Origin of the sequence: Streptomyces sp. NPDC127129 (assembly GCF_042671585.1) — a bacterium.
Taxonomy (GTDB): domain Bacteria; phylum Actinomycetota; class Actinomycetes; order Streptomycetales; family Streptomycetaceae; genus Streptomyces.
Genome location: NZ_JBHXTV010000003.1, coordinates 392,400 through 448,340 on the forward strand (window position 1 = coordinate 392,400; position 55,941 = coordinate 448,340).

Annotated in this window: 52 protein-coding genes and 1 riboswitch (2 of these 53 running past the window's edge); of the genes, 19 read left to right on the forward strand and 33 right to left on the reverse strand. The window is 71.5% G+C overall.

What is annotated here, in order from left to right; genetic code table 11:
• Together ACFVGW_RS07925 and ACFVGW_RS07930 are read left to right on the forward strand one after the other, a co-directional pair.
• Positions 1-568, forward strand: the 3' portion of a protein-coding gene (locus tag ACFVGW_RS07925; protein ID WP_383221396.1) for an alpha/beta hydrolase. The gene continues 215 nt to the left of window position 1, outside the view; 568 of the gene's 783 nt are visible here — the last part of the coding sequence; its start codon lies beyond the left edge, outside the window; its stop codon occupies positions 566-568.
• Positions 561-1,268, forward strand: coding sequence for a hypothetical protein (locus ACFVGW_RS07930; protein WP_385851239.1), 708 nt, complete (start codon positions 561-563; stop codon positions 1,266-1,268). The genes ACFVGW_RS07925 and ACFVGW_RS07930 overlap by 8 nt, the downstream gene beginning before the upstream one ends.
• A 91-nt stretch (positions 1,269-1,359) precedes the next feature.
• Here the strand turns inward: ACFVGW_RS07930 and ACFVGW_RS07935 are convergent, their stop codons facing one another.
• The 6 genes from ACFVGW_RS07935 to ACFVGW_RS07960 form a co-directional block, all read right to left on the reverse strand.
• Positions 1,360-2,103: an endonuclease/exonuclease/phosphatase family protein gene (locus tag ACFVGW_RS07935; RefSeq protein WP_385851240.1), complete on the reverse strand. Its 744-nt coding sequence runs from the start codon at positions 2,101-2,103 to the stop codon at positions 1,360-1,362.
• A 73-nt stretch (positions 2,104-2,176) separates the two neighbouring features.
• Positions 2,177-3,118, reverse strand: coding sequence for an ROK family glucokinase (locus tag ACFVGW_RS07940; protein ID WP_352191845.1), 942 nt, complete (start codon positions 3,116-3,118; stop codon positions 2,177-2,179).
• A 66-nt stretch (positions 3,119-3,184) separates the two neighbouring features.
• Positions 3,185-3,628 (reverse strand): DUF5304 domain-containing protein, encoded by a 444-nt coding sequence (locus ACFVGW_RS07945; RefSeq protein ID WP_383221401.1) that lies wholly within the window; start codon positions 3,626-3,628, stop codon positions 3,185-3,187.
• 56 nt (positions 3,629-3,684) lie between these two features.
• Positions 3,685-4,800 carry an ArsA family ATPase gene (locus ACFVGW_RS07950; RefSeq protein ID WP_385851241.1) on the reverse strand — a complete coding sequence of 372 codons (1,116 nt, stop codon included), beginning with the start codon at positions 4,798-4,800 and terminating at the stop codon, positions 3,685-3,687.
• 157 nt (positions 4,801-4,957) lie between these two features.
• Positions 4,958-5,401 (reverse strand): SRPBCC family protein, encoded by a 444-nt coding sequence (locus ACFVGW_RS07955; RefSeq protein WP_383221404.1) that lies wholly within the window; start codon positions 5,399-5,401, stop codon positions 4,958-4,960.
• A 90-nt stretch (positions 5,402-5,491) separates the two neighbouring features.
• Complete coding sequence (locus ACFVGW_RS07960) at positions 5,492-6,259, reverse strand: metallophosphoesterase (RefSeq protein ID WP_385851242.1); 768 nt, start codon at positions 6,257-6,259, stop codon at positions 5,492-5,494.
• A gap of 257 nt (positions 6,260-6,516) precedes the next feature.
• Here ACFVGW_RS07960 and ACFVGW_RS07965 point away from each other — a divergent pair, with 257 nt between their 5' ends.
• The gene (locus ACFVGW_RS07965) at positions 6,517-8,313 is read left to right on the forward strand and encodes an AMP-dependent synthetase/ligase (protein ID WP_385851243.1); all 1,797 of its coding nucleotides are present in this window, start codon (positions 6,517-6,519) and stop codon (positions 8,311-8,313) included.
• A gap of 234 nt (positions 8,314-8,547) precedes the next feature.
• Here ACFVGW_RS07965 and ACFVGW_RS07970 read toward each other — a convergent pair whose 3' ends face one another.
• Positions 8,548-9,690, reverse strand: coding sequence for a glycosyltransferase family 4 protein (locus tag ACFVGW_RS07970; protein WP_383229182.1), 1,143 nt, complete (start codon positions 9,688-9,690; stop codon positions 8,548-8,550).
• A gap of 96 nt (positions 9,691-9,786) precedes the next feature.
• Here ACFVGW_RS07970 and ACFVGW_RS07975 point away from each other — a divergent pair, with 96 nt between their 5' ends.
• Positions 9,787-11,058: a glycosyltransferase 87 family protein gene (locus ACFVGW_RS07975; RefSeq protein WP_385851244.1), complete on the forward strand. Its 1,272-nt coding sequence runs from the start codon at positions 9,787-9,789 to the stop codon at positions 11,056-11,058.
• Here the strand turns inward: ACFVGW_RS07975 and ACFVGW_RS07980 are convergent.
• Positions 11,010-12,341, reverse strand: coding sequence for an MATE family efflux transporter (locus tag ACFVGW_RS07980; RefSeq protein WP_385851245.1), 1,332 nt, complete (start codon positions 12,339-12,341; stop codon positions 11,010-11,012). The genes ACFVGW_RS07975 and ACFVGW_RS07980 overlap by 49 nt on opposite strands.
• A gap of 94 nt (positions 12,342-12,435) precedes the next feature.
• Between ACFVGW_RS07980 and ACFVGW_RS07985 the strand changes: the two genes are divergently transcribed.
• Complete coding sequence (locus tag ACFVGW_RS07985) at positions 12,436-12,966, forward strand: PadR family transcriptional regulator (protein ID WP_385851246.1); 531 nt, start codon at positions 12,436-12,438, stop codon at positions 12,964-12,966.
• Between the two features lie 21 nt (positions 12,967-12,987).
• Here ACFVGW_RS07985 and ACFVGW_RS07990 read toward each other — a convergent pair whose 3' ends face one another.
• The 5 genes from ACFVGW_RS07990 to ACFVGW_RS08010 form a co-directional block, all read right to left on the reverse strand.
• Positions 12,988-14,202: a hypothetical protein gene (locus ACFVGW_RS07990; protein WP_385851247.1), complete on the reverse strand. Its 1,215-nt coding sequence runs from the start codon at positions 14,200-14,202 to the stop codon at positions 12,988-12,990.
• A 40-nt stretch (positions 14,203-14,242) separates the two neighbouring features.
• Entirely contained in the window at positions 14,243-15,262 is a 1,020-nt protein-coding gene (locus tag ACFVGW_RS07995; RefSeq protein ID WP_385851248.1) for an NlpC/P60 family protein, read from the reverse strand.
• Positions 15,263-15,456: 194 nt separating this feature from the next.
• Positions 15,457-16,485 (reverse strand): NlpC/P60 family protein, encoded by a 1,029-nt coding sequence (locus ACFVGW_RS08000; protein WP_385851249.1) that lies wholly within the window; start codon positions 16,483-16,485, stop codon positions 15,457-15,459.
• A 256-nt stretch (positions 16,486-16,741) separates the two neighbouring features.
• Entirely contained in the window at positions 16,742-18,106 is a 1,365-nt protein-coding gene (locus ACFVGW_RS08005) for an NYN domain-containing protein (protein ID WP_385851250.1), read from the reverse strand.
• A gap of 35 nt (positions 18,107-18,141) precedes the next feature.
• Positions 18,142-18,384, reverse strand: a complete 243-nt coding sequence (locus tag ACFVGW_RS08010; RefSeq protein WP_260228851.1) for a hypothetical protein — start codon at positions 18,382-18,384, stop codon at positions 18,142-18,144.
• A 156-nt stretch (positions 18,385-18,540) separates the two neighbouring features.
• Here ACFVGW_RS08010 and ACFVGW_RS08015 point away from each other — a divergent pair, with 156 nt between their 5' ends.
• Together ACFVGW_RS08015 and ACFVGW_RS08020 are read left to right on the forward strand one after the other, a co-directional pair.
• On the forward strand, positions 18,541-19,290 hold the full coding sequence (locus tag ACFVGW_RS08015; protein WP_383293282.1) for a rhomboid family intramembrane serine protease: 750 nt from the start codon (positions 18,541-18,543) through the stop codon (positions 19,288-19,290).
• On the forward strand, positions 19,287-19,568 hold the full coding sequence (locus ACFVGW_RS08020; RefSeq protein ID WP_017238849.1) for an Lrp/AsnC family transcriptional regulator: 282 nt from the start codon (positions 19,287-19,289) through the stop codon (positions 19,566-19,568). Before ACFVGW_RS08015 ends, ACFVGW_RS08020 begins: the two co-directional genes overlap by 4 nt.
• 47 nt (positions 19,569-19,615) lie before the next feature.
• Here the strand turns inward: ACFVGW_RS08020 and ACFVGW_RS08025 are convergent, their stop codons facing one another.
• The 6 genes from ACFVGW_RS08025 to ACFVGW_RS08050 all read right to left on the reverse strand — a co-directional run bounded on the left by ACFVGW_RS08025 (position 19,616) and on the right by ACFVGW_RS08050 (position 26,786).
• Positions 19,616-21,040: an aminotransferase class V-fold PLP-dependent enzyme gene (locus tag ACFVGW_RS08025; protein WP_385851251.1), complete on the reverse strand. Its 1,425-nt coding sequence runs from the start codon at positions 21,038-21,040 to the stop codon at positions 19,616-19,618.
• 190 nt (positions 21,041-21,230) lie between these two features.
• Positions 21,231-21,347: riboswitch (SAM riboswitch) on the reverse strand.
• A 77-nt stretch (positions 21,348-21,424) separates the two neighbouring features.
• Complete coding sequence (gene trpD, locus ACFVGW_RS08030) at positions 21,425-22,489, reverse strand: anthranilate phosphoribosyltransferase (protein ID WP_385851252.1); 1,065 nt, start codon at positions 22,487-22,489, stop codon at positions 21,425-21,427.
• A gap of 128 nt (positions 22,490-22,617) precedes the next feature.
• The gene (locus tag ACFVGW_RS08035; RefSeq protein WP_385851253.1) at positions 22,618-24,243 is read right to left on the reverse strand and encodes a cytochrome bc complex cytochrome b subunit; all 1,626 of its coding nucleotides are present in this window, start codon (positions 24,241-24,243) and stop codon (positions 22,618-22,620) included.
• Positions 24,240-25,292, reverse strand: coding sequence for a Rieske 2Fe-2S domain-containing protein (locus ACFVGW_RS08040; RefSeq protein WP_383229193.1), 1,053 nt, complete (start codon positions 25,290-25,292; stop codon positions 24,240-24,242). The genes ACFVGW_RS08035 and ACFVGW_RS08040 overlap by 4 nt, the downstream gene beginning before the upstream one ends.
• Positions 25,289-26,098, reverse strand: coding sequence for a c-type cytochrome (locus tag ACFVGW_RS08045; RefSeq protein ID WP_385851254.1), 810 nt, complete (start codon positions 26,096-26,098; stop codon positions 25,289-25,291). Before ACFVGW_RS08045 ends, ACFVGW_RS08040 begins: the two co-directional genes overlap by 4 nt.
• 67 nt (positions 26,099-26,165) lie before the next feature.
• Entirely contained in the window at positions 26,166-26,786 is a 621-nt protein-coding gene (locus ACFVGW_RS08050; RefSeq protein ID WP_385851255.1) for a heme-copper oxidase subunit III, read from the reverse strand.
• A gap of 177 nt (positions 26,787-26,963) precedes the next feature.
• Here ACFVGW_RS08050 and ACFVGW_RS08055 point away from each other — a divergent pair, with 177 nt between their 5' ends.
• Positions 26,964-27,365 carry a hypothetical protein gene (locus tag ACFVGW_RS08055; RefSeq protein ID WP_352189323.1) on the forward strand — a complete coding sequence of 134 codons (402 nt, stop codon included), beginning with the start codon at positions 26,964-26,966 and terminating at the stop codon, positions 27,363-27,365.
• A 41-nt stretch (positions 27,366-27,406) separates the two neighbouring features.
• Here ACFVGW_RS08055 and ACFVGW_RS08060 read toward each other — a convergent pair whose 3' ends face one another.
• The 4 genes from ACFVGW_RS08060 to coxB all read right to left on the reverse strand — a co-directional run bounded on the left by ACFVGW_RS08060 (position 27,407) and on the right by coxB (position 31,873).
• Positions 27,407-28,660: an Ig-like domain-containing protein gene (locus tag ACFVGW_RS08060; protein ID WP_385851256.1), complete on the reverse strand. Its 1,254-nt coding sequence runs from the start codon at positions 28,658-28,660 to the stop codon at positions 27,407-27,409.
• 119 nt (positions 28,661-28,779) lie between these two features.
• Positions 28,780-29,178, reverse strand: a complete 399-nt coding sequence (locus ACFVGW_RS08065) for a cytochrome c oxidase subunit 4 (RefSeq protein WP_385851257.1) — start codon at positions 29,176-29,178, stop codon at positions 28,780-28,782.
• Positions 29,175-30,911 carry a cytochrome c oxidase subunit I gene (ctaD, locus tag ACFVGW_RS08070; protein WP_385851258.1) on the reverse strand — a complete coding sequence of 579 codons (1,737 nt, stop codon included), beginning with the start codon at positions 30,909-30,911 and terminating at the stop codon, positions 29,175-29,177. Before ctaD ends, ACFVGW_RS08065 begins: the two co-directional genes overlap by 4 nt.
• Positions 30,908-31,873 (reverse strand): cytochrome c oxidase subunit II, encoded by a 966-nt coding sequence (gene coxB / locus ACFVGW_RS08075; protein WP_352189327.1) that lies wholly within the window; start codon positions 31,871-31,873, stop codon positions 30,908-30,910. The genes ctaD and coxB overlap by 4 nt, the downstream gene beginning before the upstream one ends.
• Before the next feature lie 284 nt (positions 31,874-32,157).
• On the opposite strand from coxB, the gene ACFVGW_RS08080 reads away from it, so the two are divergent.
• On the forward strand, positions 32,158-33,540 hold the full coding sequence (locus ACFVGW_RS08080) for a cysteine desulfurase/sulfurtransferase TusA family protein (RefSeq protein WP_385851259.1): 1,383 nt from the start codon (positions 32,158-32,160) through the stop codon (positions 33,538-33,540).
• A gap of 31 nt (positions 33,541-33,571) precedes the next feature.
• On the opposite strand, the gene ACFVGW_RS08085 is transcribed toward ACFVGW_RS08080, so the two are convergent.
• Positions 33,572-34,546: a carbohydrate kinase family protein gene (locus ACFVGW_RS08085; protein ID WP_352189329.1), complete on the reverse strand. Its 975-nt coding sequence runs from the start codon at positions 34,544-34,546 to the stop codon at positions 33,572-33,574.
• Positions 34,547-34,678: 132 nt separating this feature from the next.
• Here ACFVGW_RS08085 and ACFVGW_RS08090 point away from each other — a divergent pair, with 132 nt between their 5' ends.
• Entirely contained in the window at positions 34,679-34,885 is a 207-nt protein-coding gene (locus tag ACFVGW_RS08090) for a hypothetical protein (RefSeq protein ID WP_383229199.1), read from the forward strand.
• A gap of 101 nt (positions 34,886-34,986) precedes the next feature.
• Positions 34,987-36,462 (forward strand): hypothetical protein, encoded by a 1,476-nt coding sequence (locus ACFVGW_RS08095; RefSeq protein ID WP_385851260.1) that lies wholly within the window; start codon positions 34,987-34,989, stop codon positions 36,460-36,462.
• An 81-nt stretch (positions 36,463-36,543) separates the two neighbouring features.
• On the opposite strand, the gene ACFVGW_RS08100 is transcribed toward ACFVGW_RS08095, so the two are convergent.
• Positions 36,544-36,900: an iron-sulfur cluster assembly accessory protein gene (locus ACFVGW_RS08100; RefSeq protein WP_018848827.1), complete on the reverse strand. Its 357-nt coding sequence runs from the start codon at positions 36,898-36,900 to the stop codon at positions 36,544-36,546.
• Between the two features lie 262 nt (positions 36,901-37,162).
• Here ACFVGW_RS08100 and nadA point away from each other — a divergent pair, with 262 nt between their 5' ends.
• Complete coding sequence (nadA, locus tag ACFVGW_RS08105) at positions 37,163-38,344, forward strand: quinolinate synthase NadA (protein ID WP_385851261.1); 1,182 nt, start codon at positions 37,163-37,165, stop codon at positions 38,342-38,344.
• Between the two features lie 66 nt (positions 38,345-38,410).
• Here the strand turns inward: nadA and ACFVGW_RS08110 are convergent, their stop codons facing one another.
• The 5 genes from ACFVGW_RS08110 to ACFVGW_RS08130 all read right to left on the reverse strand — a co-directional run bounded on the left by ACFVGW_RS08110 (position 38,411) and on the right by ACFVGW_RS08130 (position 44,884).
• A complete protein-coding gene (locus tag ACFVGW_RS08110) occupies positions 38,411-41,569 on the reverse strand; it encodes an efflux RND transporter permease subunit (protein WP_385851262.1) in 3,159 nt (1,052 codons plus the stop codon).
• A 149-nt stretch (positions 41,570-41,718) separates the two neighbouring features.
• The gene (locus ACFVGW_RS08115) at positions 41,719-42,411 is read right to left on the reverse strand and encodes a response regulator transcription factor (RefSeq protein ID WP_352189334.1); all 693 of its coding nucleotides are present in this window, start codon (positions 42,409-42,411) and stop codon (positions 41,719-41,721) included.
• Positions 42,408-43,637: a sensor histidine kinase gene (locus tag ACFVGW_RS08120; RefSeq protein WP_385851263.1), complete on the reverse strand. Its 1,230-nt coding sequence runs from the start codon at positions 43,635-43,637 to the stop codon at positions 42,408-42,410. Before ACFVGW_RS08120 ends, ACFVGW_RS08115 begins: the two co-directional genes overlap by 4 nt.
• Positions 43,638-43,723: 86 nt before the next feature.
• Positions 43,724-44,002 carry a hypothetical protein gene (locus ACFVGW_RS08125; RefSeq protein WP_352189336.1) on the reverse strand — a complete coding sequence of 93 codons (279 nt, stop codon included), beginning with the start codon at positions 44,000-44,002 and terminating at the stop codon, positions 43,724-43,726.
• 84 nt (positions 44,003-44,086) lie between these two features.
• Entirely contained in the window at positions 44,087-44,884 is a 798-nt protein-coding gene (locus tag ACFVGW_RS08130) for a PspA/IM30 family protein (RefSeq protein ID WP_383174477.1), read from the reverse strand.
• Between the two features lie 269 nt (positions 44,885-45,153).
• On the opposite strand from ACFVGW_RS08130, the gene ACFVGW_RS08135 reads away from it, so the two are divergent.
• Complete coding sequence (locus ACFVGW_RS08135) at positions 45,154-45,750, forward strand: DUF3043 domain-containing protein (RefSeq protein WP_383229204.1); 597 nt, start codon at positions 45,154-45,156, stop codon at positions 45,748-45,750.
• 92 nt (positions 45,751-45,842) lie between these two features.
• Positions 45,843-46,577 (forward strand): class I SAM-dependent methyltransferase, encoded by a 735-nt coding sequence (locus tag ACFVGW_RS08140; protein ID WP_385851317.1) that lies wholly within the window; start codon positions 45,843-45,845, stop codon positions 46,575-46,577.
• 186 nt (positions 46,578-46,763) lie between these two features.
• Here the strand turns inward: ACFVGW_RS08140 and ACFVGW_RS08145 are convergent, their stop codons facing one another.
• Positions 46,764-46,973 carry a hypothetical protein gene (locus tag ACFVGW_RS08145; RefSeq protein WP_352189339.1) on the reverse strand — a complete coding sequence of 70 codons (210 nt, stop codon included), beginning with the start codon at positions 46,971-46,973 and terminating at the stop codon, positions 46,764-46,766.
• A 91-nt stretch (positions 46,974-47,064) separates the two neighbouring features.
• Here ACFVGW_RS08145 and ACFVGW_RS08150 point away from each other — a divergent pair, with 91 nt between their 5' ends.
• From ACFVGW_RS08150 to ACFVGW_RS08165, 4 genes are all read left to right on the forward strand, one after another.
• Entirely contained in the window at positions 47,065-48,270 is a 1,206-nt protein-coding gene (locus tag ACFVGW_RS08150; protein WP_385851264.1) for a bifunctional adenosylcobinamide kinase/adenosylcobinamide-phosphate guanylyltransferase, read from the forward strand.
• A gap of 47 nt (positions 48,271-48,317) precedes the next feature.
• Complete coding sequence (gene cobT, locus ACFVGW_RS08155; protein ID WP_385851265.1) at positions 48,318-49,403, forward strand: nicotinate-nucleotide--dimethylbenzimidazole phosphoribosyltransferase; 1,086 nt, start codon at positions 48,318-48,320, stop codon at positions 49,401-49,403.
• 120 nt (positions 49,404-49,523) lie between these two features.
• Positions 49,524-51,287, forward strand: a complete 1,764-nt coding sequence (locus tag ACFVGW_RS08160; RefSeq protein WP_385851266.1) for a phosphatidylglycerol lysyltransferase domain-containing protein — start codon at positions 49,524-49,526, stop codon at positions 51,285-51,287.
• Positions 51,284-52,006, forward strand: coding sequence for a hypothetical protein (locus ACFVGW_RS08165; protein ID WP_385851267.1), 723 nt, complete (start codon positions 51,284-51,286; stop codon positions 52,004-52,006). The genes ACFVGW_RS08160 and ACFVGW_RS08165 overlap by 4 nt, the downstream gene beginning before the upstream one ends.
• Here ACFVGW_RS08165 and ACFVGW_RS08170 read toward each other — a convergent pair.
• Positions 51,934-52,713, reverse strand: a complete 780-nt coding sequence (locus ACFVGW_RS08170; RefSeq protein ID WP_385851268.1) for a hypothetical protein — start codon at positions 52,711-52,713, stop codon at positions 51,934-51,936. The genes ACFVGW_RS08165 and ACFVGW_RS08170 overlap by 73 nt on opposite strands.
• Before the next feature lie 76 nt (positions 52,714-52,789).
• Between ACFVGW_RS08170 and cobS the strand changes: the two genes are divergently transcribed.
• A complete protein-coding gene (gene cobS, locus ACFVGW_RS08175) occupies positions 52,790-53,572 on the forward strand; it encodes an adenosylcobinamide-GDP ribazoletransferase (protein ID WP_383229211.1) in 783 nt (260 codons plus the stop codon).
• 25 nt (positions 53,573-53,597) lie between these two features.
• On the opposite strand, the gene ACFVGW_RS08180 is transcribed toward cobS, so the two are convergent.
• A protein-coding gene (locus tag ACFVGW_RS08180; RefSeq protein WP_385851269.1) for a tetratricopeptide repeat protein crosses the window boundary here: on the reverse strand, positions 53,598-55,941 show its 3' portion. The gene runs 1,832 nt beyond the window's last position; only the last 2,344 of its 4,176 coding nucleotides appear in the window; its start codon lies off the right edge, out of view — the gene reads right to left on this strand; its stop codon occupies positions 53,598-53,600.

Consider the following 55,941-nt stretch of genomic DNA (forward strand, 5'->3'; position numbering starts at 1 on the left):
GGTCGACCGGGAGCTGCGCGAGCTGGTCGACCGGTGCGAGCAGGTCTTCGTCTTCGGCCTCTCCATGGGCGGGGCGCTGGCGCTGCGCCTCGCGGTCAAGCACGGGGACGCGGTGCGGGGCGTGGTCCTGGTGAACCCGGGCAACAAGGTCCACGGTGTCGCGGCGCACGCGCTGCCGGTCGTCCGCCACTTCGTCCGCTCGACGAACGGCATCGCGAGCGACATCGCCAAGGAGGGCGTGACGGAGCTCGGCTACGACCGGGTGCCGCTGCACGCGGCGCACTCGCTGCGCCGGTTCTTCCAGACGGTGGACGCGGAGCTTCCCCAGGTCACGCAGCCGGTGGTGATCCTGCACAGCCCGCAGGACCATGTGGTGCCGCCCGCCGACACGGCGCGGATCCTGAGCCGGATCTCCTCGACGGACGTGACGGAGATCCTGCTGGAACAGAGCTACCACGTGGCGACGTTGGACCATGACGCGGAGCGGATTTTCGAGGAGAGCCTGGCCTTCGTGGGCCGGCTCGCTCCGGACGTGGTCGGCGAGAAGGGGAGCACGAGCGGTGGCTGAGCAGCAGGACGGGGAGCGCGGCGACCCGCAGCCCATCGACGAGGAGGCGGCCTGGGCCGCGATCGTCGCGGGGTACGGCGAGGAGCCGGCCGACCCTCCGGGGGCGAGGCCGTTCCGGTCGGTGGAGGATCTGGCGCTCCCGGAGCCGGTGGACGGCCAGGACGACGGCGACGCGGACGGCGCGGCGGACACCGACGAGGCCGAGAACGAGGACGAGAACGAGGACGAGAACGAGGACGAAGAAGAGGACGACGAGCACGGGGACGGGGACCGGGACCGCGAAGGTCCCGCCCGGCCCGCACTCGGCAGCTCGGTCGTCTTCGCGCCCGGGGTCGGTGTGGGTCTGACCGGCGGCGGCCCCCGGGACTACGAGCTCGCGGACCCGGACGCCGAGGCTGCGGCCGAGGGTGGCGGGAAGGCGGCGAAGAAGGGCGACGACGACGGCGAGGGCCACTTCGTCCCGCCGGAGCCGCCGCCGCTGCCGGAGGCGGACGCGACGACGAAGTTCGCGTGGCTGGGCGTCGTCGGCGGCCCGGTCCTCATGCTCCTCGCCGTGCTGCTCCGGTGGGACATGACGTGGTGGCTGACCACGGTGTGCGTGGGCGGCTTCCTGGGCGGCTTCGCGACGCTGGTCGCCCGGATGCGGCACGACGACGAGGACGACGACTTCGACGACCCGGGCCGCGGCGCGGTCGTGTGACGGCGCGCACCCCCGCGTACGGCCCCCGCCTCGGTCCGGCGGGGGCCGTCGCATTGCCGGGCCCGTTCCGCGGATCCCCGCCCGGCAGGGGTCAGGAGGCCGGGATCCGTACGGCGGCCAGGACCGGCAGGTGGTCCGTGGCCGCCCGGAGGTCCGCCGGGTCGATGTCCTGCGGTACGCCACAGCCCAGGAACTCCACCCCCGGCGTGGCCAGGATCGCGTCGATGCGCTGATGTGGGTCGTCGGGCGTCGACGTGTACTCGCCGCCCCAGGGGCTGACCGCCCAGCCGTCCTGCAGCTCCTTGGCAAGCCGGGTGAAACTCGGTCCGCCGGGGCGCTCGTTGAGGTCTCCGGCCGCGATCGTGTGCGGGGCACCCATGGCGGCCACCCGGTCCAGGAGCATCCCGGCCTGGGCGTACCGTTCCTCGCTCCGCAGGCTCAGATGACAGCTGATCAGGCCGACCCGGGCGCCCGCGAACCGTACGACGGCGGTGGCGAAGCCGCGCCGGTGCAGGCCGGGGGTGAGCGGCAGCAGCACGTCCTCCGTGCGCTCCACGGTCGCCCGCAGCGAGGACATCAACAGCGGCCCGGCGGCCGTCGCGCCACCGCTGAGCAGGACGAGTTCGCTCTTCGCGGCGAGCCGGGCGGCGTGCTTGCGCCAGCGGAAGAACCGCGGTGCCTCCTGGACGAAGACGAGGTCGGGCGCGCAGGCCCGGATGACCCGGGCGAGGGCGTCCTCGTCGTCCCGCATCGAGCGAATGTTGTAGCAGAGGACCCGGAGGACGGCCGAACCGTCCGCCTCGGTACGGGAGTTGGGCAACGGGGTGATCGCCATGCCCAGCAACATACGACACCCGCCCGCCGGTCCCCAGAGGACGCGGCGGGCGGGTGTCGGGTGTACTGGAAAGCTAGCCCTGGCGGGCCAGGTCGGCCGCGCCGACCAGGCCGGCCTTGCCGCCGAGCTGGGCGGCGAGGACCTGGGCGTGCGGGCGCCACTGGCCGCCGATCAGCCAGCGCCGGAAGGACTTCCGGATCGGCTCGAGGACCAGCTCGCCCTCGTCGGAGACACCGCCGCCGACGATGAAGGCGGACGGGTCGAAGAGCGAGGCGAGGTCGGCGAGGCCGGCGCCGGCCCAGCGGGCCAGCTCGCGGAAGGAGTCCACGGCCACCGGGTCGCCCGCGCGGGCCGCCTGGCTGATGTGCTTGCCCTCGATGCCCCCGACGGTGCCGTCGCCGAGGCCGAGGAGGACCTGGGCGCGCTCGGGGGTGGCGTTGGCGCGCTGCTTGGCGTACCGGACGAGCGCGCGCCCGGAGGCGTACTGCTCCCAGCAGCCCTGGCTGCCGCAGCCGCAGAGCAGGCCGTCCGGGACGACCCGGATGTGGCCGAACTCCGCCGCCACGCCGAAGCGTCCGCGGCGCAGCTTGTTGCCGATGATGATGCCGCCGCCGAGGCCGGTGCCCAGCGTGATGCAGATGACGTCCTCGTGGCCCTTGCCCGCGCCGAACTTGTACTCGCCCCAGGCCGCCGCGTTCGCGTCGTTCTCGACGACGACCGGCAGACCGACCCGCTGCTCGACCTTGTCCTTCAGCGGCTCGTGCCGCCAGTCGATGTTCGGCGCGAAGAGGACGGTGGCGCGCTTGTCGTCGACGTAGCCCGCGGCACCGATGCCCACAGCCTCGATCTCGTGGCCCTTGCCGGCCTCGGAGACAGCGGCGCAGATCGCGTCGACGATGCCCTCGGGGGTCGGCGGGGTGGGCACCTTGTGCGTGTCGAGGATGTTGCCCTCCTCGTCGACCACGCCGGCCGCGATCTTCGTGCCGCCGATGTCGACGCCGATGGTGAGTCCCATGTGTCCCTCAGTTTTCGGTCGAGCCCCGCTAAGGCCAACCGTACCCGAGGGGGCCGACCGTCCTGATCAGTCCAGGTCGATGTGCTGCCCGGTTCCGGGCCCCTCGTCGTCCCTCTTCGCGTCCTCGGGCCGCTCGGCCGGGGCCTGTCTGCGCGGGTCGCCCGGCTCGTCGCGCGTCCAGCGCGTCTCGTGGTTCTCGACCGCCGAGCGGTACGCGGCGAGCAGCTCGTTGCCTGCCGCGGCGAGGTGGTCGAAGACCTGCGGGTTGCGCTCGATGATCGGCTCGACGGCGGCCTTCGCCTGGTTGACGAACTGCTGCACCGTGCCCTGGGCGGCCATGCCCGTCAGCGGTCCGCGCAGCGTGGAGACCTTCTCGGCGACGGCGTCGAAGAGCTTGCGGAACTCCTCGGCGGCCGAGCCGGGCTCCTGGCCTGCCGCGGCGCGGCGGCGGGCCTTCTCGGCCTCCAGGTCCTCGGCGCACGCCTTGGCCCAGGCATCCGAATCGCTCATGGCGTACTCCTTACGGCTTATACCGTCGACGGTACACGGCGTCGGGGGCCTCGGGGCTACGGCCGCTTCGGCCAGAGACCGGTGTCCGGGGTGAACCTGATCCGGAGATCGCCCTCGACCAGTCCGGCACCGGCGACCGTGCAGCGGCGCAGGGCGGCCGGCAGCGGGACGTTGCGGCGGAACGGCCCGACGGCGAGGAGCAGTTCGTCGCCCCGGCGGACGAGGGACAGCTCGTCCTTGACGGCGCCGGGCAGCGGGATGTGCCAGACCAGGATGCCGTCCTCGGCGCGGCGGTCCTCGACGGTCCACTCCGGGGCCGCGGCGGGCTTGGCGTCGACGGCGAGCAGGGCGAGGTCCTCGGGGCCGCGAGGGTCCCGGCCGAGGTGCGGGAGCGCGTGGACGGCTCCGTCGTGTCCGGTACGGAGCCGGGCCAGGTGCTCGTGCTGCTGGGCGGTCAGCGCGGCGAACCAGGGGTCGGCCGACTCGGCGGGGAGCAGCTTGTTGGCGACGACGGCGTCGAGGGTGAGGCCGTGGAGCGCGAGCCCGAGGCGGGCGGTGCGCAGGGTGTCGGTGGCGGCGGGCCCCGGCTCGACGACGAGGCGGACGCCGGTGGTGGGGGCGTCGACGACGGCCTGGACGGCGGCGAGCTCGGCCTCCCAGCGGGCGGTCGTCTCGAAGAGCCACTGCGCGGGCATGGGGACGCCGGCGAGCTGGGCCAGCATGGGGCGCAGTGCGCGGGCGGCCTGCCGTTCGGGCGGCAGGAGCCGGCGGAGGTAGCGGCGCAGCTGCTCGGGCAGGGCGAGGAGGGCGAGGGCGTCCCGGAGCGGGGGCAGGTCGACGACGACGAGGTCCCGGTCCTGGGCGGCGGCGTCGCGCAGCGCGCGGAGGAGGGCGAAGGGGGCGCTGCCGGGGAGTTCGGTGAGCTCGGCGTCCTCGAAGGGGGTGGCGCCCAGGAGGTCGAGGGCGGTGGTGGAGCGCTCCTGCAGGGCGAGGAACTCGCGCCGGAAGTCGGCGGCGGGGCTCGGCCGGAGGACGTCGACGCCGAGGCCCTCGTCGGCCTCGGCGGAGACGAGCAGGACGCGTCGTCCGGCGTGGGCTTCGGCGAGGGCGGCGGCGGCGGCGACGGTGGTGCGGCCGGCGCCGCCGGCACCGGTGACAAGCATGATCCCCATGGCGGGGAACGTTACCCCCACCGCGAACCGGCACCCCGGCTGTGGGCATCTGTCCCGCTGGACCGGGGGCCCCGGACGAAGTCTGGGAGAACCCCCACCGCTCCAGCGGGACGACTGCCCACACGGGCGGGGTGGGCGGGCCCGCCGATGGGAGCGGTCACGCGCCTGATTCGACTCGCTTCTTCAGGCCCGCCAGCGCGCGGTCGATGATGACCTTCTCCGCCTTGCGCTTGATCATCCCCAGCATCGGGATCTTCACGTCCACCGTCAGCTGGTACGTCACCTCGGTCCGCGTCCCGCCGCCCGCGGGCGCCAGCCGGTAGGAACCGTCGAGCGCGCGGAGCATCTGGGACTTGACCAGCGTCCAGGAGACCTCGTCGTCGCCGGTCCAGGTGTACGCCAGCGTGTGGTCGTCCTTGATCGCGCCCGCGTCGAGCAGCAGCCGGACCTTCCCCGCGCGGCCGGCCGCGTCCTTCTCCAGGACCTCGGCCTCCTTCACCTCGCCCGTCCACTCGGGGTAGCGCGCGAAGTCGGCGATGACGCTCATGACGTCGGCCGGTGCCGCCTCGATGGTGATGCTCGAGCTGGTGTGTTCGGCCATCGTGGTGGCTCCTCCACTGTGCGGTCCGGCGGAAGTCGTAAGGGCACGAGCGTGCCGACCGAAGGCTATCGCGCCGTCACCGGACGCCCGTCACCACTCCAGCGTCCAGGGCCTGCCCGTCGCCGCGAAGTGGCCGACGTTCACGCATTCCGTGCTCCCGACCCGCATCCGCCGCACCAGCGGCTGGTGGACGTGGCCGAAGAGCGCGTACCGCGGCCGCGTGCGCCGGATCGCGTCGAGCAGCGCCCGGCTGCCGCGCTCGAAGCGCCGCGGCACCGTGTCGTACGTCAGCTCCGGCACGTCCGGCGGGATGTGGCTGCACAGCACGTCGACCTCGCCGAGCGCCTCGACCTTCGCCGCGTACTCCTCGTCGGAGATCTCGTACGGCGTCCGCATCGCGGTCCGCAGCCCGCCGCCCACGAAGCCGAAGACCAGGCCGTCGAGCTCGATCCGCTCACCGTCCAGGACCGTCGTCCCGGGGCGGGCGTACTCGTGCCAGAGGCCGGGGATGTCGACGTTGCCGTACGTCGCGTACGTCGGGCTCGGGAAGGCCGCGAAGAGCTCCTCGTACTGGCGGCGGACCGCGGACTCGATCGCGGTGTCGCGGTCGACGGCGAGCTCGGACCAGAGACGTCGCCCCAGGTCACGCGCCTCGTCGAAGCGCCGGGCGGTGCGCAGTTCGACGATTCTGTCGGCGTTCTCGACACCGAAGAGGTCCGGGAAGATGCCCCGGCTGTGGTCGGCGTAGTCGAGGAAGAGCACCAGGTCACCGAGACAGACCAGGGCGTCCGCGCCCTGCCCCGCCTTGGCGAGGGCCCCGCTGTTCCCGTGTACGTCACTGACCACGTTGATCCTCATGCGGTTCAGCGTAGGGCGTCGGACCTGCGGTTACTTCCGAGTCGTCAAAGCTGTGGACTACTGTGCGCGAAGCATCGCCACAGCTGTGTGACGCATGGAACATCTGGCCAGGACCCCCTATCGGGAACCCAGTACTGATGGGTAACGTCCGGGCAGTCCAGTTGTGCTCACCCCCACTGAGCACCTGCCCGATCTTGGACCGCACCGGTGCATTCACACAGAGCCGTGGCGCCGGCGCCCGATGAGGAGCAGCAGTCTTGCGCGAGTTCAGCCTTCCGGCCCTGTACGAGGTCCCCTCGGACGGCAACCTGACGGATCTCATCCGCCGCAACGCCACTCAGCACCCAGACACCGCCGTGATGGGACGCAAGGTGGCCGGCGTCTGGACCGACGTCACCGCCAAGGAGTTCCTCGCCGAGGTCCGCGGGGCCGCCAAGGGCCTGATCGCCGCCGGCGTCGAGCCGGGCGACCGCGTGGCCCTGCTGTCCAGGACGCGGTACGAGTGGGTGCTCCTCGACTTCGCGATCTGGAGCGCGGGCGCGGTGACCGTGCCGGTGTACGAGACCAGCTCGCCGGAGCAGATCCAGTGGATCCTCGGCGACTCGGGCGCCACGCTCGCCATCGTCGAGTCGGCGGCCCACCAGGAGGCGGTGGTCTCGGTCCAGGCGAACCTGCCGGCCCTCAAGGGGATCTGGCAGATCGACGAGGACGCGGTCGGGCACCTCACGGGGACCGGCGAGGACGTCTCGGACGAGCTCCTCGACCAGCGGATGTCGTCCGCGCACGCGGACGACCCGGCGACGATCGTCTACACCTCGGGCACCACCGGCCGCCCCAAGGGCTGTGTGCTGACGCACCGCGCGTTCTTCGCCGAGTGCGGCAACGTCGTGGAGCGCCTGAAGCCGCTCTTCCGTACCGGCGAGTGCTCGGTCCTGCTGTTCCTGCCGGCCGCGCACGTCTTCGGGCGCCTGGTCGAGGTCGCCTCGGTGATGGCGCCGATCAAGCTGGGCTGCGTACCGGACATCAAGAACCTCACCGACGAGCTGGCCTCCTTCCGGCCGACGCTGATCCTCGGTGTGCCGCGCGTCTTCGAGAAGGTCTACAACTCGGCGCGGGCGAAGGCCCAGGCCGACGGCAAGGGCAAGATCTTCGACAAGGCTGCGCACACGGCGATCGCGTACAGCCGGGCGATCGGCACGCCGCAGGGCCCGTCCCTCGGCCTGCGGCTCAAGCACAAGCTCTTCGACAAGCTGGTCTTCTCCAAGCTGCGTGCGGTGCTCGGCGGGCGAGGCGAGTACGCGATCTCGGGCGGCGCGCCGCTCGGTGAGCGGCTCGGCCACTTCTTCCGCGGGATCGGCTTCACGGTCCTGGAGGGCTACGGCCTGACGGAGTCGTGCGCGGCGACCGCCTTCAACCCGTGGGACCGGCAGAAGATCGGCACGGTCGGGCAGCCGCTGCCGGGCTCGGTGGTGCGGATCGCCGACGACGGCGAGGTGCTGCTGCACGGCGAGCACATCTTCTCGGGCTACTGGCAGAACGAGACGGCGACGGCCGAGGCGCTGGCGGACGGCTGGTTCCACACGGGCGACATCGGCACGCTCGACGAGGACGGCTACCTCGCGATCACCGGCCGGAAGAAGGAGATCCTGGTGACGGCGGGCGGCAAGAACGTCGCCCCGGCGGTCATCGAGGACCGGATCCGGGCCCACGCGCTGGTCGCGGAGTGCATGGTGGTCGGCGACGGGCGCCCGTTCGTGGGCGCGCTGGTCACCCTGGACGAGGAGTTCCTGGGCCGCTGGGCGGCCGAGCACGGCAAGCCCGCGGACGCGACGGCCGCGTCGCTGCGCGACGACGCCGACCTGCTCGCCGAGGTCCAGCGGGCGGTGGACGACGGCAACGCGGCGGTGTCGAAGGCCGAGTCGGTCCGGAAGTTCCGCGTCCTGCCGGCCCAGTTCACGGAGGAGGCGGGCCACATCACGCCGTCGCTGAAGCTGAAGCGGAACGTGGTGGCGAAGGACTTCGCCGACGATATCGAGGCGATCTACCGCGCCTAGCGCGGAACCCGGATACGTGAGTCGGGCCCCTCACCGCACCAGCGGGTGAGGGGCCCGACGCACGTCCCGGGCGAGGCCCGGCGGGCGGCGGCCTCGCACCGCAAGCGGGGTACCCGCCCCGGGCGAGGACGCAGCGCCGCGAGCAGCGGCCTCGCACCGCAGGCGCGGGCGCAGCCCCAGGCGCGGGCCGCAGCCTCTCGGCGCTTGTGTGCCTAGGGTGGGTCCTCGCGGCTCCTACAGCAGTTCCCTCAGACGCTCCGCCAGGAGGTCCCAGCGCCAGCGCTCCTCCACCCAGTCACGGCCGCGGGCGCCCATGCGGGCGCGCAGCTCCGGGTCGAGCAGGAGCGTCGCGATGCGGTCCGCCGACTCCTCCGGGGCGTCGCCCCTGACCACCCAGCCCGTCTCGCCGTCCAGGACCGCGTCCGGCGCGCCGCCCGAGTCGCCCGCGACGACCGGCAGGCCCGTGGCCGAGGCCTCCAGGTAGACGATGCCGAGGCCCTCGACGTCCAGGCCGCCGCGGCGGGTGCGGCAGGGCATCGCGAAGACGTCCCCGGCGCCGTAGTGGGCCGGCAGCTCCTCCCAGGGCACCGCGCCGGTGAACCGTACGGAATCGGCCACCCCGGTCGTCGCCGCGAGGCGCCGCAGGTCCTTCTCGTACGGCCCGCCGCCGACGATCAGCAGCACCGCGTCCGGCACCCGGCGCAGGATCCGGGGCAGGGCGCGGATCAGCGTGTCCTGGCCCTTGCGCGGGACGAGCCGGGAGACGCACACGACCACGGGCCGGTCGCTGAGCCCGAGCCGCTCCCGTACCGCGTCCCCGCCCGAGCCCGGGTGGAAGGTCTTCTCGTCCACGCCCGGCGGGAGCTGCACCATCCGCCCGGCCGCGGCCGGGGTCAGCGCGGCGGCGATCCGCGAGCGGGTGTACTCGCCGAGGTACGTGATCGTGTCCGTGCCCTCGCCGATCCGCCGCAGCAGCTGCCGGGAGCCGGGCAGCTGCGCCCAGCCCGCCTCGTGCCCGTGGGTCGTCGCCACGAGCCGTCGCGCGCCCGCCCTGCGCAGCGCTGGGGCCATCAGGCCGAGCGGAGCCGCGGCCCCGAACCAGACCGACGCACAGCCGTGCTCACGGAGCAGCGACGTCGCGCGCGCGGTGACCCGAGGTGTGGGCAACAGCATGGTGGTGCTGTCCCGCACGACCGTGAAAGGCTGCTCGGCGTCGAACGCGGCGGTCGCCTCGATCCCCTCGCGGCTGCGCTTCCACGTGGAGGCGTAGACCACGATCTTCTCGGGATCCAGACGCAGCGCCATGTTGTGCAGGAACGCCTGGATTCCACCGGGTCGGGGCGGGAAGTCGTTGGTTACGATCAGGGTCTTGTGCATCGTCGCCGAATGTACGTGACGGCACCCCCCGCCCGGCAACACCACCCGTCCGCGGACCGCGGACCGAACAGACCGACAGGATGGGACGAGGTAGGCATGACGGGCGTACTGGGTACGGCTGCCGAGCGCGCGAGACGAAACCCCATAGTGCTCTGGGGGCTCACCCGGATCGTTCTGCTCCTCTGTGTCTTCAAGGTCGTCACGGTCCCGGGGCCGGACATCACCAGTGACATCGAGCAGATCTACCAGGGCTGGTTCGAGGTCCTGAAGACCGGCACGTACCCGCTGGACGACGTGACCTGGCAGTACCCGCCGCTCGCCGCCCTCGCGATCCTCTCCCCCGCGGTGCTGCCGTTCCTCGGCTACTCCGCGGCCTTCTTCGTCCTCGCCTTCCTCTGCGACGCGCTCGTCTTCGCGCTGCTGATGTACACGGGCCGGCGGCGCGGCCGGAGCCGGCACGGCGCCTGGATCTGGATCGCGGGCGTCCCGCTGCTCGGTCCGACCGCGTACGCCCGCTACGACCTGATGGTCACCGCGGTGGCGGTGGCCGCGCTGCTCGCCGGCGTCCACCGGCCGCGCGTCCTCGGCGCCCTGGCGGGCTTCGGGGCGATGCTGAAGGTCTGGCCGGCGCTGCTGCTCGCGGGTACGCCCCGCGGCCGTGCGACGCTGCGCTCGTGGTCGACGGCGGCCGGGGCGGCGGCCGGGCTGCTGCTCCTGTGCGTGCTCGCGGCGCCCGGGGCGCTGGCCTTCCTGACGTACCAGCGTGATCGGGGACTCGAACTGGAGTCCCTGGGGGCGATGGTCTTCCATGTGGCCCGGCACCTCGGCTGGGACGGCGTGGCGCAGATGAACTACGGCTCGATCGAGTTCCTCGGCCCGTACGTCTCCTCCGTCGCCACGGTCGCGATGGGCCTGACGATCGCCGCCTTCTGCTGGCTGCTGGTGTGGCGGATACGCGCCCGGCGGTTCGCCTCGACGACCCCCGCGGACGCGGCGTTCGTGGCGGTGCTGCTCTTCACCACCACGAGCCGGGTGATCAGCCCGCAGTACATGCTCTGGCTGGTCGGTCTGGCCGCGGTGTGCCTGGCCTACCGGGCGAGCCGGATGCAGAAGCCGGCGCATCTGGTGGTGTGGGCGACGGCGGTGACGCAGTTCGAGTTCCCGGTGTGGTTCTCGCATGTGACGGACAGCGACCCGCTGGGCATCGCGCTGCTGCTCATACGGAACGGGCTGCTGGTCGCCGCGTCGGTCTCGGCCTGTCGCGTCCTCTGGCAGCAGACGGTCACCGAGCCGCGGCTCACCCCGGTGAAGATCCCGGCTCAGGCGGAGCCGGAACCGGAGCGCGCGCGGAGCCTGCCGGTCGGCTGAGGGACGGGCGTACGGCGGTGCAGCAGCCCCAGGGCCGCGCACTGACCCGCCATGGCGAGGGCCATGGCACAGCAGATTCCGGGGAGGCCCAGGCCTGAGAGGGCGTGGGCGAGCGGGAGTTGGGCCAGGACGCCGAGGACGGTGATCCTGGCGAGGCGGGGGCTGTCCCCGGCGCCCTCGAAGACTCCGGCCAGGGCGATGAACCCGGCCGTCAGGATCAGATACGGCCCCAGGCAGCGCAGGAAGAGCGCGCCGGCGGCCGCGACGTCCGGCGCGGCGCCGAAGCCGCGCATCAGGAGTCCGGCGGTCACGAGCAGCAGGACGGCCGCGGTCGTCCCCAGGGCCGCCCCGAGGAGCAGGGCCTGCCGGCCGACGGCCCGGCGTTCGTCCCGGCCCGAGCCGAGCAGATGCGCGGTGTGGATGGCGGCGGCCTGACGCACGGCGTAGAAGGCCATCGTGGCGACGTACATGGCCTTGGTGGCGATGCCGTAGGCCGCGACGGAGGTGACGCCGAGCCGGGCCACGGCGGCGACGAGGGCCAGGGTGCCCGCCATCCGCACGACGAAGTCGACGGACATGGGCAGTCCGGTGGCGACGGTACGGCGCAGCGCTGCGATCGTCCCCTCCGAGGGCGGGGCGGACCGTGCCGCGCGCAGGAGCGGGTTGCGGCGCACGGCGAGCAGTCCGGCGGCGAGGGCGACGGAGCGGCCGAGGACGGTGGCGAGGGCGGCGCCCTGCACCCCGTACGCATGGATGAGCAGCGGGTCGAGGACCAGGATGAGCCCGTTGGCGAGGAAGGCGAGCCGCATGGGCGTGCGGGTGTCGCCCGCGCCCTTGAGGATGCCGTCGACGACGGTGATCGCGAAGAAGACGGCCGTGCCGGGGAGCGAGATCGCGAAGTAGGCGGTGGCGAGGGCGTGGGCGGGGGTGCCGGCCCCGCCGAGGACGAGGCCGGCGAGGGGTTCGCGCAGGAGGTAGCCGCCGAGCGCGACGGGCGGGACGAGCAGGGCCCCGAGCAGCCGTCCGCCGCGGACGGCCGACCGGACGGCGGCGGGGTCGCCGGCACCCCGGGCGCGGGAGACGAGGACGGTGGTGCCGGAGGCGGCCATGAGGACGACGCCGAGTGCGACGTTCTCGGCGTTCGTGGCGACGGCGACGGCCGCGACGGCGTCGCCGCCGAGGCGGGCGACCCAGACCATGGTGATGATCCCGGCGGCGACGGAGGCGAGAAGCTCGAAGTAGACGGGGTGGGCGAGCCGGATCAGGGTGCGGCGGTGGGTCATGACGGTCCCCCTCGAAACGAGATACCTCGATTCGAGGCACCTCGAAAAGAGGTAGCATGGCACACGGGCCGGGGACAAGCGCGAAGGAGAGCAGGTGCTGGAACTGACGATCCTCGGCTTCCTGTACGGGAAGCCGCTGCACGGATACGAGCTGAAGGACCGCATCCAGGGGCTGAGCGGCCACGTGCGCCCGGTCAGCGACGGAGCGCTCTACCCGGCGATCACCCGCATGGTGAAGGCGGGCCTGCTGGAGCGGCACACGGAACCGGGTACGAGCTCGGCGCCGAGGAGGACGCTGTCGCTGACCCCCGAGGGCCGTGAGGAGCTCTTCGCCCGGCTGCGCGACCCCAAGGACGCGGACATCACCGACGGCCAGCGCTTCTTCACGCTCCTCGCCTTCCTGGGCCTGCTGCCCTCCCCGGCGGACCAGGCGGCGGTACTGCGCCGCCGCCAGACCTTCCTGAACACCCCGGCCAGCTTCTTCTACCGGGACGGCGCACCGGTCCGCGCCGAGGAGGAACCCGACCTCTTCCGCCAGGGCATGCTGAGGATCGCCCGCGCGACGGGCACGGCGGAGAAGGAGTGGCTGACGGAGGCCCTGCACACGCTGGAGGCCCCCGCCTGAGCGGCCGGGCGGCCCCGCTCGCTACGTCAGGCGGTCCCGCACGTACTCCCGCCAGGCCGTCGTGAACTCGTCCGGGGTCGTGGCGAGGACCTCGCCGAGGGCCTTCTCCAGCGCGCCCTCGCGCTGCGGGTGGGCGCCCACCGCGCGGTAGAAGGCGGTGAGCTTCGCCTCGCCCCAGCGCTCCGCGATCAGCGCGCAGGCCAGCCAGCCGCCCTCGTAGGCGCGGGCCAGGGCGTCGGCGTCGCTGCCGAAGGCGAAGGCCTTGTCGTCCGGGAGCGCCGGGGGCGTGTGACCCGCGCGGACCGCGCGGCGCAGCTCCGGGGCCGCCTGGGCGGCCGTGCGGCCCGTGCCCCGGTACGCGACCCAGTCGGCGAAGCCCTCGGATAGCCAGACCGGGGTGGACGCGGAGGTGGCGGCACGGGTGGCCACGTGGGTCGTCTCGTGCGTGAGGACGACCTGCTGACCGAAGCCCCCGAGGACCCCGTACGCCTCGGGGTTGACGATCACCCGGTCCGCGGGCGCGTCCGGCCCGCCGCCGACCTCCCCGGTCGTGACCGCCGCTATCCCCCGGTACGAGGCCGCCGGCGCCCCGAGCAGCCCGCCCATGGCGTCCAGCGAGGCGGGGACGAGGACCACCACACGGCCCGCCCACGCCCCTGCCCAGGCCGACGAGACCGCGGGCACCGCCCGGTCGGCCTCCGCCGCGACGGCCTTGAGCCGCTCCTCCGGCTGCCCGACGCCGAGGACGAGGGTGCGCGCTCCTCGTACCGCGTCCACCTCGCCCTGCTGCCACAGCTGCTGGACGGCACCCTCGGCGGGCCGTTCACCGGACATGTACCACCGGCCGCCGCGTTCCGTCAGGTCCAGGACGCGCTCGGTGGTGACCGGCCCGGAGTCGTAGCCGGCGATCCGGTGGCTGAGTTCGGCGCGGACCGTCGCCCGGTCCTGCCCCGCCCGGTCCACATCCGTCACGTGGTACTCCCACGACGCGAGCGGCACCTCCGTGAGCCGGTCGAACTCCCTGAGCGCGGAGGGCGCGTACGCCGGGTCGAGCCCCACGGCGTACGCCGTCTCGTCACGGGCGAGCAGCGCCCGCGCGTGCCGGTCGAGGAGGGTACGGATCTCCTGGGGCGCCGGGTCGGGCGTCTCCGGGGCCGCGCAGCCGCCGAGGGCGAGCAGGACGGCCGCCAGACAGGCTGCCGCCCGTCGCACCGCTCCACGCCCCTGACCTGCCACGCACCCGATCGTACGGGCAGACGAACGGACAGGCGTCCGGTCAGACCCGCGTCACCGTCACGTGGGACATCATCCCGACGGGGTCGTAGCGCACCCGCGCGCCGGGATAGGGAGCGTGGATGACCTGTCCGCCGCCCGCGTAGATCCCGACGTGGCTGGCGTCGCCGCGGTACGTGACGAGGTCGCCCGGCTGCGCCTGCGAGAGCGGCACCCGGCGGCCCGCGTTCCGCTGGGCCGCCGAGGTCCGCGGGAGGCTGATGCCGGCCTGCCGGTACGACCAGACCATCAGGCCGGAGCAGTCGAACGCGGACGGCCCGGTCGCGCCCCACACGTACGGCTTGCCGATGGCGCTGCGGGCGGCGATCACCGCGGCGGCGGCGCGCGAGGAGGCCGGGCCGAGGTCGGCGAGCGGTGGCAGCTCCCCGGCCGCTCCGTCCCGGCCCGACCGGGAGGCCCGGCCCTCGAACTCCGCCCGCTCCTCGTCCGTCAGCGACTGCAGCAGCCGGCGGGCCTCGGCGAGCTTCCGCTCGACGGTGCGCTTGTGCCGGGCGACCTGGGTGCGGCTGCGCTCCAGCTCGGCGAGGAGCCGGCCGGCCTCGGTCCGCTCCTGGTTCAGCCGGCGCAGCTCGTGCTGGAGCCGGCCCAGCGCCACGCTCTGCCGGTCGGTCACGCGGTCGAGGACGGAGGCCCGGTCGAGGTACGAGTCGGGGTCGGAGGAGAGCAGCAGCGCGAGGGCGGGGTCGATCCCGCCGGAGCGGTACTGGGCCCCGGCCACCGAACCGAGCGCGCCCCGCATGCGGTTGATGCGTTCCTGGCCGCGCGCCACGCTGTCCTTCGCCCGGGAGACCTTCCCGCGGAGCTCGTCTGCCCGCTCGTCGGCCTTGTTGTAGCCCTCGGTGGCCTTCTCGGCCTCCTCGAAGAGCCGGTCGACGGTGGCGCGCGTCGTCTCCGGGGTGCCGCCCGGGTCGGCGCTCGCCGGGACGGCGCCGAAGGCCGTGGCCGCGGTGGCCGCGGCGGCGGTCAGGACGGTGACCCTCGCAGGTCGTCGGTGGGACGCCACGTATCGCGCTCCGTTCGGTGTTACCCAGACTGGCGCGGCAGACAGTAGCCGGTGATCACTCTCCGTCCAACGAAGGTTCCCGACACGCAAAGTGACGCCCCGCCGGAGACCACAGGTCACCGGCGGGGCGTCACGTCATCGAGAGATGCGACATTCCACCCGATTGGGCGTCACGTCGGAGCGCGGCGGACGCGTCAGATGCGCACGCCGAACTGGAAGGTGCCCATGTAGCTCATGGACTCGTAGCGGACCGAGGCGCCCGGCTTGGGGGCGTGCAGGATCTGCCCGTTGCCCGCGTACAGACCCACGTGCGACAGGCCGTTGAAGAAGACCAGGTCGCCCGGCTTGAGCTGGCTGCGGCCGATCTTCACGCCGTCGTTCTGCTGGGTGTAGGTGGTGCGGCTGATCCCGACGCCGGCCTGGCGGTAGGACCACTGCGTCAGCCCGGAGCAGTCGTACGAGTTGGGGCCCTCGGCGCCGGAGACGTACGGCTTGCCGATCTGCGTGGCGGCGGCGCTGAGCGCGGCGGCACCGCGCTGCGAGGCCGGGACCTCGTTGCCGAGGTCGACGCGGTCGCCGGCGGCGCGGCTGGCCCGCTGCTCCTCGGCCTGCATCTTGGCGCGCTCGGCGGCGGTGAGGGTGTTGAGCAGCTTCTGCGCCTCGGCGAGCTTGCCCTGGTAGGCCTTCTTCTTCTCGCCGAGGGTCTTGCGGACGTCCTCGAGGTCGGCGAGCTTCGTCGTCGCCTCGGCGCGCTGCTGGGCGAGCGTGCGCTGCTTGGACTGGATCGACTGGAGCACGTCGGCCTGCTTGGCGCCGAGCTGGTCGATCGCGGACGCCTTGTCGAGGTAGGTGTCCGGGTCGGAGGAGAGGAAGAGCTGGAGCGCCGGGTCGATGCCACCGGAGCGGTACTGCGCGCTGGCGACCGAACCGATGTTGTCCCGCAGCGTGTTGAGCTCCTGCTGGCCGCGCGCCACCTTGTCCTGAAGGGCGCCGATCTCCTTCTGCAGCTTGCCGCGGCGCTCCTCGGCCAGGTTGTACTGCTCCGTGGCCTCCTCGGCCTCGTGGTGCAGCTTGTCGACCTTCGACTTGACGTCGTCGATCTTCGGCTTGGGAGCGGCCTGGGCGCCCGACTGGACGGAGAGCGCGACGGCCGCGGCGGCGGTGGCGGTGAGCACGGTCACGCGGGTGCGGCTCGGCTGCTTGGGACGACGGTGGGACGCCACGAAGGCGATCTCCTTCTTCCTCGAGCCGCCCAACCAGGCTGCGGCAGGCGGTTTCTCCGCTGCCATCCCGGATGGATGATCAACCGCGCGGAGGTTCGAGGCCTGACCCTAGTGACCATCTTGTGATCAGTTCAAATCCTCATGAGCAAAATCTCGCCCACGCAGCACTTTATTTACACACATCACACGGGTAGTAACGGTGACTTGACCGTGCGCCCTCCAGAATTCGGGCATTAGGCCCAGGAGTTACGAGACATCACGAGGCGCGCGAAAGCCGCTTCAGCAACAAGGCGGACGCGACCGGCCGCGCGCCGGCCTTGGCGACCCCGTCGGCCACCTCGCGGTCGGTGGAGACCACGACGACCGGACGGCCCGGCGGCTCGGCGCGCACCAGCTGGCGGATCAACTCGTCGGCCGTCACGCCCGGCTTGGAGAAGAGCACCCGCACCCCGCGCGGCGGCGCGAGGAGCACCGGGGCCGCGAGCTCCGCCCCGTCGAAGACACAGGTGACCTCGGCGCCCGAGCGGGCCGCGAGCGTGGAGAGCCCGCCCAGCAGCCGCAGCCGCTGCTTCTCCAGCGGCATGGTCGGATAGCCGGTCTTGGTGACGTTGTAGCCGTCCACGACCAGATGCGCCTGCGGCAGCGCCAGGAGCTGGTCCAGGAGCGCCGGGTCGGTCTCGGAGAGTGCGCGGGCGGCGATGTCCTTCGGCGACATCCGTCCGGGCTCCACCGCGTCGACGGTGTCGGCGGGGTGGACGGAGACGGGCGGCAGGGCCAGTTCGCGGCGCAGCCCCTGCGCGGCGTCGAGCACCGTGTCGAGCAGCAGCCGCAGCCGCATGTCCTCCACCGAGCGCCCCTCACGCGCCGCCCGGCGGCTCGCTTCCAGGGCCGCCTCGACCTCGCCGAGGCGGGCCTTGAGGCGACGGGTCTCGCTCTCCGCGGCCGAGACCTGCGCCGCCGCCTCCGCCTTGACCGTGTCGATCTCCGCGTGGGTGCGGCGCAGCGCGGCCTCGCCACGCTTCACGTCGCTCTGCGCGCTGCGCAGCTTGCGGTGAAGCGATTCGGCTTCCCTGCGCGCCGCCTCCAGATCGTGGCGCAGCTCCTCGGTCTCCGCACGGCCGCGCTCCCTGGCGGCGGCGACCTCCTCGCGCAGCCGCTCCAGCTCGCGCCGGCCGGCCTCGTCGGCGCGCTCGGCGTCGGCCCGCTGGGCCTCCTCGCCGGCGGCGGCGACCAGCTTGACCCAGCCGGTGGGGCGCAGCACATAGGCGGCCGCGGCGACGTCGACGGGGTCGGCGGCGGCGGGCGGGGCGCCCGTCTCGACGGCCCCCGCCAACTCGGGCTGCGCCTCCTTGAACCGTTCGCCGATCCGCTGCCGGAACAGCGGATCGCTCTCCAGAGCGGCGGCCATGGCGTTGCCCGCGAACTTGGCCCGCCGGCTCGCGGTGAAGCGGGCGTACTGCCTCAGGGGCGCCGGGAGCTCCGCGACGGTCAGCCCGCCGAAGGCGTCCGAGACCAGCGCGACGACCCTCCGCCGCACACCGTCCGGCAGCGGGCGGTCGAGCGCCTCGGCAGCGTCACCTGCCGCGCCGGCCGGTTCACCACCGCGCGCGGGCTGCTCCACGTTGCGTCACCCCATCGTGTTGCGCACCGCCGCCGTCAGGAAGCGGTGCCGGGCCTGTCCACCAGTTCGATCTGGTCCACCGCGTTGCACCAGCGGCAGCGGACCGACTCGATGGTCTCACTGACCACCTCGCGCTCCTCGACCTTCGGCTCTCCCGCGAGATCCAGATGGACGTACTCGACGACCTTGGAGGACCGGGTCACATCGAACCGGGTCAGGTTGCCGCACAGGGTGCAGCGCCAGCGGGTCTCGGCGGTCGGCAGGGGAACCGTCGTCATCGTGCCGTCCTCTTTCATGTGCGTGATGCGGATGCGGGTGCCGCGGTGCGCCATTGAACTGCGGAGGTACTGCCCGTAACCCTACGGCCTCGCGGGTACCCCGTGTCGCGGCGAGGCACTCTGTCCAGGTCGGCCCCGTTACGCCATGATCTGTCCATGATCGACAGGCGGCGAATCGCATGGCGGGAGGCGGCGCTCGGGGCGTGCCGGGGAGCCTGGAGCGGACCCACGGTGACGTATGCCCTGATCGCCGCCTGCTGCCTCACGTTCCTGATCAGCCCGGTGTCGGGCCTCGATCCCTCCTACGGGACCGGGGACAGGGCCCTGGCGGCGCAGAGCGCGTACTTCCACCGCTGGGGGGTCGTGCCCGCCGAGCTGATGAACGGTGAGCCGGGCACGCTCGTCACCCCGCTGACCGCCCTCTTCGTCCACGGCAGCTGGCTGCACCTGCTCGGGAACATGCTGTTCCTGTTCGTCTTCGGCGCGATGGCCGAGGAGCGGATGGGTGCGCTCGGCTTCGCCCTCTTCTATGCCGGCTGCGGCTACCTGGCGCTGCTCGGCTACGCGGCGGCGTACGCGAGCAGCGAGCAGACGCTGGTCGGGGCGTCGGGGGCGATCTCGGGGGTGCTCGGGGCGTTCCTGTACCTCTTCCCGCGCTCCCGGGTGACGAGCCTGTTCCCGTTCCTCTTCTTCCTGCCGCTTCGGTTTCCCGCCTGGATCGTGCTCGTCTTCTGGTTCGTGCTCCAGTGGCTCGCGGCCCGGTCGGCCGGGGCGGGACCCGGCGTCGCCTACCTGGCCCATGTGGTGGGCTTCGCCGTCGGCTTCCTCTACGCCTGGGGCCGCTACCGAGGTGGGGATACAGTGAAGTCCCCAGCTGCGGCGACCGAGGGAGAAAGCCAGCCGTGATCACCGCGATCGTGCTCATCAAGACCAGCGTGGACCGCATCCCCGAGATCGCGGAGTCGATCGCCGCGCTCGACAGCGTCAGCGAGGTCTTCTCGGTGACCGGTACGTACGACCTGATCGCCATGGTCCGTGTGCCCCGGCACGACGACCTCGCGGACGTCATCCCCGGCCGGATCAGCAAGATCCCGGGCGTCGAGGCGACGGACACGCACGTGGCGTTCCGGACGTACTCCCAGCACGACCTCGAAGCGGCCTTCGCGATCGGCCTGGAGTCCTGACGAAGGGGGCTCCGACAGGAGGCCCCCTTCACCCGTACGAGTGAGTGTCAGCCGCGGTCCGGGACGCAACGGCCGTCCTCGGTGCGGTACTTCCACTGCGCGCCGTCGCGGACGAGCTCCTTCACGGCCCGTACGAAACGCTCCACGTGCTCGTCGGGCGTACCGGCGCCGAAGCTGACGCGGATGGCGTTGAGCGACTTCTCGCCGGGCGCGGCCTCGGGGGCTCCGCACTCGCCCTGGGTCTGCGGGTCGCTGCCGAGCAGGGTGCGGACGAGCGGGTGGGCGCAGAAGAGGCCGTCGCGGACGCCGATGCCGTACTCGGCGGAGAGCGCGGCGGCGAAGTGGGAGCTGTTCCAGCCCTCGACGACGAAGGAGAGGACGCCGACCCGCGGGGCCTCGTCGCCGAAGAGCGAGAGCACCCTGACCTCGGGGACCTCGGCGAGGCCCTCCCGGACGGTGGCGACGAGGTGCTGCTCACGGGCGACAAGGGAGTCGAACCCGGCCTCGGTGAGCGCCTTGCAGGCGGAGGCGATGGAGTAGACGCCGATGACGTTCGGCGAACCGGCCTCGTGGCGGGCGGCGGTGGTGTGCCACTCGACGTCCACTCCCCCGTCGGTACGGCGGGCCACCTTCTTGGACGCGCCGCCGCCGGCGAGGTACGGATCGGCTTCCTGGAGCCAGTCGGCGCGGCCCGCGAGGACTCCGGAGCCGAAGGGGGCGTACAGCTTGTGGCCGGAGAAGGCGACCCAGTCCACGTCCAACTCCTTTACGGAGACGGGGTGGTGGGGCGCGAGCTGGGCGGCGTCCAGGACGATGCGGGCGCCGTGGGCGTGGGCGGCGGCGGCCAGTTCCCGCACCGGCCACAGCTCGCCCGTGACGTTGGAGGCGCCGGTCACGCAGACGAGCGCCGGGCCGTAAGGGTCGCGGTCGGCGAGGGCACGCTCCAGGGTCTCGACGGCCTGGGCGGGCGTGCGGGGGGCGTTGAGGTACGTGACGCGCGCGTCCCGCCACGGCAGGAGCGAGGCGTGGTGCTCGGTCTCGAAGACGAAGACCTCGCAGCCGGCGGGGAGCGCGGCGGCGAGCAGATTGAGCGAGTCGGTGGTGGAGCGGGTGAAGACGACCTGGTCGCCGGGGCGGCAGTCGAGGAACTCCGCGACGGTGACACGGCTGCTCTCGAAGAGGTCGGTGGAGAGCTGCGAGAGGTACCCGGCGCCGCGGTGGACGCTGCCGTAGTACGGGGCGTAGGCGGCGACGTCGTCCCAGACCCGCTGCAGGGCCGGCGCGCTGGCGGCGTAGTCGAGCGCGGCGTAGGTGACCTCGCCCCCGGTCACGAGCGGAACGGTGACGTCCCGTCCGAGGACCGGGAGCGGGGCGGCGCAGCAGGGGTCGCCGGCCTCGGAGCCGGTGGTGGCGGAGGGGACGGCGGTCGTGGCGGCGGTCGTGGGGGCGGCGGCGTGCGGGTACGCGGACATGGCGGTATCTCCTGAGCGGAAAAGGCAGCGAAGGGCCCGCGGGGCAGCACGAAGGAGGGTGCCTCACACGGGTGTTGCCTCGACGTACGGTGTGCGTACGGAGGGTGGGGAAACGGGGCCGAAGGGCCCTAGCGCATTCGCTTGCTCACGAGACTGCTCCCTTGAGGACCAGGACCCCAGGGTGTGCAGGGGTCCGCGCTTGCCGCGGACCTTGCTGTCCACGGCCTGGTCTTCACCCGGGGCACCCCGCCACGGACGGAGGGTTGCCGGACAGCCAGCCGGGGCTTCATGGCTGTCACTCATGACCTGGCACTGAACGTATGCCACGTGATCGCCGGCGCGCAACCCCGTTCCGGATGGCGGAACGGGGTGCGCGCGGCACCGCTATCTGTTGCTGGCCGCGACCCAGCGCTCCAGTGCCTGCCTGGCCGCGCCCGAGTCGATCGACTCGGCCGCCCGCGCGATTCCCTCGCGCAGCTGCTCCACCAGGGTGCCCGCGCCCGGCTCCAGGGCCGTCAGCGCGGCTGCCGAGTTGAGCAGCACCGCGTCCCGTACGGGACCGGTCTCGCCCGCGAGCAGCCGGCGGGCGACATCGGCGTTGTACGAGGCGTCGGCGCCGCGCAGCGCCTCCACCGGCACGAGTTCGATGCCGGCGTCCCGCGGGTCGAAGGACTCCTCGCGCACCGCGCCGTCCCGTACGACCCACACGCGTGAGGTGGCGGTGGTCGTCAGCTCGTCCAGGCCGTCGTCGCCGCGGAAGACCAGCGCGGAGGAGCCGCGCTCGGCGAGCACGCCGGCCATGATCGGGGCCATCCGGGCGTCGGCCACCCCGGTCGCCTGTGCCTTGACGCGGGCGGGGTTGGTGAGCGGACCGAGGAAGTTGAACGTGGTCCGGATGCCCAGTTCCTTGCGGGCCGCGGCCACATGGCGCAGCGCCGGGTGGAACTTCACCGCGAAGCAGAAGGTGATCCCGGCCTCCTCCGCGACCTCGACCACCCGCTGCGGGGTGAGCTGCAGGTTGACGCCGAGCTTCTCCAGGACGTCGGAGGCGCCGCTGGCGCTGGAGGCCGCGCGGTTGCCGTGCTTGACGACCTTCGCGCCGGTGCCGGCCACGACGATCGCCGACATGGTGGAGATGTTGACGGTCTTCGCGCCGTCGCCACCGGTGCCGACGATGTCCACCGAGGGGCCGGGCACCTCGATCACGTTGGCGTGCTCGTACATCGTCCGCACGAGGCCGGAGATCTCCTCGACGGTCTCGCCCTTGGCGCGCAGGGCCACGGCGAATCCGGCGATCTGGGCGTCGGTGGCCTCGCCGCGCAGGATGCGGTCCATCGCCCAGGCGGTGTCCTCGGCGCTCTGGTCGCGGCCGGTCAGCAGGCCGTCCAGGACGGTGGGCCAGGAGCGACCCGCCGACGTAGGTCCTCCAGCGGGGGTCGCAGCGCTCATGGCAGCTCCTGATCAGTGCGTGACGGTGACGACTCCACCCTATCGAGCAACGGGGACGGCAAAGAGCCCCGTCCATCGAATGGACGGGGCTCCCGCTGTGGCGACCTCAGGTCGAATGGATCAAGTGATCAGTGGTGGCCGTGGCCGCTGGTGATCTCCTTGTACTCCTCGACGGTCGGCTTGGCGATCTGGCTGTCCTCGCCGTAGTAGCTCTTGCTGAGCCTGACGCGGAGCTTCTCGATCCGGCCGACCTTGCGCTCGACGCCGTTCTCGTCGACCAGCGGGCCGATCTCGGCCGGCGCGTTCTGCTCGTGCGCCGTGAGGCGGTACAGCTCGCCCTGGCTGAGCGGCTGGTGGACCTCGACGAACTCACCGTGCGGCAGGCGCTTGATGATGCCGGACTCGCGTCCGTGCAGCACCTTGTCGTGGTCGCGACGCTGCAGGCCGAGGCAGATCCGCTTGGTGAAGACGAACGCGAGGACCGGTCCGAGGAAGAAGAAGATCCGGACGAACCAGGTGATCGAGTTCAGCGACAGGTGGAAGTGCGTGGCCCAGAGGTCGTTTCCACCACCGATGAGCATGATCATGTACGCGGTGATCCAGGCGACACCGAAGGCGGTGCGCGTCGGAGCGTTGCGCGGGCGCTGCGCGATGTGGTGCTCGCGCTTGTCGCCGGTGATCCACGACTCGATGAAGGGGTAGACCGCGATCGCCGCGAGGACCGCGGGGAAGATCGCCAGCGGGATCATCACACCCAGGACGAGCGTGTGGCCCCAGAGGTTGATCTCCCAGCCCGGCATCACACGGATCAGACCCTCGGCGAAGCCCATGTACCAGTCGGGCTGGGCGCCGGTCGACACCTGGTCCGGACGGTACGGGCCGAGCGCCCAGATCGGGTTGATCGAGGCGATCGCCGAGATGACCGCGATGACACCGAAGACCAGGAAGAAGAAGCCTCCGGCCTTGGCCATGTAGACCGGCAGCAGGGGCATGCCCACGACGTTCTTGTTCGTACGGCCGGGGCCCTCGAACTGCGTGTGCTTGTGGTAGAAGACCAGGATCAGGTGGGCGACCACCAGACCGAGCATGATGCCGGGCAGCAGCAGGACGTGCGCCGAGTAGAACCGGGCCACGAAGTCGCCGCCGGGGAACTCCCCGCCGAACAGGAACATCGACAGGTACGTGCCGATGACCGGCACGGACAGGATCGCGCCCTGCATGAAGCGGACACCGGTGCCGGAGAGCAGGTCGTCCGGGAGCGAGTAACCGGTGAAACCGGTGAACATGCCCAGGAAGAACAGCAGGAAGCCGAACAGCCAGTTGATCTCACGCGGCTTGCGGAACGCGCCCGTGAAGAACACGCGCATCATGTGCACGAACATGCCGGCGAGGAAGATCAGCGCCGCCCAGTGGTGGATCTGCCGGATGAGCAGGCCACCGCGCACGTCGAACGAGATGTGCATGGTCGAGTTGAACGCCTCGGACATCAGCTGACCCTGCAGCGGGACGTAGCTGCCGTGGTACTCCACCTCGTTCATCGACGGGTGGAAGAACATCGTCAGGTACACACCCGTGAGGATGATGATGATGAAGCTGTAGAGGCAGATCTCACCCAGCATGAAGGACCAGTGGTCCGGGAAGATCTTCCGCATGTTGGCCTTGGCCAGGGAGTAGATCCCGAGACGGCCGTCGGCCCAGTCGGCGACCCGCTCACCGGCGGGTGCCTTCTTCTTCGAATCGGTCACAGTGCTCATCCGCGCTCCCAGAAGGCAGGGCCGACGGGCTCGGCGAAGTCGCCGAGCGCCTCCAGGTTGCCCTTGTCGTTCACACCGATCCGCAGCTGCGGAAGGGCGTGACCGGCCGGGCCGAAGATGACACGGGCGCCGTCGGAGAGGTCGAAGGTGGACTGGTGGCACGGGCAGAGCACGTGGTGCGTCTGCTGCTCGTACAGCGAGATCGGGCAGCCCACGTGGGTGCAGATCTTCGAGAAGGCGACGATGCCCTCGTGCGACCACTCGAGCTCGCGCTTGTCCTTGATGTCCTCCGGCTGAATCCGGACGATCATCAGGGCGGCCTTGGCGATCTGGACCTGGAAGTCGTGGTCGTGCTCGGACAGACCCTCGGGCATCGCGAAGGTCAGCGAACCGACCGCGACGTCCTCGGGACGCAGCGGCTCGTGCGTGTTCATGTTGATGAGCTGCTTGCCGTCGGCCCACAGGGTGGACCGGAGCTTCTTCTCGGGCAGCGGGCCCATGTCACGCAGCAGCACGAGACCGGAGAGCGGTACGAGCGACAGCGCGCCGAACATCGTGTTGCGGATCAGCTTGCGGCGGCCCATGCCGGACTCGGCGGCACCGGCCGCGAAGTCCGCCATGACCTTCGCCTTGGTCTCCGGCGGCGCCTGGATCGGGTGACGCTCGTCGGCGATCTCCACGTCGGACATCAGGGTGCGGGCCCAGTGGACCGCGCCCGCGCCGATGAAGAAGAGCGCCGCGCCGAGGGTGAGACCCAGGGCGAAGTTGAGCGCGCTCACCCGGCCGAACGGCCAGATGTAGACGATCTTGTCGACCGGGAAGATCACGTACGACGCGATGAAGCCGACGGTGGCCAGCATCGACAGCGTGAACATGAAGGCGACCGCGCGCTCGGACCGACGGGCGGCCCGCTCGTCGATGTCCTGGATGCGCGGCTTGTGGGGCGGAAGGCCCGGGTCCGCGAACGGGTCGTCGAGGACCTTCACCGCGCCGTGCGCGGTGTCCTGCTCAGCGGGCAGGTTCTCTTCTGGAATCTCTTGGCTACTCATGACTTCTTGGCCTTAGCGGTGTGGGCCGCGACCCAGACGGCAACTGCGATCAGCGCACCGAGACCGAAGACCCAGGCGAACAGACCCTCGCTGACCGGGCCGAGGCCGCCGAGCGAGAGCCCGCCGGGGTTGTCGGCCTTTTCGCCGTTGACGGCCTGGACGTACGCGATGATGTCCTTCTTCTCCTTCTCGGGCATGGTCGTGTCCGGGAAGGAGGGCATGTTCTGCGGGCCGGTCTGCATGGCCTCGTACAGGTGCTTCGGGCTCACGCCTTCGAGGTTCGGGGCGTACTTGCCGTGCGTGAGCGCGCCACCCTCACCGGTGAAGTTGTGGCACTGGGCACAGTTGGAGCGGAACAGGTCGCCACCACGGGCGATGTCGGCCCCGTCGGGGCTGTACTGCCCCTCCTTCGGCGTGATCGGGCCGGCACCGAGGGAGGCGATGTACGCCGCGAGCTGATCGATCTCAGCCTGCGAGTAGATGACCTTCTTCTTCGGCACCTGGGCGCCCGGCTGCTGGGCCGGCATGCGGCCCGTGCCGACCTGGAAGTCGACGGCCGCGGAGCCGACGCCTACCAGGGACGGGCCGTCAGAGGTGCCCTGACCGCCGGTGCCGTGGCAGCTGGCGCAGCCGACGGCGTAGAGCTTCTGGCCCTCCTCGATGGCGAGGGACTGGGCGGTTTCATCGGCCTTCGCCGTGCCCGCGGGCGCGAACGCGGCGTACAGCCCCCCGGTGGCCGCCAGCGCGAGGAGTAGGACGACGACCGCCGCCAGCGGATGGCGTCGTCGTGCGGAGAGCTTTTTCACGGATTACCCCGGTGTCAGGATCTTCTGCGTCGGTGCTTGCTGGATGTGCTCGGGTCCCGGGACCCGATTACTTGATCATGTAGATCGTGGCGAAGAGGCCGATCCAGACGACATCGACGAAGTGCCAGTAGTAGGACACGACGATGGCGGCGGTTGCCTGCTCGTGAGTGAACCTCTTGGCGGCGTACGTCCGGCCCAGGACCAGCAGGAAGGCGATGAGACCGCCCGTCACGTGCAGGCCGTGGAAGCCGGTGGTCAGGTAGAACACCGAGCCGTACGGGTTCGACGAGAGCGAGAGCCCCTCGTGCTTGACCAGCTCGGTGTATTCGAAGACCTGGCCGCCGATGAAGATCGCACCCATCACGAACGTGATGATGAACCACGTCCGGAGCTTCTTCACATCGCCCCGCTCTGCGGCGAAGACGCCGAGCTGACAGGTGAGGGAGGAGAGCACCAGGATCGTGGTGTTGGTCGCCGAGAACGGGAAGTTCAAGGCGTCGGCCTGTTCCGTCCAGAACTCGGGACCGGTCACCGATCGCAGGGTGAAGTACATCGCGAAGAGGGCCGCGAAGAACATCAGCTCGGAACTCAGCCAGATGATGGTTCCGACGCTGGTGAGGTTCGGTCGATTGACCGACGGGTGCGCGTGCCCGGTTTCTACTGTCGTTACTGTCGCCACGACCGACATTATGTCGGTCGCTTATCCCGCCCTCACTCCGGGGGGTGCCGTTCGGAGTGTCAGGGGCGTCTGTCCAGCCCGAACGGCCCATCGAAGTGGCCTCCCAACCGGTGTCGTACCGGTGTTGACGGGGTGTGGGACGGAGTAGCATCCCGCGCATCGGTTGATGACCTTCACGGAGGAACGATGCAGTCGAGCGCCACGGTCCTGGTCTACAGCGACGACGCGAACACGCGGGAACAGGTGCGCCTGGCGGCGGGTCGCAGGCCCGCGGCCGACGTTCCGCCGGTCGAGTTCATCGAATGCGCGACACTCCCGGCCGTGCTCAAGCGGCTGGAGGAGGGCGGCATCGACGCCTGCGTCCTGGACGGCGAGGCGGTGCCGGCGGGCGGCATGGGCGTCTGCCGGCAGATCAAGGACGAGGTCTTCCGCTGCCCGCCGGTGCTGCTCCTGATCGGCCGCCCGCAGGACGCGTGGCTGGCCACCTGGAGCCGTGCGGACGCCGCGGTCACCCTTCCGGTGGAACCGGTCGAGTTCGCGGCGTCCCTGGCGGCCCTGCTCCGCTCGCGCCTGTCGATCGACGCGTAGCAGAACCCGGCGAGTGAGAGGCTCCGGAGGCGAACCGAGCCTTAGACAAGGGGCCTCAGCCGGGTCGGGTCCGGCTGGTGGGCGGCGCTCTTGGTGTCCGCGACCAGGGCGCTGCCCTCGCGCCACTTGTCCCAGGTCAGGTTCCAGTCGCCGAAGCCGTTCCCGAACGGGTCCATCATGTCGCCGATGCTGTTGACGGTCTGCACGATGTCGCCCGGACGGACGGTCTCGAAGAACCAGGCCGCGTTCCCTGTCGACATGCCGACACAGCCGTGGCTGACGTTCGCGAACCCCTGTGAGCCCACGGACCAGGGCGCGGCGTGGACGTACTCGCCGCTCCAGGTCACCCGTGTCGCGTAGTAGACGGGCAGGTCGTACGACTCCGAGCTGCCCTCCGCGATGCCGACGCTGGTGCCGCGCATCCGGACGAAGTACTCCTTACCGAGGATGACTTTGATGCCGTTACGGGTGGAGAAGCCCGGTTTGCCGGTGGTCACCGGCATGGTCTTGATCACTTCTCCGTTGCGCCGCACGGTCATGGAGAACGACCCGGCGTCCGCGACGGCCTCGATCCGGTCGCCGATCGCCAGCTTGAGCGGCTTCGATTCCCCGCCGTACAGCTTGTCGCCGACCTTGACGCCCGCCAGGTTGGCGGTGGCCGTGACGGACGCGCCCGCGGGCCAGTACTCCTTCGGACGGAAGTGCAGTTTCCGGTCGTCCACCCAGTGCCAGGAGCCCTCGACGGCCGGGGTGGAGCGCACCTTCAGGGCCCGTTCGACGACCGCGCGGGCCTTGCGGTCCTTGACGGGGAGGCTGAGTTCGGCCGTGATGGGCTGTCCGACGCCGTACGTGCCCGCCTCCGGGCCGAACGCGACCGTCAGGGCCCCCTTGGCCGGGGCCGTCTCGAAGGTGAACGTGCGGGTGCCGGGAGCCCCGTCCTCGTCCTCCGTGGACACCTTGACGGTGTAGCTCGCGCCCGCCGTCAGGGAGCCCGTGGAGCGCCAGAGACGGCCGTCGGCGGTGAGTTCGCCGGCCAGGTGGTGCCCGGTCGCGTCGACGGCCGTCACGTCCGTGATGCGGCCGTCGACGCCCTTGGCCGTGATCTCCAGGGCCTTGTCCGGGTCGGCCTTCTTGCCGTCGGTGGGGGCGCTGAAGGCGACCTGCTCCGCCGCGTCGTAGGGCTTGGCGGAGAGCGGGTTGCCGTCGGTGCCCGCGCAGGCACCGGCGCCGGCGGTGACCAGGAGGGCCAAAAGGGTGCAGCTCAGAACAGTCCGAATGCGCGGCGTGTCGTTCATGACATCACCGTAAGAACAATCCTCGCGGCCAGCGCGTCGAGTACTGCAAACGAGGGGCCCGGACACTTCGGGTGACGAAGTGTCCGGGCCCCTCGGGGTGTTGCGGGTACCGCTACGGGCTACTGGTTCTGGTTCTCACCGCGGTAGAACTCGAACACCCAGCCGAACAGGCCGACCAGGATCAGCGGAGCCGAGAAGTACAGGATCCACCAGCCCATCGCGACGGCGAGGAAGGCGAGCGCGCCACCGATGGAGAGCGAGAGCGGCTGCCAGCTGTGCGGGGCGAAGAAGCCCACCTCGCCGGCCTCGTCCGCGACGTCGGCCTCCTTGTCGTCCTGCGCCATCGCGTCGACACGCCGGGCCGTGAAGGCCAGGTAGTAGCCGATCATGATGGCGAGGCCGAAGGCCAGGAAGAGCGCCGTGGTACCGACCGGCTCCTTCGACCAGACGCCGTAGAGGATCGCCATGGCGAGGATGAAGACGCTCAGCCAGATGAACATCTTGCCCTGGATCTTCACTTGCCGGCCTCCTTGCTGCCGGTGAGGGCCTCGGCCTCGTGCGGCTTGTTCTCGAGCTGGTCGAGAGCGGCGATCTCAGGGTGGTGCAGGTCGAACGCCGGGGATTCGGAACGGATCCGCGGCAGGGTGAGGAAGTTGTGCCGCGGGGGCGGGCAGGAGGTGGCCCACTCCAGCGAACGGCCGTAACCCCACGGGTCGTCGACCTCGATCTTCTTGCCGTACTTGGCGGTCTTCCAGACGTTGTAGAGGAACGGCAGGATCGACAGACCGAGCAGGAACGAGGAGATCGTCGAGATCGTGTTCAGCGCGGTGAAGCCGTCGGCCTCCAGGTAGTCCGCGTAACGACGCGGCATGCCCTCGGCACCCAGCCAGTGCTGCACCAGGAACGTGCCGTGGAAGCCGATGAAGAGCGTCCAGAAGGTGATCTTGCCGAGCCGCTCGTCCAGCATCTTGCCGGTGAACTTCGGCCACCAGAAGTGGAAGCCGGCGAACATCGCGAAGACCACGGTGCCGAAGACGACGTAGTGGAAGTGCGCGACGACGAAGTACGAGTCGGAGACGTGGAAGTCCATCGGCGGCGAGGCCAGGATGACGCCCGTCAGGCCACCGAAGGTGAAGGTGACCAGGAAGCCGATCGTCCAGAGCATCGGTGTCTCGAAGGACAACGAGCCCTTCCACATCGTTCCGATCCAGTTGAAGAACTTCACACCGGTCGGTACGGCGATGAGGAACGTCATGAAGGAGAAGAACGGCAGGAGCACGCCACCTGTGACGTACATGTGGTGGGCCCACACGGTCACGGAGAGACCGGCGATCGCGATGGTCGCGGCCACCAGACCGATGTAGCCGAACATCGGCTTACGGCTGAAGACCGGGATGACCTCGGAGACGATGCCGAAGAACGGCAGCGCGATGATGTACACCTCTGGGTGGCCGAAGAACCAGAAGAGGTGCTGCCACAGCAGCGCGCCACCGTTGGACGCGTCGAAGACGTGCGCGCCGAACTTGCGGTCGGCCTCCAGCGCGAAGAGCGCGGCGGCGAGGACCGGGAACGCCAGCAGGACCAGCACACCGGTCAGCAGCACGTTCCAGGTGAAGATCGGCATGCGGAACATCGTCATGCCCGGAGCGCGCATGCAGATGATCGTGGTGATGAAGTTGACCGAGCCGAGGATCGTGCCGAAGCCGGAGAAGGCCAGACCCATGATCCACATGTCGGCGCCGACACCCGGCGAGCGGACGGCGTCCGACAGCGGGGAGTAGGCGAACCAGCCGAAGTCGGCCGCACCCTGCGGGGTGAGGAAACCGGCCACCGCGATGATCGAGCCGAAGAGGTACAGCCAGTACGCGAACATGTTCAGCCGCGGGAACGCCACGTCGGGCGCGCCGATCTGCAGCGGCATGATCCAGTTCGCGAATCCGGCGAACAGCGGCGTCGCGAACATCAGCAGCATGATCGTGCCGTGCATCGTGAACGCCTGGTTGAACTGCTCGTTCGACATGATCTGCGTGCCCGGACGGGCCAGCTCGGCGCGCATGAAGAGCGCCATCAGGCCGCCGATGCAGAAGAAGACGAACGACGTGACCAGGTACAGCGTCCCGATCGTCTTGTGGTCGGTGGTGGTCAGCCACTTCACCACCACATTGCCGGGCTGACTGCGGCGTACCGGGACCTCGTTCTCGTACGAGTCCTCAGCCGCGGCCGCACCCTGGGGTTCGTTGAGGATGCTCACAGTTGGTTCTTCTCCGCATTCCTGGCCGGGTCCGTCTGCTCGATGCCCGACGGGATGTAGCCGGTCTGCCCCTTCTCCGCCAGCTCCTTCAGGTACTCCTGGTAGCGCTCCGGAGAGACCACCTTGACGTTGAAGAGCATCCGGGAGTGGTCGACACCGCAGAGCTCGGCGCACTTGCCGAAGAAGGTGCCCTCCCTGTTCGGGGTCACCTCGAAGACATTGGTGTGACCCGGGATGACGTCCTGCTTGAACAGGAAGGGGACCACCCAGAAGGAGTGGATGACATCACGGGAGGTCAGGACGAACCGGACCTTCTCGCCCTTGGGCAGCACCAGGGTCGGACCCGGGTTGCCGGTCTGCGGGTTCCGGTCACCAGGGATGCCGGCCTCGTAGACGCCGCCGGCGTTCGCCGGGAACTGGTCCTGGTACTTGTCCGGAATGGCGTCGAGGTTGGGGGCCGTCTGCGCGTCGCCCGTCACCCCGGGCACGTTCTCGATGTAGTTGAAGCCCCAGCTCCACTGGTAGCCGACCACGTTGATCGTGTGGGCCGGCTTGTCGGAGAGCGAAAGGAGCTTCGACTCGTCGCGCGCGGTGAAGTAGAAGAGCACCGACACGATGATGAGTGGAGTGACCGTGTACAGCGCCTCGATGGGCATGTTGTACCGCGTCTGCGGAGGTACCTCGACCTTGGTGCGGCTGCGCCGGTGGAACATGACGGACCACAGGATCAGCCCCCACACCAGGACGCCCGTGACGAGCGCAGCCGCCCACGAGCCCTGCCAGAGGGAGAGGATCGTGGGAGCCTCTTCCGTGACGGGGGTGGGCATACCAAGGCGGGGGAAGTCTTCCCAGTTGTACGAGCAGCCGGTGGCTGTCGCCAGGATCAGGCCCGCAGTCAGCACCTGCGGCAGCTTCCGCCGCATCGGGCGCCGCGACGAGCGGTCGGAGCCGTTGGGACTCACGTAGCGCCTTCCCGAGAGTCTCGGCCCGCGCTGGTCGGCTACGGCCGTCTCGCTGGTCGGTCGCCGCCCCGGCCGCGGGCAGGGGTTTGGATGTTTATGCGGACCAAACCCTACTGGACGCTATTTGGGGTCGCGCGGGGAGGGTGCCCAACGCGCCGTCCGACTCCCCGAAGGGGTGGACCCGCTCCCTCCGCAAGCGGGTCCCGGCCCCCGGACGTGCGGCGATCGACGGCCCGCGCGGGGCATCTGACGGGGGATTACGGAGCGGGGGCTAGCGTGGACGCGTGCCCTACTTCGACGCCGCGTCCTCCGCCCCGCTCCACCCCGTCGCCCGCCAGGCGCTGCTTGCCTCCCTGGACGAGGGCTGGGCCGATCCGGCCCGGCTCTACCGGGAGGGGCGGCGGGCCCGGATGCTGCTCGACGCGGCGCGGGAGGCCGCGGCGGAGGCCGTGGGCTGCCGCCCGGACGAGCTGGTGTTCACTCCTTCGGGGACGCGGGCGGTGCATGCCGGAATTGCCGGCGCGCTCGCGGGGCGTCGGCGTGTCGGGAGCCGGCTGGTGGTCTCGGCGGTCGAGCACTCCTCCGTACTGCACGCGGGCGAGGCGCACGCCGCGGCGGGCGGTTCGCTGACGGAGGTGCCGGTGGGCCGGTCAGGGGCGGTGGAGGCCGCGGCCTTCGCGGCGGCCCTGGAGCCGGGGACGGCGCTGGCCTGTCTGCAGTCCGCCAACCACGAGGTGGGGACGGCGCAGCCGGTCGCCGAGGTGGCGGAGGCGTGCGCGGCGGCGGGGGTGCCGCTGCTCGTGGACGCGGCGCAGTCGCTGGGGTGGGGTCCGGTGGAGGGGCCCTGGTCGCTGCTGGCGGCGAGTGCGCACAAATGGGGCGGTCCGGCGGGCGTCGGCCTGCTCGCGGTCCGCAAGGGTGTCCGCTTCTCTCCCCAAGGCCCTGCGGACGAGCGGGAGTCGGGGCGGGCGGCCGGTTTCGAGAACCTGCCGGCGATCGTGGCGGCGGCGGCGTCGCTGCGGGCCGTGCGGGCGGAGGCGGAGGCCGAAGGGGCGCGGCTGCGGGGTCTGGTGGACCGGATCCGGGCCCGGGTTCCGGAGCTCGTGCCCGATGTGGAGGTGGTGGGCGACCCGGTGCGCCGGCTCCCCCATCTCGTCACCTTCTCCTGTCTCTATGTCGACGGAGAGACGTTGCTCCACGAGCTGGACCGGGAGGGTTTCTCCGTTTCGTCCGGTTCGTCGTGTACGAGCTCGACGCTGACGCCCAGCCATGTGCTGCGCGCGATGGGGGTGCTGAGCGAGGGCAACGTCCGGGTGTCCCTGCCGGCGGGCACGGCGGAGGAGGACGTGGACCGTTTCCTCGCGGTGCTGCCGGGGGTGGTCGCGCAGGTACGGGAGCGGCTCGGCGCTCCGGAGGCGGTGACGGAGCCAGGCGTCTCGGGGTCGCTCGTGGTCGACGCGCTGGGCAAGCGCTGCCCGATCCCGGTGATCGAGCTGGCGAAGGTGATCGGCGACGTGCCGGTGGGGGGCACGGTCACGGTCCTCGCGGACGACGAGGCGGCCCGCCTGGACATCCCGGCCTGGTGCGAGATGCGCGGCCAGGAGTACGTGGGCGAGGAACCGTCCCCGAAGGGCGGGTCGGCGTACGTGGTGCGCCGGGTGGCGTAGGGGCTCCGCGCCGGGCGGAGCCCCTCCGGGGTCAGCTCAGGTGCGTCTGGACCTCGGCCGCGGCCTCGTCGCCGTACGCCTTGGTGAAGCGCTCCATGAAGTTCGCCCGGCGCAGCGTGTACTCCTGGGTGCCCAGGGTCTCGATCACCAGCGTGGCGAGCATGCAGCCGACCTGGGCCGCGCGCTCCAGGCTGACGCCCCACGCCAGGCCGGTGAGGAAGCCGGCACGGAAGGCGTCGCCGACGCCGGTCGGGTCGACCTTGGCGTCCTCCTCCGCACAGCCGACCTCGATGGTCTCGCCGCCCGCGCTCTCGATGCGCACACCGCGCGAGCCGAGCGTGGTGACCCGGTGGCCCACCCGGCCGAGGATCTCCTCGTCGGTCCAGCCGGTCTTGGACTCGATGAGGCCCTTCTCGTACTCGTTGGAGAAGAGGTACGTGGCGCCGTCCAGGAGCGTGCGGATCTCCTGGCCGTCCATCCGCGCGATCTGCTGGGAGAAGTCCGCGGCGAAGGGGATGGCCCGCGCCTTGCACTCCTCGGTGTGGCGCAGCATCGCCTCGGGGTCGTCGGCGCCGATCAGGACGAGGTCGAGGCCGCCCACGCGGTCGGCGACGGCCTTCAGCTCGATCTGGCGGGCCTCGCTCATCGCGCCCGTGTAGAAGGAGCCGATCTGGTTGTGGTCCTTGTCCGTGGTGCAGACGAACCGGGCGGTGTGCAGGACCTCGGAGATCCGCACCGAGCCGGTGTCGACGCCGTGGCGGTCGAGCCAGGCGCGGTACTCGTCGAAGTCGTATCCGGCCGCACCCACGAGGATCGGGTTGCCGCCGAGCTGGCCCATGCCGAAGCAGATGTTCGGGCCCACGCCTCCCCTGCGGATGTCGAGGTTGTCGACGAGGAAGGAGAGGGAGACCGTGTGCAGCTGGTCCGCGACGAGCTGGTCTGCGAACCGGCCGGGGAAGGTCATGAGGTGGTCGGTGGCGATGGAGCCGGTGACTGCGATACGCACGGCTGGGCGCTCCTGCGGGACGGAAAGGGGTTGACAGTTCACGCTACCGGCTGGAGGCTGTCCTGCCGAACAGTGGAAACTACCTCAGAGTAGGTCTTTTCCCTGGAGCCGTCGCGTGCGTACGGTGCGCGTATGTCCACGTACCCCGCTCCTCGTGAGCATCAGGAGTCCGAGTTCAGCCTGGCCCAGCTGTGCGGCGACAGTGCGCGGATGGCCCCCCACTGGGTGGTGCCCGCGGCCGACGCGCCCGACAGGGTCTCCCCCGCACGCATCCACGGCGTCGTCGTTCCGCCCGCCTCGGCGCGGCTGATCGCCGCCACGTCCGAATACGGCGCCTGAGCGACGGAACCACCCGCGCGCCCATTCCGTCCCACTGATGTCCTCCGGGGGATGTCTCCCGGAAGGATGCCTTCCAGGGGCAGGGACGAAGGAGCGATGCGGTGAGCGGTACGGAGAACCGGCGGATGCGGCACCGGCCGCTGCTCGTGGCCTCGGTGGCGACGGGCGTCCTGCTGGCCGGGGGCGGCGGGGTGTACCTCGCGACCACGGCCTCCGAGGCCGGTGACAGCCGGCCCGCGGGCGCGGCCGCTCCCCCGCCGCTGCGTCTGGACGCCAAGAACGGCACGGGCGGCGTGGACGGTACGGGCGGTACGGACGGCGGGCCCGGCATCGCGCCGGGCGAGCCCGACCCGAACGGCGGCGGAGCCGTCTACCGGGCCAGGGGCCCCCTGCCCGACGGACCCTCCTCGGCGGCGGTCCACCGGCCCGAGGGCCGCGTCACGTCGGCGGAGGTGACCCGGCTGGCGCAGGCCCTGGGCATCCCGGGCGCGCCGCGCCTCCAGGGCGGGGTCTGGAAGATCGCCCCGGAGAAGGACGGCTCCGGGCTGCGGCTCGACGTGTCGGCCGAGGCCCCGGGCAGCTGGACGTTCACGCGGTACGAGGGGGGTCCCGCCGGTGACACCTGCCTCAAGGGCAAGGCGTGTCCTCCGCCGGGCGAGGTGAAGCCCCCGAGCGGCGGGCCGGTGAGCGAGGCGGCGGCGAGGGCGGCGGCCACCCCCGTACTGAAGGCGATCGGCCAGGAGGACGCGAAGCTGGACGCGAGCCAGCTGATGGGGGCGGTACGGGTCGTGAACGCCGACCCGGTCGTGGGCGGGCTGCCGACGTACGGCTGGTCGACCGGGATCCATGTCGGCCCGGGCGGTGAACTGGTCGCGGGAAGCGGGCAGTTGAAGGAGCCGGCGAAGGGGGCCGAGTATCCGCTGATCGGCGCCGAGAAGGCCTTGGAGGAGTTGAACAAGGCGTCGTCCGGCCCCGGCTCGATCGGCATCGGCGGCTGCGCGACGGATCCGCCGGCCGGGGAGACGGCCGGGGAGACGACCGGGGAGACGACCGGCGAGGCACCGACGGTGACCTGCGAGCCGGGCGCCGAGCCGAAGGAGCTGAGCGTCACCGGCGCGACCCTCGGACTCGCGGCGCAGTTCGTGGACGGTGAGCGGGCGCTCGTACCGTCCTGGCTGTTCCGGGTGGAGGCGGAGGCCGGGGCGAAGCCCCACACGGTGGTACGGACGGCGGTGGCGCCGGAGCACCTGGCGCCCCCTGCCGAGCCGAGCCCCACGCCGACGCCGGACCCGGGCCAGGGCACGGCGCCCGTGCGGCAGATCCAGTCCTACCGGGTCGACGGCATCGGTACGAAGCTCTCGGTGACCTTCTGGGGCGGCGTGTGCAGCACCTACACGGCGACGGCCGGCGAGAGCGCCGACAAGGTCACCGTGCGCGTGACGGAGAAGGCGATGGACCCGGGCAGGGCGTGCATCGCCATGGCCGTCGAGGTGACCCGGACGGTGACGCTGGAGCAGCCGCTGGGCGGCCGGACGGTCGTGGACGCGCCGAGCGGGGAGCCCGTGCCGCGCCGGTAGGCGCGCGGACCGTGGCGTACGTACGAGGGCGGCCGCCCCGGGGATTCCGGGGCGGCCGCCCTCGTACGTACGGCTGACGACCTAGCTGAACGAGTCACCGCAGGCGCAGGAGCCCGTGGCGTTCGGGTTGTCGATCGTGAAGCCCTGCTTCTCGATGGTGTCGACGAAGTCGATGGAGGCGCCGCCCAGGTACGGGGCGCTCATGCGGTCGGTGACGACCTTGACACCGTCGAAGTCCTTGACGACGTCGCCGTCGAGCGAACGCTCGTCGAAGAAGAGCTGGTAGCGCAGGCCGGAGCAGCCGCCGGGCTGTACGGCGACGCGCAGCGCCAGGTCGTCGCGGCCTTCCTGGTCGAGCAGGGCCTTGACCTTGGCCGCGGCGGCGTCAGACAGGAGGATGCCGTCGCTGACAGTGGTCTTCTCGTCCGATACGGACATCTGCTTCTCTCCCGGGTTGTACGGAGACTGCTTGCCGACGGGTCCAACCGGCGGGGCCCCGGATTCATTCCGGGCGAGGCTCGGCTTTCACGTCTTTTCCCCTTCATGCTCGCACACCCGCCCGCGGAGCGGAGAACGGCAAGATCCGAACCGGGGACCGCGAATTCGTCACATCGACACTATGGACATCGTCAAAGTGACGTGAAGCGGTTATGATAGATAGCGTCATTTAGACGAAAAGCGTTGCCGCAGATAAGAAAGGGTGCGTGACGTGACCACCGCCCAGCCCCTGGACGTCCAGCCGACGCCGCTCGCCCTGCTGCTGCTCGGCCGCGAGGCCGATCCGAAGAGCGAGCGCGGAGTGGAGTGTCCCGGCGACCTTCCGTCGCCCTCCGACCCCGACCTGGTGGAGCGCGCCCGCGCCGCCAAGGAGAAGCTCGGGGACAAGGTCTTCGTGCTCGGCCACCACTACCAGCGCGACGAGGTCATCCAGTTCGCCGACGTCACGGGCGACTCCTTCAAGCTCGCCCGCGACGCGGCCGCCCGCCCGGAGGCCGAGTACATCGTCTTCTGCGGTGTGCACTTCATGGCCGAGTCGGCCGACATCCTCACCACGGACGACCAGAAGGTCGTGCTGCCCGACCTCGCGGCCGGCTGCTCGATGGCCGACATGGCCACCGCCGAGCAGGTCGCCGAGTGCTGGGACGTGCTGACCGAGGCCGGGGTGGCCGAGCAGGTCGTCCCCGTCTCGTACATGAACTCCTCGGCCGACATCAAGGCCTTCACGGGCAAGCACGGGGGCACGATCTGCACCTCGTCCAACGCCAAGCGCGCCCTCGACTGGGCCTTCGAGCAGGGTGAGAAGGTCCTGTTCCTGCCCGACCAGCACCTGGGCCGGAACACGGCGGTGCGGGACATGGGCATGTCGCTGGACGACTGCGTCCTGTACAACCCGCACAAGCCGAACGGCGGCCTGACCGTCGAGGAGCTGCGGAACGCCAAGATGATCCTGTGGCGCGGCCACTGCTCGGTGCACGGCCGGTTCTCGCTGGACTCGGTCAACGACGTGCGCGAGCGCATCCCGGGCGTGAACGTGCTGGTGCACCCCGAGTGCAAGCACGAGGTCGTCGCCGCCGCGGACTACGTCGGCTCGACGGAGTACATCATCAAGACGCTGGAGGCGGCCCCGGCCGGCTCGAAGTGGGCGATCGGCACGGAGCTGAACCTGGTCCGCCGCGTGGCCGGCGCGCACCCGGACAAGGAGGTCGTCTTCCTCGACAAGACGGTCTGCTTCTGCTCGACGATGAACCGGATCGACCTGCCGCACCTGGTGTGGGCGCTGGAGTCGCTGGCCGAGGGCAACCTGGTCAACCGGATCCAGGTCGACAAGGAGACGGAGAGCTTCGCGAAGCTGGCGCTGGAGCGGATGCTGGCGCTGCCGTAACGGTTCTCCCGTAGATGCGCCGAAGGGCGCCCCGCACAGATGCGGGGCGCCCTTCGCCGTGGGGCGTCAGAGGTCGAGCGCGTCCAGCAGCGTCGCGTCCGCGGGGGTCACGTCCGGCTGCTCGGGGTTGTCGAGCGTGCCGTCCCGCTTCTTCGCCTTCTTCGCCTTCCTGGCCGCCTTCTTCTTCGCGCGGCGCTCCTTGCGGAGCTCCACCATCGCGTAGAGCGTCGGGACGAGCAGCAGCGTCAGCAGCGTCGACGTGATCAGACCGCCGATGACCACCACCGCCAGCGGCTGGGCGATGAAGCCGCCCTCGCCGGTGATGCCGAGCGCCATCGGGAGCAGTGCGAAGATCGTCGCCAGGGCCGTCATCAGGATCGGGCGGAGCCGGTGACGGCCACCCTCGACGACCGCCTCGACGATCCCCAGACCCTGCGACCTGTACTGGTTGATCAGGTCGATCAGGACGATCGCGTTGGTGACCACGATGCCGATCAGCATCAGCATGCCGATCATCGCCGGGACGCCCATGGCCGTGCCCGTGATCACGAGCAGACCGATCGCGCCGGTCGCCGCGAACGGGATCGACACCAGCAGGATCAGCGGCTGGATCAGCGACTTGAAGGTCGCGACCAGGAGCATGAAGACGATCGCGATCGCCGCGAGCATCGCGAGACCGAGGTTGACGAACGCCTCGGACTGGTCCTCGGAGACACCGCCGATGGAGGCGGTCGCGCCCTTCGGGAGGTCCAGCGCCGCGATCTTCGACTGGAGGTCCGCGCTCACCGCGCCGGTGTTGTCACCGGTCGGCTTGGCCGTGATCGTCGCGGCCCGCGAGCCGTCGATCCGGGTCATCGAGACGGGGCCCGGGACCAGCTTCACCTCGGCGATGTCACCGAGCGCGACCGGCCCGAGCGGCAGCGCCTTGAGGCTCTCCAACGTGGTGGCCGGCCTCGCCGAGGTCAGGACGATGTCCCGCTCGGTGTCGTCGAGGATCGCCTTGCCCGCCGGGGTGCCGCGGACCGCCTGCGCGACCGCCATGCCGAGCGTCGTGTCGTCGAAGCCGAGGTCCGCCGCCTTGGCGTTGGCCTTGACGGAGATCCGCGGCACGGACTGCGACAGGTCGCTCTGGACGTCGGTGACGTCCTTCAGCTTCGCGACCTCCGCCTTGACCGCCTCGGAGGCCTTCTTCAGGGTGTCCGCGTCGGAGGCCTTGACCACCACGCTCAGGTCCTGGCTGCCGAAGCCGTCGCCCGCCGCGATCGTCGTGTCGCCGATGCCGTCGAGCTCGCCGAGGGCCTTGTCGATGGCGTCGCGGGTCTTCTCGTACGACGCCGAATCCTCCAGCGTCACCTGGTACGAGGCCTGGTTGGCCCCCGTGCCGCCGCCGAAGGCGGCCATGAAGCCCGAGGAGCCGACCGTGACCTGGTAGTTCTTCACCCCGTCGGTGGAGGCGAGGACCTTCTCGATCTTCTTCGCGGACTCGTCGGCGGCCGCGAGGCTCGTACCGGGAGCCAGCTCCTGCTTGATGCTCAGGACCTCCTGCTCGCCCTGGTCGAAGAAGTTCGTCTTCAGGAGCGGCGCCATGCCGAAGGTGCCGACCAGGACGACGATCGCGATCGCCACGCTGGTGAGGCGGCGCCGGGTCGCGAACCGCAGGACCGGGACGTACAGGCGCTGCAGCCGGCTCCTGCTCTCCTTCTCCTCCGCCAGGCGCCGGGCCTCGTCCGGGTCCTCCGACGTGCCCTTGGGGGCGCGCAGGAACCAGAACGAGAGCACCGGGACGACGGTCAGCGAGACCAGGAGCGAGGCGAGCAGGGCCGCGGAGACCGTCAGGCTGAACGAGCCGAACAGCTCGCCGACCATGCCGCCGACCAGACCGATCGGGAGGAACACCGCGACGGTGGTGAGCGTGGAGGAGGTCACGGCGCCCGCGACCTCGCGCACGGCGGTGAGGATCGCGGCCTGGCGCTCCTCGCCGTAGCCGAGGTGCCGCTTGATGTTCTCCAGGACCACGATCGAGTCGTCGACGACCCGGCCGATGGCGATGGTGAGGGCGCCCAGCGTCAGCATGTTGAGCGAGAGGTCACGGGTCCACAGCACGATCAGGGCCAGGACGACCGAGAGCGGGATGGAGACCGCCGTGACCAGGGTGGAGCGGATCGAGGCGAGGAAGACCAGGATCACCAGGACGGCCATGACGAGACCGAGCGCGCCCTCCGTGGTCAGACCGGAGATCGACTTGGAGACCGCGGGGCCCTGGTCGGAGACGACGGTGAGCTCGGCGCCCGAGCCGAGGTCCGCGCGCAGCTCGGGGAGCTTGTCCTTGACCGCGTCCGAGATGGCGACGGCGCTTCCGTCGTTGTCCATGGTGGCCATGACGGCGAGGCTCGGCCTGCCGTCCGTACGGGTGATGGAGACCCGGGAGGCCTCCGTCTGCTTCACCGTGGCCACGTCGGCGAGGCGGACGGCTCCGCCCTTCTCGGGCTTGATGCGCAAGTCCTGGATCTGCTGCAGCGAGGTGAAGCCGCCACCGACCTGGACCGTGCGGCTCTTGCCGTCCTCGGCGAAGGAACCGGCGGGCACCGTGCCGCCGCCCGACCGGACGGCCTCGGCGAGCTTCATGGTGGTGAGGCCGGCCGCGGCGAGCTTCCTGTCGTCGGGGGTGACGGAGACCTGGAGGTCCTGCACGCCGTCGATGGAGACCTGGCCGACGCCGTCGATGTCCTCCAGGGCGGGGACGACCGTGCGCTCCAGCTGGTCGGCGAGCGCCTGCTGGTCCTTGTCCGAGGTGACGGCGAGGACGACCGTCGGGATGTCGTCGGTGGAACCGGCGACGACCTGCGGGTCGACACCGTCGGGAAGCGCCACGCGCGCCCGGTTCACGGCCTGCTGGACGTCGGCGACGAGCTGCTTGGTGCCCTCGTCGCCGTAGTCGAAGGTGGCCATGATGAGGGCGTTGCCCTCGGAGGCGGTGGAGGTGACGCCCTTGATGCCGTCGACGGCCTTGATCGTGCTTTCGAGCGGTTCGACGACCTGCTTCTCGACCACATCGGGCGACGCGCCCTGGTAGGGGGCGAGGACCGAGACCATCGGGAGCTCGATCGAGGGCAGCAGTTGCTGCTTCAGCTGCGGGATGGCTATCGCCCCGAAGACGATGGCCACGATGGACATCAGCCCGATCAGGGCCCGTTGCGCGAGGCTGAATCTGGACAGCCAGGACATGGGGTCTCTCTTCTGTGGCGTGCTCGGCAGGCGGGCGGTGACGGGTGCCCGCTCTCCACGATCAGCCATGGGAAGCGCCGGATCCTCGGCCCCGGGGTCCAATTCCTTATCCGGCGCATACCGCGTCTGGAGTACGCCGGAGTACTCCCTCACTCCACCCTTGGACGTACCAGCCCCGACTCGTACGCCGTGACGACCAGCTGGGCCCTGTCCCGCGCGCCGAGCTTGGCCATGGTCCGGTTCACGTGCGTCTTCACCGTGAGGGGGCTGACCTCCAGGCGTTCGGCGATCTCGTCGTTGGAGTGGCCGCCCGCGACGAGGACGAGGACTTCGCGTTCACGGGTGGTGAGGGCGGTCAGCCGCTCGGAGTACGCCGGGGAGTCCGGGTCGCCGTCGGGTCCCGCACTTCCGCCCTGCGCCAGGAACGTGGCGATCAGGCCCTTGGTCGCGACGGGCGAGAGCAGGGCCTCCCCGGCGGCGGCGATGCGGATGGCGTTGAGCAGCTCGTCCGGTTCCGCGCCCTTGCCGAGGAAGCCCGAGGCCCCGGCGCGGAGCGACTGCACGACGTACTCGTCGACCTCGAAGGTGGTCAGCATGACGATCCGTACGTCGGACAGCTCCGGGTCCGCGGTGATGAGACGGGTGGCGGCCAGCCCGTCCGTACCCGGCATCCGGATGTCCATCAGGACGACGTCGGGCCCGGTGGACCGGGCGAGCGCGACCGCCTCGGCCCCGTCCGCCGCCTCGGCGACGACCTCCATGTCCGGCTCGGAGTCCACCAGCACCTTGAACGCGCTGCGCAGCAGCGCCTGGTCGTCGGCGAGCAGCACTCGGATGGTCATGCGTCCTCCCCCGTACGGGCCGTCACGGGCAGTATCGCCTGGACGCGGAAGCCCCCGCCGTACCGGGGTGCCGCGGTCAGGGTGCCGCCGAGGGCGCCGACGCGCTCGCGCATCCCGATCAGGCCGTGGCCGCCCGTGCCGTCGCCGGTCGCCGACTGCTGCGGTACGCCGTTGTCGAGGACGGTGATCTCGACGGTCCGGCCGACCCGGACGACGCTCACCTCGGCCTTGGCGTCAGGGCCGGCGTGCTTCTGCACGTTGGTCAGCGCCTCCTGGATGATCCGGTACGCGGCGAGGTCGACGGCCGCCGGCAGCGCGGCGTCGTCGGAGGCGCGCGCCAGCTCGACCGGGAGGCCGGCGTGACGGAAGGTGGCGAGGAGCTCGTCGAGGACGGTGAGGCCGGGCGCCGGTTCGGTGGGCGCCTCCGGGTCGCCGGACTGACGGAGCAGGCCGACGGTGGCGCGCAGCTCGTTGAGAGCGGAGCGGCTGGCGTTGCGGACGTGGGCCAGGGCCTCCTTGGCCTGGTCGGGCCGCCTGTCCATGACATGGGCGGCGACCCCGGCCTGGACGTTGACCAGCGCGATGTGGTGGGCGACGACGTCGTGCAGATCGCGGGCGATCCGCAGGCGCTCCTCGGCGACCCTGCGCCGGGCCTCCTCGTCCCGGGTCCGCTCGGCGCGCTCGGCCCGCTCCCGGATGGCGTCGACGAAGGCGCGGCGGCTGCGGACGGCGTCGCCCGCGGCCGCGGCCATACCGGTCCAGGCGAAGACGCCGAGGTTCTCCTGCGCGTACCAGGGGGTGGGTCCGAACAGCATCGCGCCGCAGGTCAGCACGGCCATCGTGGTGAGGCCGACGCGCCAGGTGGTGGGGCGGTCGGTGCGGGCGGCGACCGTGAAGAGCGCGATGACGGTGCTCATCGTGACGGGGGCCGGACTGTTGTCGGTGATCAGCTCGACGAGGGTGACGGCGCCGGTGAAGGCGAGGACGGCGAGCGGGTCCCGCCGCCGCAGCACGAGGGCGCCGGCCCCGAGCACCATGAGGAGCACGCTGCTCGCGTCGGGGGTGCGGTCGCCGAAGGTGGGGCCGTTGCGGCTGCCGTGGGGGTCGGCGAAGGAGGCCGTGATCATGCAGACGAGCACGGCGAACGCGAGGGCCCCGTCGAAGGCGAGGGGATGCGCCCGCAGCCACTGCCGGCCTCGCTGGAAGCCGCTGTCGAGGGAGGTCACGACAGGCAACGGTACGGGGTGCGACGCACCGGTGCCCCGCTCCTTCGGATGAGGGGCGGGGCACCGGTGCGTTGGAGTCGTGCGGCTCAGCCCGGGATCAGGCCGTCGTCCGAGAGCATCTCGCGCACCTCTTCGAGGGTCGCGTCCGGCGACGGCAGGATCAGTTCGGAGGGCTCCAGGGCGTCGTCCGGAAGGGGTTCACCGACCCGGCGGACCTCGTCGAGCAGGGCGCACAGGGTCCGGCGGAAGCCGTCGGAGTCCCCCGACTCCATCTCTGCGAGCAGCTTGTCGTCGAGCTTGTTCAGCTCGGCGACGTGGCTGTCGGCCAGCGTCCGCTGGCCCTCCCCCATGATCCGTACGATCATGACGCGTCCTTCGGGCTCGTTACCGCTCGGTGCCGCTTCCCGCTCTCCTGCTTACTCCTGCCGGCTCCTGCTCGCGACCGCTCGTCACTGCTTGTCGAAGCGCGGCCGGGACTGCTGCTGGTCCTGCGGCGTGGCCGCTCCGTTGCCGCCCTCGATCGCCTGCTTCGAGGCCGAGGGACCGCCGGCCAGCTCCGCCTTCATCCGCTGGAGCTCCAGCTCGACGTCCGTACCGCCGGACAGCCGGTCCAGCTCCGCCTGGATGTCGTCCTTGGCCAGGCCCGACTGGTCGTCGAGCGCGCCCGAGGCGAGCAGCTCGTCGATCGCGCCGGCCCGTGCCTGGAGCTGCGCCGTCTTGTCCTCGGCGCGCTGGATGGCCACGCCGACGTCGCTCATCTCCTCCGAGATGCCGGAGAAGGACTCGGCGATCCGGGTCTGCGCCTGGGCGGCCGTGTACGTCGCCTTGATGGTCTCCTTCTTCGTGCGGAAGGCGTCCACCTTGGCCTGGAGGCGCTGCGCGGCGAGCGTGAGCTTCTCCTCCTCACCCTGCAGCGTCTGGTGCTGCACCTCGAGGTCGCTCACCTGCTGCTGGAGCGCCGCCCGCCGGGAGAGCGCCTCACGGGCCAGGTCCTCGCGGCCGAGCGCCAGCGCCTTGCGGCCCTGGTCCTCCAGCTTCGCGGACTGGCCCTGGAGCTGGTTCAGCTGCAGTTCGAGCCGCTTGCGCGACGTCGCCACGTCGGCGACGCCCCGGCGGACCTTCTGCAGAAGCTCCAGCTGCTTCTGGTAGGAGTAATCGAGGGTCTCGCGCGGATCCTCGGCCCGGTCAAGGGCCTTGTTTGCCTTCGCGCGGAAGATCATCCCCATACGCTTCATGACACCGCTCATGGGCTTCGCGCGCCCCCTTCTGACGGACTCGGCTCAAGCACTCCAACAGGATCCACAGTACGGGCCCTGTCTCCATTGACGCACTGTTCGGGGCCGGATGTGCTCCTCCCCAAGGACGAGTACGAGCGGACTCTCTCCGGCCCAGGGAGTAGGTGGACCTCGGGGAAACCGTGCGTGTCGTCCGTACGTACCCCCACAGACGCGGGCCGATACCAGATCGTTCCCGCCCACACTGGGGTCCACACCCCCCACCACGTACCCTGGGCTTTGTGTTCCGTAGCCGTTCCAAGGAAGAGAAGGTCCCCACCGACAAGGTGACGGCAGACCTCTCCAAGCAGCCCCGCGACCCCGAGGCCCCCAAGGGCCGCCCGACCCCGAAGCGGAGTGACGCGCAGACCCAGCGCCGTCGCGCCGCGACGGTGCCGACCGACCGCAAGGAGGCCGCCAAGCGCCAGCGCGAGGCCCGCCGCTCCGACCTGGCCCGCCAGCGCGAGGCGCTGGCCAGCGGCGACGAGCGTTATCTGCCGGCCCGCGACAAGGGTCCGGTCCGTCGCTTCGTGCGCGACTTCGTCGACTCGCGCTTCGCGATCGCCGAGTTCTTCCTCCCGATGGCCGTGGTGATCCTCGTGCTGTCGATGATCCGCGTCCCGGTGCTGCAGAACGTCTCTCTGCTGCTCTGGCTCGGTGTGATCGTGATGATCGTCATCGACTCGATCGGCATCTGGCTCCGCCTGAAGAAGCAGCTCAACGAGCGCTTCCCGAACGAGCCGAAGCGCGGTGCCGTGGCCTACGGCCTGATGCGTACGCTCCAGATGCGCCGACTGCGGCTGCCGAAGCCGCAGGTCAAGCGCGGAGAGCGGCCCTGAGCGCGGGAAGCTCCGAGTCCGGCACGGGTACGGGTACGGGTGGCGGTCCGCTGCTGCCCGCCACCTCACCCTGGCCGAGCGGGTACGGCGGGCTGCGCGAGACCGTCCGCCAGGAGCTCGTCGCCCGCCAGCTCGACGAGCAGATAGCCGGCCGCTACCCGGTGGGCCAGCGGCTGCGGATCCTGGACGCGGGCATGGGGCAGGGCACCCAGGCCCTGCGCCTCGCCAGGGCCGGTCACACGGTGACCGGTCTGGAGGCCGATCCCGACCTGCTCAAGGCCGCCCGTGAGTCGCTGGCCACCGAGCCGGCCGGGATCCGTGAGCGGGTCCGGCTGATCGAGGGCGACGGCCGCGAGACGGGCGTGCACTTCCTGCCGGGCAGTTTCGACGTCGTGCTCTGCCACGGCGTGCTGATGTACGCGGACGAGCCGGACGCTCTCCTCGCGGGCCTCGCCCGGATGCTGGCGCCCGGGGGTCTGCTCTCCCTGGTCGTGCGGAACGCCGACTCCCTGGCCATGCGGCCGGGCCTGGCCGGGGACTGGTCGGGCGCGCTGTCCGGCTTCGAATCGGACACGTACACCGACGACAACGGATTCAAGGTACGGGCCGACCGGCTCGACGCGCTGACGTCGACGCTGGCGGGGATCGCCGCACCGCTGCACGCCTGGTACGGCGTGCGGGTCCTGACCGACGGCGTGGCGGGCGATGTGGGTCTGCCGGCCGCCGAGGAGCTCGAGCGGCTGCTCGCCGCGGAGGACCGGGCCGGGCGAACCGAGCCGTACCGCAGGGTCGCGGCGCTGCTGCACCTGTGCGGGGTACGGGGCTGACGCCGACGCGTCCCGCGCCCCCTGATCGGCCGCCCCCACGAAGGCGTGCGAACCCGACGAACGTCGACTCCGGACATGGACGACCCCCTGTCCGGCACCGCGCCGCACCCCGAGCGCGGACCGGCACCACAGAGGCGGCCCGGGACCCTCGGGCCCCGGGCCGCCCCGGCGTCTCTACGGAGCGGTCTAGGCCTCGGCCGCGCTCGTGAGCGACATCGTGTAGATCTTCCCGTCGTCCTCGAAGAGGGTGACCTGCTCGACGCCGCCCTCCAGGAGCTCCTTCCAGACCTCACCGATCCAGGATTCGGCGTCGCCCTGGGTGGTCCAGTCCTCCGGCTCCACCGCGGGAGCCGTCTCCGAGCCGTCGGCCTTCTCGAACCGCCACGTCCATGCCATGTCCGCCTCCTGAGGTTCACCGGATGATCGGTTTCCTGCCCGCAGCGTAGCCGGGCGCGCACCCCTTGCGGCGACGCGGGAGGATCAAGGGGTGGAACTGACTCTGCTCGGCACCGGCGCCCCGACCGGGCTCCCCCGCCCCGAATGCCCCTGCGCCGTGTGCGCGTCCTCCCGCGGCGACCGGGCGCGGGCGGCCACCTCGCTGCTCGTGGACGAGTCGCTGCTGCTCGATCTGACGCCCGGGGCCGCGCTGGCGGCCGCCCGGGCCGGGCATTCGCTGGTGGGCGTGCGGCAGGTGCTCCTCACGCATCCGCACGACGGGCCCGCGGTGGAGGTGCCCGCCGGGCTGCCGGCCGCCGGGCGGGTGCCGGACGGCCGGGAGCTGACGCTGATCAGCGGGCACCGGGTGCGGGCCGTGTCGATGGACTCGCCCGGTACCGGGTACGAGGTGACGTCCCCGGACGGCGAGCGGCTGCTGTACCTTCCGCCCGGCGGCTCCCCCGCCGGCCTGCCGGACGATCACCGGCCGCCGTACGACATGGTCGTCATGGACGTCACGGGCCGGTCCGACGCGCTGGCCCGGCTGCGGTCGACCGGGGCGGTCGGCGCGAGCACCGACGTGATCGCCGTCCACCTCGACCACGACGTGCCGAACGGTGCCGAGCTGGACCGCCGGCTCGCCGCCGCCGGGGCGCGGACGGTGCCGGACGGCACGACCCTGTACGTCGGCGAGTACCACGCCGTGCCCGACGTGCCCCGGCGCACGCTGGTGACCGGCGGGGCGCGGTCGGGCAAGTCGGTGGAGGCCGAGCGGCGCCTGGAGACCTTCCCCGAGGTGCTGTACGTGGCGACCGGCGGGACGCGCGAGGGCGACCCGGAGTGGGCGCAGCGGGTGGCCCTGCACCGGGACCGGCGGCCGGGCTCCTGGCGTACGGCCGAGACCTGTGACCTCGTACCGCTGCTCCAGGAGGACGGGGGTCCCGCGCTGCTGATCGACTGTCTGTCGCTCTGGCTGACGGACGCCATGGACCGGGTGGGTGCGTGGGACGAGGAGCGGTGGGCGGACGGCGGGCAGGAGGCGCTGCGGAAGCGGGTCGAGGAGCTGGTGGCGGCGGTCCGCGCCACGTCCCGTACGGTCGTCGCCGTCACCAACGAGGTGGGGTCGGGGGTCGTGCCGGGCACCGCGTCGGGGCGGCGGTACCGGGACGAGCTGGGCCGGCTGAACGCGGCCTTCGGGGACGAGTGCGAGCAGGTGCTCCTCGTCGTCTCGGGCCAGGCGCTGGTGCTGCGCGGGTAGGGTTCGATCACCCATTCCATCGCCGACCGACGTCACGAGGAAGAGCCTTGAACCTGGACGACTTCTCCGATCTGATCGAGCGCCCCGACGGCGGGGTGCGACGTGACGCCGAGGAACGCCGGGAGCGGCTGATCGTTCCGCCCGGTGCGCTCGGCCGGCTCGACGAACTCGGCGAGTGGCTCTCGGCGGCGCAGGGGTCGGTCGAGGTGCGGGCGATCGAGCAGCCGAGGGTGGTGCTCTTCGCGGGCGATCACGGGGTGGCCTCGCTCGGGGTGTCGGGCCGTGAGGCCGGGACGGCGCACGAGCTCGTCCGCTCGGTGCTGGACGGGGCGAGTCCGGTGGCGGTGCTGGCGCGCAGCGCGCGGGTGCCGGTGCGGGTGGTGGACGCCGGTCTCGACTGCGATCCGGAGCTGTTGCCCGCCGAGGTCGTACGGCACCGGGTGCGGCGCGGCAGCGGCCGGATCGACCTCGAGAACGCGATGACCGCCGAGGAGGCCGAGGCGGCGATCCGGCTCGGCATGGCGATCGCCGACGAGGAGGCCGATTCGGGGACCGATCTGGTCGTGCTCGGCGATCTGAGCGTGGGCGGTACGACGCCGGCCTCGACCCTGATCGCGGCCCTGTGCGGGACGGACGCCTCGGTGGTCACAGGCCGTGGTGGCACGGGCATCGACGATCTGGCGTGGATGCGCAAGTGCGCGGCCGTCCGTGACGCGCTGCGGCGCGCGCGGCCGGTCCTGGGCGACCAGCTGGAGCTGCTCGCCGCGGTCGGCGGGGCGGATCTGGCGGCGATGACGGGCTTCCTGCTGCAGAGCGCCGTGCGCCGGATGCCGGTGATCCTGGACGGTGTGGTGGCGGCGGCCTGCGCGCTGGTGGCGCAGCGGGCGGCGTTCCGGGCGCCGGACTGGTGGCTGGCGGGCCAGGTGAGCGGTGAGCCGGCGCAGGCGAAGGCGCTGGACCGGATGGCGCTCAACCCGTTGCTCGATCACGGCGTCACTGTGGGCGAGGGAACCGGGGCACTGCTCGCCTTGCCCCTCGTCCGGGCCGCCGCCGCGCTGGCGGCGGAGCTGCCCGAGCGTCCGGAGGAGACCGTTCCGCAGGACGCACCGGTCGGCGCGCCCGACGAGGACTAGACGGATCACGGCGCCGGAAGCGGTCCGTTCCCCGAGGACTCCGTCCTGGGGACCCCATCGGGCGGACGACCGCTTCCGTCGCCCCGCCATGGCAAGCGATGCCCCATATGATCGCTTTTCATGGGAGAGGTCCGTTTGTCCGCCGAAGGAACGCCCCGGGGCACCACCCCGCGCTCGCGGCGCAGCGCCGCGTTCGCCGTCTGGTACCTGCGCGCCGTCACGTTCATCAACTTCCTGAGCGCCGTCTGGGTCTCGCTCGGCCAGGACCTGCGCCGGCACAACACGGACGACTACTTCACGCCGTACCTGCTGACAGCGGGCTTCGCCTCGGGCGTCTTCACGCTCTTCCTGGCGATCACCATGCGCCGCCGCAAGCGCGCCGCGTGGATCCTCAACATCGTCCTCAGCGGTCTCTTCCTGCTGCTCTTCGCCCTGGCCATGGCCTTCCCCGAGATCCGGCAGCACGCCCAGAACTGGGTCTCGCTCGCCCTGACGGCCGCGTTCGTCCTCGCGCTGGTCCTCGGCCGCAAGGAGTTCTACGCCAAGGGCGACCGCTCCAACCCGCTGCTCGCCGCGGTCGTCGCGGTCGGCGGCCTCCTGGTCACCTCGCTCCTCGCCGCCTTCCTGGTCACCGTCACCAACACCTCGACGGGCACCTCGACGTTCCTCGAGCGCTGGCGGTACGGCGTCATGCGGCTGATCACCCTGGCCGCCGACGACTCGCGCTTCGACGGGATCGCCACCCCCGGCTGGGTCAACGTCACCATCAACGTGCTCTCCACCCTGCTGATCATCGCCGTGCTCTACGCAGCGTTCCGCTCGCGCCGGGCCGTCGACCCGCTCACCGACGAGGACGAGGAGAGGCTGCGGCGCATCCTGGAGAAGCAGGGCGAACGCGACTCGCTCGGCTACTTCGCCCTGCGCCGCGAGAAGAGCGTGGTCTGGTCCCCCAGCGAGAAGGCCGCCATCGCCTACCGGGTCGTCGGCGGGGTGTCGCTCGCCTCGGGCGACCCGATCGGCGACCCCGAGGCCTGGCCCGGCGCCATCGAGCCGTGGCTGGCCGAGGCCCGCGAGCACGGCTGGATCCCGGCCGTCATGGGCGCGAGCGAGGAGGCCGGCACCGTCTACGCCCGGCACGGCCTGGACGCCCTGGAGCTGGGCGACGAGGCGATCGTGGAGACCGACGAGTTCACCCTCGACGGCCGGGCCATGCGGACGGTCCGGCAGGCGTACAACCGGGTGAAGCGGGCCGGGTACGAGGTCCGGATCCGGCGTCACGAGGACATCCCCGCCGACGAGATGGACGAGCTGCTCCGCAAGGCCGACGACTGGCGCGACGGCGCCACCGAGCGCGGCTTCTCCATGGCGCTCGGCCGGCTCGGCGATCCCCGGGACGGCCGCTGCGTGATGCTGGAGTGCAGCGACGAGACCGGCGCGCTGCGGGCGGTGCTCTCGTTCGTCCCCTGGGGGCCCAAGGGCCTCTCGCTGGACCTGATGCGCCGTGACCGGGACGCGGAGAACGGCCTGATGGAGTTCATGGTCATCGAGCTCCTCCAGCGCGCCAAGGAGATCGGGATCACTCAGGTCTCGCTCAACTTCGCCATGTTCCGCTCCGTCTTCGAACGTGGCTCGAAGCTCGGGGCGGGACCCGTGCTGCGGATGTGGCGTTCCCTCCTCAGCTTCTTCTCCCGCTGGTGGCAGATCGAGTCGCTGTACCGCGCCAACGCCAAGTACCGACCGATCTGGGAGCCCCGCTTCATGCTCTTCGAGAAGAGCGCCGACCTGCTGCGCATCGGCCTCGCCGCCGGACGCGCCGAGGGCTTCCTGGAGGCCCCCGGCCTGCCGAAGTGGATGCACCGCAAGCACCTGGAGGGCAAGCGGTGAGGTCCGCGCTCAAGGACTTCGCCCGCCGCGAGTGGGGGCCGCTGTACACCGCCGTACGGACCGCGCTCGTGACCCGGCGGTGGAGGGCGATACCGATGACGCTGGGTGCCGTCTGCCTCACGGCGCTCTTCCAGCTCGTGCAGAACCAGGACTGGGGATACCAGCCGGTCCAGAACATCGGCTCGGTACGGGCCGAGGACCCGCTCTGGCTCGCCCTGCTGCGGACCCCGCTCTCGCTCTTCGTACCGGCGCTGGACCTGCCGGTGTGGGGCGCGCTCGCACAGCTGCTGCTGGTCTTCGGCATCGCCGAGATATGCCTGGGGCGGCGGCGGACGCTCGCCCTCGCGTATCTCGCGACGCTGGCCGGGACGCTGTACGCGCGTGTGGGCATCGCCCTCGGCCCGGAGGGCCCGCTGGGACTGCCCGCCTCCGACGCGCGGGTCGTCGACACCGGGCCGTCCGCGGCCGTGGTCGGCCTCGCCGTGTACGTCTGCCGGCGCTACCGGGCCCGGTGGACCGGGGCCCTCGTGGTCGTCGCCATGGTGGTGGAGGTCCTGGTCAAGACCAACCTCGCGGGCAAGGAACACCTCGCGGCGATCGCCGCCGTGCTGGTGCTCATGGCGGTCGAGTCCTGGCGGGAGCGCCGTCAGCCGCCGCCGCCGGACCCCGAGCCGGAACGGCCCGGCACCCGTTCCTGGAAGCCGCCGATCACGTCCTGAAGTCTGCGTCGCACCTTGTCCCAGCGCCGGTCGTGCCGGTAGGTGCGCAGCCGGGAGCGGGCGCGCGCCTTGGGGCGGCGCCGGTAGAAGCGCCGGGACCACCAGGAGCCCGGCCGCGCGAGGCGGACGGACCCGACGATCGCGACGAACGGCACCAGGGTCCCCATCACCGCCAGCCGGAACTTCCCCTTCACCAGCGCGATCAGGACGAAGAGGAAGTTGACGAGCAGGGTGAGGACGAAGGCGCCCCGGTTCTGGCGCTGGTCCTCGGTGAGTTCGTTGACACCGAGCGGCGAGAAGCCGCCGAGGACCAGCATCACCAGGGCGGCGGTCAGGACGACGACCTCGACGCTCTTGCGCCCCTGGTCGCTCCAGTAGACGTCGTCGAGGTGGAGGATCAGCGCGAACTCGTCCAGGACGAGCCCCGCGCCGACCCCGAAGACCGCCGCGAAGACACAGGCGGTGACGCCTTCCCGGCCGCTGGCGACCGCCCCGAAGCCGCCGAGGACGGTGAGGACGACGCCCGGCACGACATGGTGGATGTGGAGTCCGCCGGCGGACTTCACATTGCCGAACGGGCCCTTCCCCGCCCGGATCATCCGCACGATCGTCCGCGTGACCAGGAACGTCACCATGAACGAGAACAGGGCGATGAGCAGCGGGAGCTTTCCCGGCTCGACGAAGTTGCGGTAGAACCAGTGACCCATGCCACCTGCTTCGGATTTGCACCGTATACGCGATATGCGCAACTTACAGGGTGGAGGCCTGGCTTACCCTGCCCGGATGGACGGCCTGCGTTTCGCCTTCGGCACCCTCACCGTGCTCCCCGCCCGCATCACCCGCTGGGACAGGGACGCGGCGCGCGCCGGCATGCTCTGGGCCCCCTTCGCGGGCCTCGTCGTCGGGCTTCTCGCGGCCGCACCCGGCGGAGTGCTCCTGCTGCTCGGCTCCGGTCCGCTGCTCGCCGCGGTCGCCACGGCGGCCGTGCCGGCACTGCTGACCCGCGGTCTGCACCTGGACGGACTGGCGGACACGGCGGACGGGCTCGGCAGCGCGAAGCCGGCCGAGGACGCGCTGCGCATCATGAAGCAGTCGGACATCGGACCGTTCGGTGTGATCGTGCTGCTCTTCGTCCTCCTCGCCCAGGTCGCCGCGTTGTACCGGCTGTACGAGGAGGGCTGGGCGTACGGCGCGGTCGGCGCCGTCCTCGCCGCGACCGTCGCCCGGCTCGCGCTCACCCACGCCTCCCGCGAGGGCATCCCGGCGGCCCGCCCCGAAGGCCTGGGCGCGATGGTCGCCGCCACCGTCCCGCCCCGCGCCGCGTCCCTCGTCACCGCGGCCGTCCTGGTGACCTGCGCCGCGGCCGGCGCGCTGTTCTCCCCCTACGACGCCCTGCGCCACGTCCTCGCGGCGGGCGCGGGGCTCGCCGCGGCGGCGCTGCTGCTGCGCCGCTGCGTGCGGAGGTTCGGCGGGGTGACGGGCGACGTGTTCGGGGCGGTGGAGGAGGTGACGGCCACGGTGGTGCTCGTCGCCCTGACCCTGGGCACGGTCCAGCCCGCTCCCTGATCCGGCCTGATCCACACGACACGGCCTAAGGGGTGTCCGTCGTCGGCAGGGTGGCGATGAGGGAGAGGACGGCCGAGACCGACGCCTCGTCGACGTGGCGGCGCAGCAGGCGGGTGAACTCCTCCTCGCCGAGCGCGTCGCGCTGCCGGCGCAGGGCCGTGCGGTTGAGGACCGCGTTGTCCGACCCCACCTGGTGGTTGAGGAGGAGGGCCCGCACCATCAGCGGCACCGCCTCCTCGGGAAGCCCCTGCCCCGCCCGGAGGTTGCCCAGCTCGCCGTAGTCGAGCGCGACCTCCTCCCAGGCGCCGGCCGCCTCGTCGATCGCGAGGCACTCGCGGTAGCACCGTTCGGCCAGCTCCATGTCGCCCCGGAGCTGGGCCACCTGGCCGAGGTGGAACGTGCTGTTGGAGACCCCCGCCCGGTTGCCCAGTCGTCGTTTCACCTCCACCGAGGCGCGCAGGTACTCCTCCGCCTCCGCGTAGGCGCCCCGGTCCTGGCACACCTTGCCGAGCTGGTGGAGCACGATGGCCCGGTTGGTGTCGTTCCCCATCCGCTCGAAGAGCGTGAGCGCGTCCCGGTAGCTCCGCTCGGCAGCCTCCAGCTGTCGGGTCTTCAGGTTCACGAGCCCGAGTTCCTCGTGGCACTTGGCGACGGCCTCGGTGTAGCCGGCCGCCTCGCACACCGGCAGGGCGCGCAGCAGGATCATCCGGGCCGCGCCGTACGCACCCCGCTTGCCTGCCGAGATGGCCAGCTGCACATAGGCGGTGCCCAAGGTCGACGGAGTCCGCTCGGAGTCGAGCATCCGGACGAACCGCGCGGTGATCTCCGTGACATGACCCGCGGTCCCTGGGTCGAGATGCATCCGCAGGGTCCGGTCGAAGGTGCCGGCGCCGAGCTCCATCCGCTGGACGCCCAGCCAGTCGAGGTCCTGGTGACCGGCCCGGTCCCGTCGCCCTTCGATCCAGGCCTGGAGCGTGCACGGCACCGCGTCCTCCGCCCGCCCCATGACCGTCCGTACGGGGCCGAGTTTCCGGTTGCACGCGGCGAGATGCCCCTGCTCCCCGAGCGCCGCGTACACGGCGCTCGCGCGGGAGAAGCACGTCTCCGCCCAGGGCAGGTCGCCGAGGTCGCGCGAGATCTCGCCGAGCAGTTCGCAGCCCTCGGCAATGTGCGTACTGCTCCCGATCGCCTCGAAGATCTCCAGGGCCGCTCTCGCGTGCGCGTGCGCCGTCACGTGGTCGAGACGGGCCAGCCCGATCTTCGCCAGCCTGTGCCGCCCGTTCGCCTCGTTCACCCGGTCTCCCAGGGTGATGTGGTGGGAGAGCGCGACACGCGTGCACCGTTCCGACTTCTCGTAGTCCTTCGCGCGGAAGGCCAGGATGCCGATCTGGTGCTGCGCGGCCGCGACCCCCGCGAGGTCGCCCAGCTCCTCGCAGATGGTCAGCGCCTCGACGTACTGCCGCTCCGCGAGCCGGTCGTCGCCCCGCCGGCCGGCATGGTGGGCGAGTTCGTGCAGGGTGATGGCCACCCGTGCGCGCTCCCCGGCGCGTTCCGTGATCGCCATCGACTCCCGGTACAGCCGCTCCGACTCGTCGTGGTCCCCCCGGTGCCCGGCGAGCAGGCCCAGGTTGTGCAGCACACCCCCGACCAGGGCGTCCTCCCCCAGCTCCGCGAACCGGGACATCGCCTCCCGGTAGCGCCGCTCGGCCCCCGTGTACCGCCCGCGGCGGGCGTCCAGGCCGCCCAGCTCCGAGAGACACTCGGCGGCTGCCAGCGACCCCGGTGCGGCCAGCGCCAGCGCCTCCCGGCGCAGCCGCTCCTCCCGGGCCCACTGGCCGCTCCGCGCGAGCTCGCGGCAGGCCTCCTCGGTGCGTGCGAGGGCCCTCGGCACCCGGCCGCCCGCCAGTTCGTGGAACCGCGCCTCCAGTGCGTAGCCGATGTAGGTGTCCTGGGCCGTCGTCGTGCCGCACCGCCACGCCCAGTACGCCCCCGCCCTGCGGTGGGCGCGGGTCAGCGCCTCCGGGCCGGCGACGCGCGCGAGCGCCTCGGCGGTCCAGCGGTGCACCAGATAGCCGTCGCCCGCGGGCGCGAGCAGCCCGAGGTGCAGGAGGCGCGCCAGGGCCTCGTCCAGACCGTCCGGCTCGTCCGGCGGCTCCGTCGCCCCGGACGGGTCGGTCGCGCCGGACGGATCCGCGGACGCGGCGGCCAGCTGCCACCCGAGTCCGGTCAGGTCCACCGGAAGCCGGTACACGGCCGCGCCGAGGAGCAGCCGTCGCGCCGAGGGGAACGCGTCGAGCCGGGCGAGCAGCTCCGGCAGGAGCACGTCCCGCGCGATCAGCGCCCCGGTCTCGTCCACCTTCCGGCCCAGC

Bases quoted from the DNA above. Each gene is read 5' to 3' on its own strand.
- ACFVGW_RS08145 (WP_352189339.1), bottom strand. From the start codon at position 46,973: ATGGCATGGACGTGGCGGTTCGAGAAGGCCGACGGCTCGGAGACGGCT.
- ACFVGW_RS08130 (WP_383174477.1), bottom strand. From the start codon at position 44,884: ATGAGCGGTGTCATGAAGCGTATGGGGATGATCTTCCGCGCGAAGGCA.
- ACFVGW_RS08170 (WP_385851268.1), bottom strand. From the start codon at position 52,713: ATGGGTCACTGGTTCTACCGCAACTTCGTCGAGCCGGGAAAGCTCCCG.
- ACFVGW_RS08125 (WP_352189336.1), bottom strand. From the start codon at position 44,002: ATGATCGTACGGATCATGGGGGAGGGCCAGCGGACGCTGGCCGACAGC.
- ACFVGW_RS07945 (WP_383221401.1), bottom strand. From the start codon at position 3,628: ATGAGCGATTCGGATGCCTGGGCCAAGGCGTGCGCCGAGGACCTGGAG.
- ACFVGW_RS08115 (WP_352189334.1), bottom strand. From the start codon at position 42,411: ATGACCATCCGAGTGCTGCTCGCCGACGACCAGGCGCTGCTGCGCAGC.
- ACFVGW_RS08015 (WP_383293282.1), top strand. From the start codon at position 18,541: ATGATCGACAGGCGGCGAATCGCATGGCGGGAGGCGGCGCTCGGGGCG.
- ACFVGW_RS07940 (WP_352191845.1), bottom strand. From the start codon at position 3,118: ATGGGACTCACCATCGGCGTCGACATCGGCGGCACGAAGATCGCGGCC.
- ACFVGW_RS07970 (WP_383229182.1), bottom strand. From the start codon at position 9,690: ATGCACAAGACCCTGATCGTAACCAACGACTTCCCGCCCCGACCCGGT.
- ACFVGW_RS08050 (WP_385851255.1), bottom strand. From the start codon at position 26,786: ATGTCGGTCGTGGCGACAGTAACGACAGTAGAAACCGGGCACGCGCAC.
- ACFVGW_RS08025 (WP_385851251.1), bottom strand. From the start codon at position 21,040: ATGTCCGCGTACCCGCACGCCGCCGCCCCCACGACCGCCGCCACGACC.
- cobS (WP_383229211.1), top strand. From the start codon at position 52,790: ATGGACGGCCTGCGTTTCGCCTTCGGCACCCTCACCGTGCTCCCCGCC.
- ACFVGW_RS08035 (WP_385851253.1), bottom strand. From the start codon at position 24,243: ATGAGCACTGTGACCGATTCGAAGAAGAAGGCACCCGCCGGTGAGCGG.
- ACFVGW_RS08090 (WP_383229199.1), top strand. From the start codon at position 34,679: ATGTCCACGTACCCCGCTCCTCGTGAGCATCAGGAGTCCGAGTTCAGC.
- ACFVGW_RS08040 (WP_383229193.1), bottom strand. From the start codon at position 25,292: ATGAGTAGCCAAGAGATTCCAGAAGAGAACCTGCCCGCTGAGCAGGAC.
- ACFVGW_RS08010 (WP_260228851.1), bottom strand. From the start codon at position 18,384: ATGACGACGGTTCCCCTGCCGACCGCCGAGACCCGCTGGCGCTGCACC.
- ACFVGW_RS07950 (WP_385851241.1), bottom strand. From the start codon at position 4,800: ATGGGGATCATGCTTGTCACCGGTGCCGGCGGCGCCGGCCGCACCACC.
- ACFVGW_RS08160 (WP_385851266.1), top strand. From the start codon at position 49,524: ATGGGAGAGGTCCGTTTGTCCGCCGAAGGAACGCCCCGGGGCACCACC.
- ACFVGW_RS07975 (WP_385851244.1), top strand. From the start codon at position 9,787: ATGACGGGCGTACTGGGTACGGCTGCCGAGCGCGCGAGACGAAACCCC.
- trpD (WP_385851252.1), bottom strand. From the start codon at position 22,489: ATGAGCGCTGCGACCCCCGCTGGAGGACCTACGTCGGCGGGTCGCTCC.
- ACFVGW_RS08100 (WP_018848827.1), bottom strand. From the start codon at position 36,900: ATGTCCGTATCGGACGAGAAGACCACTGTCAGCGACGGCATCCTCCTG.
- ACFVGW_RS07980 (WP_385851245.1), bottom strand. From the start codon at position 12,341: ATGACCCACCGCCGCACCCTGATCCGGCTCGCCCACCCCGTCTACTTC.
- ACFVGW_RS08055 (WP_352189323.1), top strand. From the start codon at position 26,964: ATGCAGTCGAGCGCCACGGTCCTGGTCTACAGCGACGACGCGAACACG.
- ACFVGW_RS07955 (WP_383221404.1), bottom strand. From the start codon at position 5,401: ATGGCCGAACACACCAGCTCGAGCATCACCATCGAGGCGGCACCGGCC.
- ACFVGW_RS08060 (WP_385851256.1), bottom strand. From the start codon at position 28,660: ATGAACGACACGCCGCGCATTCGGACTGTTCTGAGCTGCACCCTTTTG.
- ACFVGW_RS08110 (WP_385851262.1), bottom strand. From the start codon at position 41,569: ATGTCCTGGCTGTCCAGATTCAGCCTCGCGCAACGGGCCCTGATCGGG.
- ACFVGW_RS07960 (WP_385851242.1), bottom strand. From the start codon at position 6,259: ATGAGGATCAACGTGGTCAGTGACGTACACGGGAACAGCGGGGCCCTC.
- ACFVGW_RS07935 (WP_385851240.1), bottom strand. From the start codon at position 2,103: ATGGCGATCACCCCGTTGCCCAACTCCCGTACCGAGGCGGACGGTTCG.